Source organism: Streptomyces sp. WI03-4A (genome assembly GCF_033792105.1).
Classification (GTDB): Bacteria; Actinomycetota; Actinomycetes; order Streptomycetales; family Streptomycetaceae; genus Streptomyces; species Streptomyces collinus_A.
Genome location: NZ_JARAUO010000058.1, coordinates 1 through 41,641, shown reverse-complemented (window position 1 = coordinate 41,641; position 41,641 = coordinate 1). Strand labels below are relative to the sequence as shown.

The 41,641-nt window shown below is 71.7% G+C and carries 39 protein-coding genes; 19 read left to right on the top strand and 20 right to left on the bottom strand.

Features of this window, described 5'->3' with window-relative positions; genetic code table 11:
• Positions 1-94 precede the first annotated feature (94 nt).
• Together rapZ and uvrC are read right to left on the bottom strand one after the other, a co-directional pair.
• Positions 95-1,090 carry an RNase adapter RapZ gene (gene rapZ, locus PV343_RS36830; protein ID WP_319151397.1) on the bottom strand — a complete coding sequence of 332 codons (996 nt, stop codon included), beginning with the start codon at positions 1,088-1,090 and terminating at the stop codon, positions 95-97.
• Complete coding sequence (gene uvrC / locus PV343_RS36825) at positions 1,087-3,162, bottom strand: excinuclease ABC subunit UvrC (protein WP_319151396.1); 2,076 nt, start codon at positions 3,160-3,162, stop codon at positions 1,087-1,089. Before uvrC ends, rapZ begins: the two co-directional genes overlap by 4 nt.
• A 422-nt stretch (positions 3,163-3,584) precedes the next feature.
• On the opposite strand from uvrC, the gene PV343_RS36820 reads away from it, so the two are divergent.
• Positions 3,585-4,535 (top strand): hypothetical protein, encoded by a 951-nt coding sequence (locus tag PV343_RS36820; RefSeq protein ID WP_319151395.1) that lies wholly within the window; start codon positions 3,585-3,587, stop codon positions 4,533-4,535.
• 143 nt (positions 4,536-4,678) lie between these two features.
• On the opposite strand, the gene PV343_RS36815 is transcribed toward PV343_RS36820, so the two are convergent.
• A complete protein-coding gene (locus PV343_RS36815) occupies positions 4,679-5,104 on the bottom strand; it encodes a Rieske (2Fe-2S) protein (RefSeq protein WP_319151394.1) in 426 nt (141 codons plus the stop codon).
• 242 nt (positions 5,105-5,346) lie between these two features.
• On the opposite strand from PV343_RS36815, the gene PV343_RS36810 reads away from it, so the two are divergent.
• A complete protein-coding gene (locus PV343_RS36810) occupies positions 5,347-6,498 on the top strand; it encodes a LacI family DNA-binding transcriptional regulator (protein WP_319151393.1) in 1,152 nt (383 codons plus the stop codon).
• Complete coding sequence (locus PV343_RS36805; protein WP_319151392.1) at positions 6,495-7,406, top strand: carbohydrate kinase; 912 nt, start codon at positions 6,495-6,497, stop codon at positions 7,404-7,406. Before PV343_RS36810 ends, PV343_RS36805 begins: the two co-directional genes overlap by 4 nt.
• A gap of 235 nt (positions 7,407-7,641) precedes the next feature.
• Here PV343_RS36805 and uvrA read toward each other — a convergent pair whose 3' ends face one another.
• A complete protein-coding gene (gene uvrA, locus PV343_RS36800) occupies positions 7,642-10,668 on the bottom strand; it encodes an excinuclease ABC subunit UvrA (RefSeq protein WP_319151391.1) in 3,027 nt (1,008 codons plus the stop codon).
• Positions 10,669-10,893: 225 nt separating this feature from the next.
• Between uvrA and PV343_RS36795 the strand changes: the two genes are divergently transcribed.
• The 5 genes from PV343_RS36795 to PV343_RS36775 all read left to right on the top strand — a co-directional run bounded on the left by PV343_RS36795 (position 10,894) and on the right by PV343_RS36775 (position 15,218).
• Positions 10,894-11,580, top strand: coding sequence for a maleylpyruvate isomerase family mycothiol-dependent enzyme (locus PV343_RS36795; RefSeq protein ID WP_319151389.1), 687 nt, complete (start codon positions 10,894-10,896; stop codon positions 11,578-11,580).
• Positions 11,581-11,624: 44 nt separating this feature from the next.
• Positions 11,625-12,281, top strand: coding sequence for an MBL fold metallo-hydrolase (locus PV343_RS36790; RefSeq protein WP_319151387.1), 657 nt, complete (start codon positions 11,625-11,627; stop codon positions 12,279-12,281).
• 350 nt (positions 12,282-12,631) lie between these two features.
• The gene (locus PV343_RS36785) at positions 12,632-13,516 is read left to right on the top strand and encodes an ABC transporter substrate-binding protein (protein ID WP_319151386.1); all 885 of its coding nucleotides are present in this window, start codon (positions 12,632-12,634) and stop codon (positions 13,514-13,516) included.
• Complete coding sequence (locus PV343_RS36780; protein WP_319151385.1) at positions 13,513-14,454, top strand: amino acid ABC transporter permease; 942 nt, start codon at positions 13,513-13,515, stop codon at positions 14,452-14,454. Before PV343_RS36785 ends, PV343_RS36780 begins: the two co-directional genes overlap by 4 nt.
• Positions 14,451-15,218 (top strand): amino acid ABC transporter ATP-binding protein, encoded by a 768-nt coding sequence (locus PV343_RS36775; RefSeq protein ID WP_319151384.1) that lies wholly within the window; start codon positions 14,451-14,453, stop codon positions 15,216-15,218. Before PV343_RS36780 ends, PV343_RS36775 begins: the two co-directional genes overlap by 4 nt.
• An 11-nt stretch (positions 15,219-15,229) precedes the next feature.
• Here the strand turns inward: PV343_RS36775 and aroQ are convergent, their stop codons facing one another.
• A complete protein-coding gene (aroQ, locus tag PV343_RS36770; RefSeq protein ID WP_319151383.1) occupies positions 15,230-15,703 on the bottom strand; it encodes a type II 3-dehydroquinate dehydratase in 474 nt (157 codons plus the stop codon).
• A 207-nt stretch (positions 15,704-15,910) separates the two neighbouring features.
• Between aroQ and PV343_RS36765 the strand changes: the two genes are divergently transcribed.
• Entirely contained in the window at positions 15,911-17,182 is a 1,272-nt protein-coding gene (locus PV343_RS36765; RefSeq protein ID WP_319151382.1) for an MFS transporter, read from the top strand.
• A gap of 15 nt (positions 17,183-17,197) precedes the next feature.
• On the opposite strand, the gene PV343_RS36760 is transcribed toward PV343_RS36765, so the two are convergent.
• The 6 genes from PV343_RS36760 to PV343_RS36735 all read right to left on the bottom strand — a co-directional run bounded on the left by PV343_RS36760 (position 17,198) and on the right by PV343_RS36735 (position 25,439).
• Positions 17,198-18,298 carry a calcium:proton antiporter gene (locus PV343_RS36760; protein ID WP_319151381.1) on the bottom strand — a complete coding sequence of 367 codons (1,101 nt, stop codon included), beginning with the start codon at positions 18,296-18,298 and terminating at the stop codon, positions 17,198-17,200.
• A 161-nt stretch (positions 18,299-18,459) separates the two neighbouring features.
• A complete protein-coding gene (locus PV343_RS36755) occupies positions 18,460-19,494 on the bottom strand; it encodes a TerC family protein (protein WP_319151380.1) in 1,035 nt (344 codons plus the stop codon).
• Positions 19,495-19,717: 223 nt separating this feature from the next.
• A complete protein-coding gene (locus tag PV343_RS36750; protein WP_319151379.1) occupies positions 19,718-21,595 on the bottom strand; it encodes a TerD family protein in 1,878 nt (625 codons plus the stop codon).
• 44 nt (positions 21,596-21,639) lie between these two features.
• Complete coding sequence (locus tag PV343_RS36745; protein ID WP_319151378.1) at positions 21,640-22,218, bottom strand: TerD family protein; 579 nt, start codon at positions 22,216-22,218, stop codon at positions 21,640-21,642.
• Positions 22,219-22,375: 157 nt separating this feature from the next.
• The gene (gene uvrB / locus PV343_RS36740) at positions 22,376-24,520 is read right to left on the bottom strand and encodes an excinuclease ABC subunit UvrB (RefSeq protein ID WP_319151377.1); all 2,145 of its coding nucleotides are present in this window, start codon (positions 24,518-24,520) and stop codon (positions 22,376-22,378) included.
• A gap of 40 nt (positions 24,521-24,560) precedes the next feature.
• Positions 24,561-25,439 (bottom strand): MHYT domain-containing protein, encoded by an 879-nt coding sequence (locus PV343_RS36735; protein ID WP_319151376.1) that lies wholly within the window; start codon positions 25,437-25,439, stop codon positions 24,561-24,563.
• Between the two features lie 278 nt (positions 25,440-25,717).
• Between PV343_RS36735 and PV343_RS36730 the strand changes: the two genes are divergently transcribed.
• Together PV343_RS36730 and PV343_RS36725 are read left to right on the top strand one after the other, a co-directional pair.
• Entirely contained in the window at positions 25,718-26,593 is an 876-nt protein-coding gene (locus PV343_RS36730) for a glycerophosphodiester phosphodiesterase (protein WP_319151375.1), read from the top strand.
• 58 nt (positions 26,594-26,651) lie between these two features.
• Positions 26,652-27,206 carry a methylated-DNA--[protein]-cysteine S-methyltransferase gene (locus PV343_RS36725; RefSeq protein ID WP_319151374.1) on the top strand — a complete coding sequence of 185 codons (555 nt, stop codon included), beginning with the start codon at positions 26,652-26,654 and terminating at the stop codon, positions 27,204-27,206.
• A 15-nt stretch (positions 27,207-27,221) separates the two neighbouring features.
• On the opposite strand, the gene PV343_RS36720 is transcribed toward PV343_RS36725, so the two are convergent.
• On the bottom strand, positions 27,222-27,650 hold the full coding sequence (locus PV343_RS36720; protein WP_319151373.1) for a VOC family protein: 429 nt from the start codon (positions 27,648-27,650) through the stop codon (positions 27,222-27,224).
• 99 nt (positions 27,651-27,749) lie between these two features.
• Between PV343_RS36720 and PV343_RS36715 the strand changes: the two genes are divergently transcribed.
• Positions 27,750-28,658: a pseudouridine-5'-phosphate glycosidase gene (locus PV343_RS36715; protein WP_319151372.1), complete on the top strand. Its 909-nt coding sequence runs from the start codon at positions 27,750-27,752 to the stop codon at positions 28,656-28,658.
• The gene (locus tag PV343_RS36710; RefSeq protein WP_319151371.1) at positions 28,643-29,572 is read left to right on the top strand and encodes a carbohydrate kinase family protein; all 930 of its coding nucleotides are present in this window, start codon (positions 28,643-28,645) and stop codon (positions 29,570-29,572) included. The genes PV343_RS36715 and PV343_RS36710 overlap by 16 nt, the downstream gene beginning before the upstream one ends.
• 109 nt (positions 29,573-29,681) lie before the next feature.
• Here PV343_RS36710 and PV343_RS36705 read toward each other — a convergent pair whose 3' ends face one another.
• Positions 29,682-30,476, bottom strand: coding sequence for a methyltransferase (locus PV343_RS36705; RefSeq protein WP_319151370.1), 795 nt, complete (start codon positions 30,474-30,476; stop codon positions 29,682-29,684).
• 176 nt (positions 30,477-30,652) lie between these two features.
• On the opposite strand from PV343_RS36705, the gene corA reads away from it, so the two are divergent.
• Complete coding sequence (corA, locus tag PV343_RS36700; protein ID WP_319151369.1) at positions 30,653-31,780, top strand: magnesium/cobalt transporter CorA; 1,128 nt, start codon at positions 30,653-30,655, stop codon at positions 31,778-31,780.
• 130 nt (positions 31,781-31,910) lie between these two features.
• On the opposite strand, the gene PV343_RS36695 is transcribed toward corA, so the two are convergent.
• A complete protein-coding gene (locus PV343_RS36695) occupies positions 31,911-32,552 on the bottom strand; it encodes a uridine kinase (RefSeq protein ID WP_319151368.1) in 642 nt (213 codons plus the stop codon).
• A gap of 146 nt (positions 32,553-32,698) precedes the next feature.
• On the opposite strand from PV343_RS36695, the gene PV343_RS36690 reads away from it, so the two are divergent.
• From PV343_RS36690 to PV343_RS36680, 3 genes are all read left to right on the top strand, one after another.
• Positions 32,699-33,391 carry a DUF2293 domain-containing protein gene (locus PV343_RS36690; protein WP_319151367.1) on the top strand — a complete coding sequence of 231 codons (693 nt, stop codon included), beginning with the start codon at positions 32,699-32,701 and terminating at the stop codon, positions 33,389-33,391.
• Positions 33,392-33,747: 356 nt separating this feature from the next.
• A complete protein-coding gene (locus tag PV343_RS36685) occupies positions 33,748-34,227 on the top strand; it encodes a DUF1772 domain-containing protein (protein ID WP_319151398.1) in 480 nt (159 codons plus the stop codon).
• Positions 34,228-34,371: 144 nt separating this feature from the next.
• Complete coding sequence (locus tag PV343_RS36680) at positions 34,372-35,859, top strand: glutamate synthase subunit beta (RefSeq protein WP_319151366.1); 1,488 nt, start codon at positions 34,372-34,374, stop codon at positions 35,857-35,859.
• Positions 35,860-35,998: 139 nt separating this feature from the next.
• Here the strand turns inward: PV343_RS36680 and PV343_RS36675 are convergent, their stop codons facing one another.
• The 3 genes from PV343_RS36675 to PV343_RS36665 all read right to left on the bottom strand — a co-directional run bounded on the left by PV343_RS36675 (position 35,999) and on the right by PV343_RS36665 (position 37,746).
• Positions 35,999-36,475, bottom strand: a complete 477-nt coding sequence (locus PV343_RS36675) for an SAM-dependent methyltransferase (RefSeq protein WP_415923541.1) — start codon at positions 36,473-36,475, stop codon at positions 35,999-36,001.
• Positions 36,476-36,630: 155 nt separating this feature from the next.
• On the bottom strand, positions 36,631-36,885 hold the full coding sequence (locus tag PV343_RS36670) for a DUF397 domain-containing protein (RefSeq protein WP_133922222.1): 255 nt from the start codon (positions 36,883-36,885) through the stop codon (positions 36,631-36,633).
• Positions 36,886-37,746 (bottom strand): helix-turn-helix domain-containing protein, encoded by an 861-nt coding sequence (locus PV343_RS36665; RefSeq protein ID WP_319151365.1) that lies wholly within the window; start codon positions 37,744-37,746, stop codon positions 36,886-36,888.
• Positions 37,747-37,967: 221 nt separating this feature from the next.
• On the opposite strand from PV343_RS36665, the gene PV343_RS36660 reads away from it, so the two are divergent.
• Together PV343_RS36660 and PV343_RS36655 are read left to right on the top strand one after the other, a co-directional pair.
• Entirely contained in the window at positions 37,968-38,609 is a 642-nt protein-coding gene (locus tag PV343_RS36660) for an ATP-binding protein (RefSeq protein ID WP_319151364.1), read from the top strand.
• Complete coding sequence (locus PV343_RS36655) at positions 38,606-39,034, top strand: hypothetical protein (RefSeq protein ID WP_319151363.1); 429 nt, start codon at positions 38,606-38,608, stop codon at positions 39,032-39,034. The genes PV343_RS36660 and PV343_RS36655 overlap by 4 nt, the downstream gene beginning before the upstream one ends.
• Positions 39,035-39,214: 180 nt before the next feature.
• On the opposite strand, the gene PV343_RS36650 is transcribed toward PV343_RS36655, so the two are convergent.
• The 3 genes from PV343_RS36650 to PV343_RS36640 form a co-directional block, all read right to left on the bottom strand.
• A complete protein-coding gene (locus tag PV343_RS36650; RefSeq protein ID WP_319151362.1) occupies positions 39,215-39,391 on the bottom strand; it encodes a hypothetical protein in 177 nt (58 codons plus the stop codon).
• 253 nt (positions 39,392-39,644) lie between these two features.
• Positions 39,645-40,289, bottom strand: coding sequence for a DUF899 domain-containing protein (locus PV343_RS36645; protein ID WP_319151361.1), 645 nt, complete (start codon positions 40,287-40,289; stop codon positions 39,645-39,647).
• 189 nt (positions 40,290-40,478) lie between these two features.
• On the bottom strand, positions 40,479-41,641 hold a 1,163-nt coding region (locus PV343_RS36640; RefSeq protein ID WP_319151360.1), incomplete at its 5' end, for an FUSC family protein.

Below are 41,641 nucleotides of genomic sequence, written 5' to 3'. Positions count from 1 at the left end.
GCCGGGCGTGGCGCCCGGGCCCCGGCCACGGAGCGGCCGGAACGGCCCTCCGGGACCGCCCGGCGCAGCCTGCCCAGCCGCGGTGTACGTTCCGTCATTCCCGTCCCATGTCCCGGTGCACGACCACCGTCTCCACGCCCTCGGCCGCGAGGCGCGCGGCGAGCTTCTCCGACATCGCGACCGAGCGGTGCTTGCCGCCGGTACAGCCGATGGCGATGGTCACGTACCGCTTGCCCTCGCGCCGGTAGCCGGCCGCGATGAGGCGGAGCAACTCGGCGTACCGGTCCAGGAACTCCTTGGCGCCGGGCTGGTTGAAGACGTAGGCGGCGACCTCCTCGTTCAGGCCCGTGTACGGGCGCAGCTCCGGCACCCAGTGCGGGTTGGGCAGGAACCGCATGTCCGCGACCAGGTCGGCGTCGACCGGCAGGCCGTACTTGAACCCGAAGGACATCACGGTGGCCCGGAGCTCGGGCTCCTCCTCGCCGGCGAACTGGGCGTCCATCTTCGCGCGCAGCTCGTGCACGTTGAGGCTGGAGGTGTCGATCACCAGGTCCGCGTCGCCGCGCAGTTCGCGCAGCAGCTCGCGCTCGGCGGCGATGCCGTCCACGATCCGGCCGTCGCCCTGCAGCGGGTGCGGGCGGCGCACCGACTCGAAGCGGCGCACCAGGGCCTCGTCGGAGGACTCCAGGAAGACGATGCGGCGGGTGACGCCCCGGGTGTCGAGGTCGGCGAGGGACTCGCGCAGATTGTCGAAGAAGCGCCGGCCGCGGACGTCCACGACGACCGCGATCCGCGCCACGTTGCCCTGGGAGCGGGCGCCCAGCTCCACCATGGTGGGGATCAGGGCGGGCGGGAGGTTGTCGACCACGAACCAGCCGAGGTCCTCCAGACACTTCGCGGCCGTCGACCGGCCCGCACCGGACATGCCGGAGATGATCACCAGCTCGGGGATGGCCGCCTCGGGGGCCCCGGCCGGTGTGACGTCCGTACTCACCTGTGCTCCGTTTTCCTCAACCGCCTGCTGCGGCTCCCCCTGGGCCTGGGCCGTCTGTTCTCGGTCCGCTGCGGGCTGTGCGTCGTGCTCGGTCATGGCTCCTGCCCCCGTCGTTCGTCCGGGGGGCCCGCGGTCACGGGCTCCCCCGAGGAACCCCCCGTCGTGTCGGGTTCCTCGTCGTCAATGATCTCTCCGGTCGCCGTGTTCACGGCGGGTGCGGCCGGAACCGCCCGGGCGAGGGCCACAGCGATGGTCTCGGCCGTCTTCCGGCCTATGCCGGGCACCTCCCGGATCTGCTCGATTGTGGCGGACCGCAGCTTCTTCACCGAGCCGAAATGCTTGATGAGCGCCTGTTTCCGGGTCTCACCGAGGCCGGGCACGTCGTCTAGGGGGCTGGAACGGAAGCGTTTGGCACGTCTTGTGCGCTGATAGGTGATCGCGAAACGGTGCGCCTCGTCCCGGACCCGCTGGAGCATGTACAGGCCCTCGCTGGTGCGGGGCAGGACGACCGGGTCGTCCTCGCCGGGCACCCACACCTCCTCCAGGCGCTTGGCGAGACCGCACACGGCGATGTCGTCGATGCCCAGCTCGTCCAGCGCCCGCCGGGCGGCCGCGACCTGCGGCTGCCCGCCGTCGACCACGACGAGCTGCGGGGGGTACGCGAACTTCCTGGGCCGGCCGTCGTCGTCCTTGAGGGTGTCGCTGACCGGCTCACCGTCGGCGAGCACATCCTCCGGGACGGCCCCGTCGGTCCACTCCCCCGTCTTCTCCTTCTCGGCCAGGTAGCGCCGGAAGCGCCGGGTGATCACCTCGTGCATGGAGCGGACGTCGTCCTGCCCGGCGAAGCCCCTGATCTGGAAGCGGCGGTACTCCCCCTTGCGCTGCAGACCGTCCTCGAAGACGACCATGGAGGCGACCACGTCGTCGCCCTGGAGGTGGGAGACGTCGTAGCACTCGATGCGCAGCGGAGCGCTGTCCAGGTCGAGGGCCTCGGCGATCTCCTCCAGCGCCCGCGAGCGCGTGGTCAGGTCGGAGGCGCGCTTGGTCTTGTGCAGGGCGAGGGCCTGCAGGGCGTTGCGCTGCACGGTCTCCATGAGCGCCTTCTTGTCGCCGCGCTGCGGGATGCGCAGCGAGACGTTGGACCCGCGGCGGCCGGTCAGCCACTCCTGGACCGGCTCGACGGGTTCGGGCAGCGCCGGGACCAACACCTCCTTGGGCACGGCGTCCCCGCTCTCCTCGCCGTACAGCTGCTGCAGGGCGTGCTCGACGAGGGCACCCGTGGTGACCTCCTCGACCTTGTCGGTCACCCAGCCGCGCTGGCCCCGCACCCGGCCGCCGCGCACGTGGAAGATCTGCACGGCCGCCTCCAGCTCGTCCTCCGCGACGGCGACGAGGTCGGCGTCGGTCGCGTCGGCGAGCACGACCGCGTTCTTCTCCATGGCCTTCTTCAGGGCCTCGATGTCGTCGCGCAGGCGGGCGGCCCGCTCGTACTCCATCTCCTCGGCCGCCTCCGTCATCTGCCTCTCCAGGCGCCGGAGGTAGGTGCCCGTGCGGCCCGCCATGAAGTCCGAGAACTCCTCGGCCAGTTCCCGGTGGTCCTCGGGGGTGATCCGGCCGACGCAGGGCGCGGAGCACTTGCCGATGTAGCCGAGCAGGCAGGGGCGGCCGGTGCGGGCGGCGTTCTTGAAGACACCGGCCGAGCAGGTGCGCACCGGGAAGACCCGCAGCAGCAGGTCGACGGTGTCCCGGATGGCCCAGGCGTGGGCGTACGGCCCGAAGTACCTGACGCCCTTCTTCTTGTGACCGCGCATCACCTGCACGCGCGGGAACTCCTCGTTCATCGTCACCGCAAGGTACGGGTAGCTCTTGTCGTCGCGGTACTTGACGTTGAACCGGGGGTCGAACTCCTTGATCCAGGAGTACTCCAGCTGCAGCGCCTCGACCTCCGTGGACACCACGGTCCACTCCACGGAGGCGGCGGTGGTCACCATCGAGCGGGTGCGCGGGTGCAGGTTCGCCAGGTCCTGGAAGTAGTTCGCCAGGCGCTGGCGCAGGCTCTTCGCCTTTCCGACGTAGATCACCCGGCGGTGCTCGTCACGGAACCTGTACACCCCGGGGGTGTCCGGGATCTCACCCGGCCTGGGGCGGTAGCTGGAGGGGTCGGCCATGTCTCACACCCTACTGGCGAGCGCCGACACCGCGTCGGGCCTGTGGACAACGCCGGCCGGGCGTCTGGCCACGTCGTCCGCCGCCCGGCGCGGCGGCCCCCACCGCGCTCTCCCCCGGGGCGGAGTTCCGGCCATGTCGGCCCCCGCAGGCCCGCCCGGACGGGCACGGACGGTGACCGTACCGTGCCCGGGTGCGTGCGCCGGGGGTCGCCGGTCGGCCAGGACTGACCGGTGTCCCGGCCCGAGGTGTTGTCGGGGTCTGGTCAACACGCTTCAATGCGGGGGAGCTCGGGGCCGAGCGTGCCGGCGTACGGACACGGCGCGCGCAGAAAGGGGCGTTTCCACGCCCACGGGGGTGGCCCCGCACACCCGCACGGACGGTCCGACCAGCCTCCGTGAACCTCACAGAAAGGCCCCTGTGCATGCGGCACGCCACAGCAGAGCACGCGGACGCCCCCGCCGCGCAACTCGACCTGGCCCTGCGGGGCGGCCCCTTCCATGTGGCGCTGCGCGCCGCGATCGCCGCCCGGGGACTGCCGCTCCAGCGCGTGCAGCACCATCTGTCGCGCCACGGGGTGAAGGTGGGGGTCACCAGCCTGAGTTACTGGCAGCAGGGCGCCCGCCGCCCGCAGCGCCCGGAGTCGCTGCGCGCCGTCCGGGCCCTGGAGGAGATACTCCGGCTTCCGGACGAGTCGCTGATCCGGCTGCTCGCCGAGGCCGACGAGGCCGCCTCGGCCCGTCGCCCCTCGGCCCGCTCCTACCGCTCCCTCGTCGAAGCCTCCGACGCCTTGACCCGGCTCCAGGCCGACCTGGGCTGGTCCCTCGACGGCGGGCTGCACACCCTCGGCCATCACGAACGCGTGCGGATCGGCGTCCGCCGCGAACTGGCGGGCCGCGAGTCGCACCACATCGTGCGCGCCCACCGCGACGGCGTCGACCGCTTCGTCGCCGTGCACCACGGCGACCCGGGTTGCGACCCGCGCGCCATGACGGTGCACGCCCTGGACAACTGCCGCACCGGACGAGTGCGCCGGGACCAGGACACCGGTGTGCTGGTGGTCGAGCTGCTCTTCGGCACCCGGCTGCGCGCGGGCGACACCTTCCTCTTCCGGTACGGAGTCGAGGACGGCACGGCGGGTGCCTGCCGGGAGTACGCCCACCGCTTCGGCTTCCCGGGCGGCCAGTACGCGCTCCAGGTGCGCTTCGACGGGGCCGCGGTGCCGGCCCGCTGCCACCGCTTCACGCAGCACTCGCCCGCGGCCCCGCGCAGCGGCCGGCACGAGCTCCCGGTCACCGGGCCGCACCACAGCGTCCATGTGGTCGAGCCCCGGATCCGGCCCGGGCTGGTGGGCATCACCTGGGACTGGGAGTGAGCGCCTGCCCCGGACGGGGCCGGTGCGCCGGTCTGTTCCGGGGCGCCGGCAGGTCTTGGGGCGCAGGCCGATCCCGGATCTGAGGCCGGTCTCGTTGTACAGGCCGGTCCCGGGGCAGGCCGGCAAGTCGCGTGCCGGGCTGGTCAGGCGCCGGGGCCGGCGATGATCCTGCCGTCGGTGATCCTGACCGGGAGTTCGTTCAGCGGCTCGGTGGCCGGCGACTGGACGACCTTTCCGGTCACCGCGTCGAACTGGCTGCCGTGGCAGGGGCAGACCAGCGTGGTCCCCTGCAGCTTGTTGATGGGGCACCCCGCGTGCGTGCAGATGGTGCTGTACGCCTTGAGCCCACCGCTCGCGTCGCGGCTGACCACCACATTCCGGTCGCGATAGAGCTTGGCTCCGCCCTTGGGAACCTCGTTCTCGGCGCCGAGGTCGACCGGCGCGGTCGGGGTGGCATCGGCCGTGGCGCCGCCCGGAGCGGAGCAGGCGGCCAGTCCGAGCCCGGCGACCGGAGCCGCTGCGGCCCCTCGGAGGACGGTACGACGGCTCGCGGACGAACGGGCAGGCATCTGAACTCCACGGATCGGGGGCGTGCGGGCCGCACGATACCGGGGCAAGTCGGCCGGGCTTCCGGCGGGAGGGGTGGATCCGGGCGGATCCGGACGGGGCGGCTTGCCGATCCGGAGGGGCGGCCCGCCGGTACGGAGGGGACCGGACCGCGTAAACGTTTGCGTAAGCGTTTACGCGAGGCGCCAGCGTGAGGTAGCTTTCCGGGCCGACGGCTCCGTCACGAGGCTAAGGAGAAGCGCCGATGCCGACCATGGCCGACGTCGCCCGGAGCGCCGGTGTCTCCGTCGCGACCGTCTCCCACGTGCTCAACGGCACGCGCCCGGTGCTGCCCCACACACGTCAGGCGGTGCTGGACGCCGTCGACGCCCTTGGCTACACACCCAACACCCTCGCCCGCTCGCTGGTGACCTCGCGGACCCGCTCCATCGGCCTGGCGGTGTCCGCGATCAGCAACCCGTACTTCACGGAGATCCTCCAGGGTGTGGAGGCCGCGGCCCTCGATGCCGGCTACAGCCTGCTCATCGCCGACCCGCACGACGACCCCGTGCACGAGCGCAAGGTCGTGCAGCTGCTCCACGAGCGCCGGGTGGACGGCATGATCGTCGCTCCCTCCGCCGCCCCGCACGCCCTCGTGGACTACCTCGCCCGCCACGCCGTGCCCACGGTGTTCCTGGACCGGGTGCTCACGGGTGACGAGGGGGCGGCCGGTGGTCCCGATGGCCCCGATCAGGTCTGCGCCGAGAACGTCGAGCCGATGGCCCGGCTCGTCGGCCATCTCACGGCACTCGGTCATCGACGGATCGGCCTGGTCGCGGGCCTGCCCGGACTCAGCACCACGACCGAGCGGATCGCCGGCTACCGGCAGGCCCTCACCTCGGCGGGCCTCCCCCACGACGAGGACCTGGTCGTGTCCGGCAACTCGGAGTCGTCCGGCGCCGAGCGGGCCACGGCCACCCTGCTGGCCCGTCCCGAGCCGCCCACGGCACTCGTCACCGCCAACAACGCCATGACCATCGGCGCCCTGCGCGCCCTGCGCCGGCAAGGCCTGGCCGTGCCGGACGACATCGCCCTGTGCTGCTTCGACGACTTCGCCTGGGCCGACCTGTTCTCACCCCGGCTCACCGCCGTCGCCCAGCCCAGCAGGGAGATCGGCGCCCGGGCCGTCCAAGTGCTGCTGGACCGGCTCGCCACGCCCGGCCAGCCCGCCCGGACCGTACGGCTGCCCTGCGCCTTCGTCCACCGCACCTCCTGCGGCTGCCCGGAGGAACCGGTCCGGGACCTGGGCTGGGAGTCAGGCCGAGACAAAGGGGCCGGCCCGGTGCCGGACGGCCCGGGCGGCAGGGCCGCAGCATCCGCACGCTCCACGCTGTCCGAGAAGGGAACCATCTCGTGATCGTCGTCGCCGGTGAGGCACTGATCGACCTGGTACCGCACGGGCCCGGCGCCCTCGCGGACCTGAAGCCGGCGCTCGGCGGCGGCCCGTACAACACGGCCGTCGCCCTCGGCCGCCTCGGCTCCCCGACCGCCTTCTGCTCCCGGACGTCGTACGACGCCTTCGGCGAGGCCCTGCTCGACGGGCTGCGGCGGGCCGGGGTGGAGGTGTCGGGTGTACAGCGCGGCCCCGAGCCGACCACCCTGGCGGTCGCCACCGTCGGCAGCGGTGGCTCGGCCTCCTACTCCTTCTACGTCGACGGCACCGCCGACCGTCTCTTCACCACTCCCGCCGCGCTTCCCGCCGGCACGCGCGCGGTGTCCTTCGGTACCTGCTCGCTCGTCCTGGAGCCGGGGGCGAGCGCCTATGAGGAGCTGATGCGGGCCGCCGCCGCACAGGGTTTGTTCACCGCGCTCGACCCCAACATCCGGGCGGGGCTGATCCCGGACGCGGACGCCTACCGGGCGCGTTTCAGAGGCTGGCTGCCCTCGGTGACACTGCTGAAGCTGTCAGAGGAGGACGCCGAGTGGCTGGGCGGCACCCCGCGCGAGTGGCTGGACGCGGGACCGTCGGCCGTCGTGCTCACCCGGGGCGGGAACGGCCTCACCGTCCTCACCCGGGACGGCGCGGAGTACTCCGTACCGGGTGAGAAGGTCGAGGTCGTGGACACCATCGGTGCCGGTGACACCGTGAACGCGGCCCTGCTGCACGGCCTCGCCGCTCAGGACGCGCTGTCCGCGCGAGGACTGGCCGCCCTGGGACCGGACGGCTGGCAGCGGCTGCTGCGGTTCGCGGCACGCGCGGCGGCGATCACCTGCTCCCGGGCCGGGGCGGAGCCGCCGTTCGTGGACGACCTGGGCGAACTCTGAGCGGACGTCGGACAAGGCCCGGGCCGGGTGGGGCAGGGGCCAGGCATACGGAATCTTCGCGGAATTCCTCGATGCTCTTGTCAAGGTGCTGCCGGCTCCGCGGTTCGTAGCCCGGGGGAGGCTGCCGCTGGGTGGGGCCGGGGTGGCTGTAGTTGGAACGAGCGGCGCCCCGCGGGGAGTTCCCACGGGGCGCCGCTTTTTTGATGGCGTGTCAGGGCATGTCGCCCGTTCCGGTTCAGGCCTTGCGGGCCCGGGTCGTCTTCTTCGCCGGTGCCGCCTTCTTCGTGACGCCGGCGGTCTTGCCGGTCGCCTTGCTGTCGGCCTTGGCCGTCACCGTCTTCTTCGTCGTAGACCGCGCCGCGGCGGTCTTCCGGGCCGTCGTGCCGCGTGACGCCTTGACCGGCTGCGCGTCGCTGATGCGGTCGGCGCCGAGGATGTCGCGCAAGAACTTGCCGGTGTGGCTGGCCGGAACGCCGGCGACCTCCTCGGGCGTGCCCTCGGCGATCACGAGGCCACCGCCGGCGCCGCCCTCCGGACCCATGTCGACGAGCCAGTCGGCGGTCTTGATCACGTCGAGGTTGTGCTCGATGACGATGACCGTGTTGCCCTTGTCGACCAGGCCGGAGAGGACCGTCAGCAGCTTGCTGATGTCCTCGAAGTGCAGGCCGGTGGTCGGCTCGTCCAGGACGTAGACCGTGCGGCCGGTGGAGCGCTTCTGCAGTTCGCTGGCGAGCTTCACGCGCTGCGCCTCGCCGCCGGACAGGGTGGTCGCGGACTGACCGAGCCGCACGTACCCGAGGCCGACGTCCTTGAGCGTCCGCAGGTGCCGGGAGATGGCCGGGACGGCCTCGAAGAAGTCGGTGGCCTCCTCGATCGGCATGTTCAGCACGTCGGCGATGGACTTGCCCTTGTAGTGGACGTCCAGGGTCTCCCGGTTGTACCGGGCGCCGTGGCACACCTCGCACGGGACGTAGACGTCCGGGAGGAAGTTCATCTCGATCTTGATCGTGCCGTCGCCCGCGCAGTTCTCGCAGCGGCCGCCCTTGACGTTGAAGGAGAAGCGTCCGGGCAGGTAGCCGCGGACCTTCGCCTCGGTGGTCTCGGCGAACAGCTTGCGGATGTGGTCGAAGACGCCGGTGTAGGTCGCCGGGTTGGACCGCGGGGTGCGGCCGATCGGCGACTGGTCGACGTGCACGACCTTGTCCACGAGGTCGTCGCCGTCCACGCGCGTGTGCCGTCCGGGGACGTTGCGCGCGCCGTTCAGCTCACGGGCCAGGTGCGTGTAGAGGATGTCGTTGACCAGCGTCGACTTGCCGGATCCGGACACGCCCGTGACCGCCGTGAACACGCCCAGCGGGAAGGACACGTCGATGTCCTGGAGGTTGTTCTCCCGGGCGCCGTGCACGGTGAGCTGCCGGGACAGGTCGCGGGGGCGGCGCACGTCCGGGAGCGGGATGGCCTTGCGGCCCGAGAGGTACTGGCCGGTCTGCGACTCGGTGTTCGCCAGCAGTTCCTTCAGGGAGCCGCTGTGCACGACCTTGCCGCCGTGCTCACCCGCACCGGGGCCGATGTCGACGATCCAGTCGGCGACCTTGATCGTGTCCTCGTCGTGCTCCACGACGATGAGCGTGTTGCCCATGTCGCGCAGCCGGACGAGGGTCTCGATCAGCCGGTGGTTGTCGCGCTGGTGCAGGCCGATGGACGGCTCGTCCAGGACGTACAGCACGCCGACGAGACCGGAGCCGATCTGGGTGGCAAGCCGGATGCGCTGGGCCTCGCCGCCCGAGAGGGTGCCGGCCGCGCGGTTGAGGGAGAGGTAGTCGAGGCCGACGTCGACGAGGAACCGGAGCCGCTCGTTGACCTCCTTCAGGACGCGCTCGGCGATCTTCTTGTCGCGGGCGTTGAGCTTCAGCTCGCCCAGGAAGTCGGCACAGTCGCTGATCGACATCGCGGCGACCTCGGCGATCGACTTCTCCATGATCGTGACGGCGAGGACGATCGGCTTCAGACGCGTGCCCTCGCAGGAGGGGCAGGGCACCTCGCGCATGTAGCCCTCGAAGCGCTCACGGCTGGCGTCGCTCTCGGCCTCGCTGTGACGGCGCTTGACGAAGGGCACCGCGCCCTCGAACGGCGTGGTGTACACGCGCTCGCGGCCGTACCGGTTGCGGTAGCGGACCTCGATCTGCGTCTTGTGTCCCTGGAGCAGGGCCTTCTTCGCGCGCTGCGGCAGCCCGGCGAAGGGGATGTCGGTGCGGAAGCCGAGGGCGTCCGCGAGGGCGCCGATGAGACGGCCGAAGTAGTCCTTGGTGTGTCCGTGGGACCAGGGGTGGATGGCCCCCTCGTCCAGGGACTTGTCCTCGTCCGGGACGATCAGCTCCGGGTCGACCTCCATGCGCGTGCCGATGCCGGTGCACTCGGGGCAGGCGCCGAAGGGCGAGTTGAAGGAGAAGGAGCGGGGCTCCAGCTCCTCGAAGGACAGGTCGTCGTACGGGCAGTACAGGTGCTCCGAGTACATGCGCTCGCGCTCGGGGTCGTCCTCGGGCAGGTCGACGAAGTCGAGCACGACCATGCCGCCGGACAGGCCGAGGGCGGTCTCCACGGAGTCGGTGAGGCGGCGCTTGGCGGTCTCCTTCACCGTGAGGCGGTCGATGACCACCTCGATGGTGTGCTTCTCCTGCTTCTTCAGGGTCGGCGGGTCGGACAGCTGGATGGTCCGGCCGTCGACACGCGCGCGGGAGTAGCCCTTCGTCTGCAGGTCGGCGAAGAGGTCGACGAACTCGCCCTTGCGCTCGCGCACCAGCGGCGACAGGACCTGGAAACGGCTGCCCTCGGGCAGCTCCAGCACCCTGTCGACGATGGCCTGCGGCGACTGGCGCGAGATGGGGCGCCCGCACTCGGGGCAGTGCGGCTTGCCGATGCGCGCGAAGAGCAGGCGCAGGTAGTCGTAGACCTCGGTGATGGTGCCGACCGTCGACCGCGGGTTGCGCGAGGTCGACTTCTGGTCGATCGAGACCGCCGGGGAGAGGCCCTCGATGAAGTCGACGTCCGGCTTGTCCATCTGGCCGAGGAACTGCCTGGCGTAGGAGGAGAGCGACTCGACGTACCGCCGCTGCCCCTCGGCGAAGATCGTGTCGAAGGCCAGGGAGGACTTGCCCGACCCGGAGAGGCCCGTGAAGACGATGAGCGAGTCACGAGGCAGGTCGAGCGAGACATTCTTCAGATTGTGCTCACGCGCGCCACGGACGATGAGACGGTCGGCCACGCCGGTCCGCACCTTTCTTGAGAGAAGTGACAGGGGCCGGGGCCCCCGTGCTTCTTCGAGACTAGGGGGAGCCACTGACAACGCCGGTCGGATTCCGGGATGCATAACAATCCCCGGCTCTCCTTCATGCCCGGCGCCACTCCCGACGATATAGCACGGGCATTCGATTTACGGGCGAGCTTCACCACCTTCACCCGAAGGTGTGGTGAGGCTAATGTCAGGCCCATGATTGATCACGCTCATGACCTGGCATGTGTACATGACGCGACCGAGCGGCTCCTCAGCGCTGTCGTCGAACTGGACAACGCCTCGCTCGCCGAGCCGTCACGCCTGCCCGGCTGGACCCGCGGGCACGTCCTCGCCCACCTCGCCCGCAACGCGGACGCCCTTGTGAACGTCCTCGGGGGCCGTCCCATGTACCCGAGCGCCGAGGCCCGGGACGCCGACATCGACCGGGACGCCCCCCGCCCGCTGGACGTCCAGCTCACCGACGTGCGCGAGAGCGCGGCCCGCTTCGAGGCCACCGGGGCCGCGCCGGCCGACTGGGGGCGCACGGTGGAACTGCGCAACGGGGTCACCGACGCCGCGGCCCGGGTGCCGTTCCGGCGGTGGATCGAGGTCGAGCTGCATCACGTCGATCTGGGGATCGGTTACGAGCTGGAGGATCTTCCGGCCGAGTTCACCGAGCGCGAGATCGACTTCCTCACGCAGCGGTTCTCCGGGCACCCCGACGTCCCGGCGACCCGGGTCACGGCGGGCACGCGCGCGTGGAGCACGGGCCGCGCGGCGGCCGAGCCCGCGGTCACGGTCGACGGCACCCCCGCGGACCTGCTCGGCTGGCTCGCCGGGCGCCGCGAGGGCGAGGCGCTGAAGACCACGGGCGGTGCGCTGCCGAAGCTGCCGCCGCTGTAGCGCGACGCCGGTCCGCCGGCCCTTCCCCGCTATAGGCTGCCGCCATGACGTACAGCGGAGAGGTCAAGGTCGGCGGACCGGCGGACGTGCACGAGCTGAAAGACCTGATGATCACCAAGATCGCGGTCGGCCCGATGGACAACAACGCCTATCTGCTGCGCTGCCGGGCCACCGACGAGCAACTCCTCATCGACGCCGCCAACGAGGCGCGGACCCTGCTCGGCATGATCGGTGACGACGGCATCGCGTCCGTCGTCACCACGCACCAGCACGGCGACCACTGGCAGGCGCTCGCCGAGGTCGTCTCCGCCACGGGCGCCCGCACCTACGCGGGCCGCGAGGACGCGCCCGGCATCCCGGTACCCACCGACGTCCTGGTCGACGACGGCGACGTCATCAGGGTGGGGCGGGTGGAGCTCACCGCGCGCCATCTCGTCGGGCACACCCCGGGCTCCATCGCCCTGGTCTACGACGACCCGCACGGCCACCCGCACGTGTTCACCGGCGACTGCCTCTTCCCGGGCGGCGTCGGCAACACCCACAAGAACCCCAAGGCGTTCGCCAGCCTGATCCACGACGTCGAGACGCGGATCTTCGACGTGCTGCCGGACGAGACGTGGGTGTACCCGGGACACGGGAACGACACCACACTGGGCGCGGAACGGCCCCATCTCCCCGAGTGGCACGCGCGCGGCTGGTGACAAACCCGCCCGGCGCGCACGGGGTCACCGCGCGCACCGGGCGCACACCCACGACCAGCCTCGGCGCATACCTCGCCGAACGCGCCCCGTGTGAACGGTTCGCACGCGCCGGACACGCGTGCGCGCTCCCGGCGCGTGCTGCCACGCAGTCAACTGGTGGTGGCCCCGCACAGGATGACGGCTCCTGAGCGGCAGGGCCGCCGGTCTCCAACCCCGCCCTCGACCGGCGGCCCAGGCCGGGGCGGCCCCGCGGCAGGGCGGCGTTCACACGGCCGCAACACCGTTCCCACCATGCGGACAGTTACCCCCGTGACCTGGACAAACAGGGGGTTCGCTGCCAATCTCCCGCCATGCACCCTGCCCCTCGCGCCCTGCGCCGCGCGGTATCCGCCGCGACCATAGCCCTGCTCGCCACCGCCGTCGGCTGTGCTCCGCAGCCCGAGGACAAGTCAGCGGCCCCCGCGTCGGGGTCCGCCGCGAAGAGCTGCGCCCAGGGCAGGTTGGCCACCAAGACCTCCGGGAAGCTGACCATCGCGACCGACGAACCGGCCTACGAGCCCTGGTTCAAGGACGACAAGCCCGCGAACGGCAAGGGCTTCGAGTCCGCCGTCGCCTACGCGGTCGCCGAGCGGCTGGGCTACGGCCGCGGCGCGGTGGTCTGGCAGAGCGTCCCCTTCAACAAGGCGTTCGCGCCCGGTGCGAAGACCTTCGACTTCGACATCAACCAGGTGTCGATCAGCGCCGAGCGCAAGAAGGCCGTGGACTTCTCCTCCGGCTACTACGACGTCCGCCAGGCCGTCATCGCGCTCAAGGACGGCAAGGCCGCCAAGGCGACCGGCATCGCGGACCTGAGGAACCTCAAGCTGGGCGCCCAGGTGGGCACCACCAGCCTCGACTACATCACCGACGTCGTGAAGCCGAAGCAGCAGGCCGCGGTGTACGCCAAGAACGACCAGGCCAAGTCCGCCCTGAAGAACGGTCAGGTCGACGCCGTCGTCACCGACCTGCCGACCGCGTTCTACATCACCTCCGCCGAGGTGACCGACGCCCGGATCGTCGGCCAGTTCGAGAACCAGGGCGCCGCGCCCGAGCAGTTCGGGCTCGTGCTCGACAAGGGCAGCGCGCTGACCTCGTGCGTGAGCGGCGCCGTCGACGCCCTGCGCAAGGACGGCACCCTGGCGAGGATCGAGAAGCAGTGGCTCTCCGACGCCGTCGACGCGCCGGTGCTCAAGTGACGCTCACCAAGGGCGAGTCCGCGCGGGAGGGGGCGGACGGCGAGGGCGACGTGACCGGGGGCGCCGGGGACGCGGTCCCGGGCGCCGCGGACGGCTACACACCGTCCGCACGGCGACTGGAGCGCGAGCGCCACAAGAGGGCGCGCGCCCGCCGCGCCACGGCCGTCGCCGCGCTCTCCACCCTGGTCACCGCCGTCGTCCTCTACCTGGTCGTCGTCAACGCGCCGGGCTGGCCGCGCACCAAGGAGACGTTCTTCAGCGCCCAGTACGCGCGCGAGGCGCTGCCGAAGGTCCTCGACGGGCTGTGGCTGAACGTCCGCCTCCTGTTCGTCTGCGGCGCCGCCGTGCTGGTCCTCGGCATGCTCATCGCGATCGCCCGGACCCTGCGCGGCCCGGTGTTCTTCCCGCTGCGCGCGCTGGCGGCGGCCTACACCGACTTCTTCCGGGGACTGCCCCTGATCATCAACCTGATGATCGTGGTCCTCGGCGTGCCCGCGCTGCGGCTGCAGGGCGTGACGGTCGACCCGGTGCTGCTGGGCGGTACGGCGCTGACCCTGACGTACTCGGCGTACGTGGCCGAGGTGTTCCGCGCCGGCATCGAGTCCGTCCACCCCTCGCAGCGTGCCGCGGCCCGCTCGCTGGGCCTGACCAACCGGCAGGCCCTGCGGTACGTGGTGCTCCCCCAGGCGGTGCGCCGTCAGGTGCCGCCCCTGCTCAACGACCTGGTGTCGCTGCAGAAGGACACGGGCCTGGTCTCGATCGGCGGCGCGATCGACGCCGTACGCGCGGCCGACATCGTCGTGGGCCGCAGTCTCAACTACACGCCGTACATCGTCGCGGGCCTGGTGTTCGTGGCGCTGACCATCCCCATGACCCGCTTCACGGACTGGGTGACGGCCAGGACGGACCGGCAGCGGGCCCAGGGAGGAGCGCTATGACTACCGCACCCGGCGGCGACACGCCTGTGCTGCGGATGGAGTCCGTCCGCAAGACCTTCGGGGACTCGGTGGTGCTGCGGGACGTCGGCCTGGAGGTCGCCCCGCACACGGTAACCGCGCTGATCGGAGCCTCGGGCTCCGGCAAGTCCACGCTGCTGCGCTGCGCCAACCTCCTGGAGGAGATCGACGACGGCGCTATCTGGCTGGACGGCGAGGAGATCACCGACCCGCGCGCCGACCAGGACGCGGTGCGGCGCCGGATCGGCGTGGTCTTCCAGGCGTACAACCTCTTCCCGCACATGACCGTGCTGGACAACATCACCCTCGCCCCGCGCCGGGTGCACGGGGTCTCCCGCGCGGAGGCCGAGGAGCGGGCCAGAGGGCTGCTGGAGCGCCTCGGCCTGGCGGAGAAGGCGGACGCCTACCCGGACCGGCTCAGCGGCGGCCAGCAGCAGCGCGCGGCCATCGTGCGGGCGCTCGCGGTGCGGCCCCGGCTGCTGCTGCTCGACGAGATCACGGCGGCGCTCGACCCCGAACTCGTGGGCGAGGTGCTGAACGTCGTCCGCGACCTCAAGGACGAGGGCATGACCATGGTGCTGGCGACGCACGAGATGGGTTTCGCCCGGGACGTCGCCGACCAGGTCTGCTTCCTCGACGGAGGCGTGGTGCTGGAACGGGGCAGCGCCGACCAGGTCTTCGGCGACCCGCTACAGGAGCGCACCCGGCGGTTCCTGCGGCGGATCGTGGAGGCCGGCCGCCTGTAGCGGCGCCGGGGCTACGTGTCGGCCCGCGCCGCCCCCAGCAGGGCGGCGACCCGCTCCACGCCGAACACGTAGCCCTGCACCCCGCAGCCCGCGATCACACCGTCGGCGCGCAGCGAGACGTAGCTGTGGTGCCGGAACGACTCCCGCTGGTGGACGTTGGAGATGTGCACCTCCAGCACGGGCATCCCGTCGCAGGTGTTGAGCGCGTCCAGGATCGCGACCGAGGTGTGGGAGTAGGCGCCGGGGTTGATGACGATCCCGCAGTGGCCGAGACGGGCCTCGTGGATCCAGTCGACCAGCTCGCCCTCGTGGTTGGACTGCCGGAAGTCCACCGTGCCGCCGTGCGCGGCCGCCGCCCGGGCGCACATCGCCTCGACGTCGGCGAGTGTGTCCTTGCCGTAGATCTCGGGCTGGCGCTGGCCGAGGAGGTTCAGGTTGGGCCCGTTGAGAATCATGATCGGGGCGTTGGCCAGGGTGCGGGGCACGGTTCCTCCGGTCCGGTCGGGGCGGCTGCGGCCGCCTTCTGCGACCCGGTCTATCACGGTCCGCGCCCCCGGCCGGGGCCGGTGTCCGTGGGCCGCCCAGGCGTGCGCCGGGACCCATTCGATCACCTCCGCACGCCCCCGTAACCCTTGATCACTTCGGGTGGTTGAGGCGGCATGCACGCTGTACGGGCCGCAAGGAGCCCTTCCATGCCGCGGCTCGCGGCCGCCTCGCTCGCCGGCACCGCGATCGAGTTCTACGACTTCTTCGTCTACGGGACCGCGGCGGCGCTGGTCCTCGGGCCGCTGTTCTTCCCGGGCTTCTCGCCGGTGGCGGGGACGCTGGCGGCGTTCGCGACGTTCGGGGTGGGGTTCGTCGCCCGGCCGCTGGGCTCGGTCCTGTTCGGGCACCTCGGGGACCGGCGCGGGCGGCGGCCGGTGCTCGTGGTCTCGCTGCTGCTGACCGGCGCCTCGACGGTCGCGGTCGGCTGCGTCCCGGCCTACGGGTCCATCGGTGTGGCCGCGCCCGTGCTGCTGCTCGTCCTGCGGTTCCTGCAGGGGCTGGGGCTCGGCGGGGAGTGGGGCGGGGCGGTGCTGCTGACCGCCGAGCACGCGCCCGCCGGACGGCGCGCCCTGTGGTCGAGCTTCCCCCAGGTGGGGCCCGCGCTGGGCTTCGTACTCGCCAACGGGGTGATGCTCGCCCTGTCGGCGGGACTGTCCGAGGCGCAGTTCGCGCAGTGGGGCTGGCGGGTGCCGTTCTGGGCTGCGGCCGTACCGGCTCTGGCCGGGCTGTGGCTGCGTTCGTCGCTCCCGGAGAGTCCGCGGTTCCTGGAGATCGACGACCACGCGCGCGTGCCGCTCGTCGAGGTGGTACGGCACCACGGGCGGCTGGTGCTGCTGACGGCCGGGGCGCTGGCCGCCGGGTACGCGGTCTTCTACGCGGTGACGACCTGGTCGCTGGCGTACGCGACGGAGCGGCTGGGGGTGAGCCGGACCGTCATGCTGACCTGCGTCATGGGCGCGGTGGTGGTGAAGGGCGCGCTCACGCCTCTCATGGCGCTGCTCGGGGACCGGTTCGGGCGCCGGCCCCTGTGCCTGACGGGATGCGCGGCCTGCGCGGTGTGGATGCTGCCGATGGTCTCCCTGCTGGCGACCGGTGAGCCGCTGCTGATGTTCCTGGGCATCCTGGGCGCGCTGATCGGTTTCATCACCATGTTCGCGGTGATCGCCGCCTATCTGCCGGAGCTGTTCGAGGCGCGGGTGCGCTGCACGGGTGCCGCGGTCGGCTACAACCTCGGCGGTGTCGTCGGCGGCGCTCTCACCCCGATCGTGGCGACGGCGCTGGCCGCGCACGGCGGGCGCGTCCCGTGGGGTGTGGGGGTCTATCTGACGGGGGTCTGCCTGCTCAGCCTCGGCTGCTTCGCGCTCCTGCCGGAGACCCGGCCGGTGCCGGCACCGGCGGTGGAGCCGGCGACCGGCTGACCTCGCGGGGCGGCGCTACGGGTTGATCGCCAGCTCCAGGTAGGCCGCGAACAGCACCAGGTGGACGCCGCCCTGCAGGGGGGTGGCCCGGCCGGGCACCACGGTCAGCGAGCTGACCACCACGGTGAGCGCGAGCAGCAGCATGTCGGTGGAACCGAGGCCGAGCACGAGCGGTCCGGGCAGCCAGACGGAGGCGAGTGCGACGGCGGGGATGGTCAGCCCGATGCTGGCCATCGCGGAGCCGAGGGCGAGGTTGAGGCTTGTCTGCACGCGGTCGCGGCGTGCGGAGCGCAGTGCGGCGATCGTCTCGGGGAGCAGCACGAGCAGCGCGATGATCACACCGACGACCGCCTGGTTCAGGCCGGCCGCCTTCACCCCGGACTCGATGGTGGGTGACACGCCTTTCGCCAGGCCGACCACGCCGACGAGGGCGAGCCCGAGCAGGCCGAGACTGGTCCAGGCGGTGCGCGCGGACGGTGCCGCGGCGTGGTGGTCGGCGGTGATGACGTCGCCCTGCCGGGTGATCGGCAGGAAGTAGTCGCGGTGCCGCACGGTCTGGGTGGTGACGAACAGACCGTAGAGGATCAGTGAGGACAGCGCGGCGAACATCAACTGCACGCTGGAGAACTCGGGGCCCGGCTTGCTGGTGGTGAAGGTCGGCAGCACCAGGCTGAGCGTGGCCAGCGTCGCCACCGTGGCCAGGGCGGCGCCGGTGCCCTCGGGGTTGAAGACCGCCGTGCCGTGCCGCAGGGAGGCGACCAGGAGGCAGAGTCCGACGATGCCGTTGCAGGTGATCATCACGGCGGCGAACACGGTGTCCCGGGCCAGCGTGGCACTCTTGTCGCCGCCGTCGACCATGAGGGTGACGATCAGCGCCACCTCGATGATCGTGACGGCGACGGCGAGGACCAGGGAGCCGAAGGGTTCGCCGACCCGGTGGGCGATCACCTCGGCGTGGTGCACCGCCGCGAGGACGGATCCCGCCAGGACCAGGGTGACCAGGCCGACGACCGCTCCGGGCAGGCCGCGTCCCCAGGTGAAGATCAGCAGGATCACCGCGAGCACCGGCACGAGGAGCGTCCACCGCCCGGCGAGCGACGTGAGCCGATTGATCATGCCGCGATCGTTGCAGACAGTCACATGATCCGCATTCCGTTCTTTCCGGATGCCTGGTCGTCCTTTCCTGTGCGGGTCCCCTGCTCCTGGACGGGGCACCGGGCGCCTGCAACGGCCGGTGCCCCCAGGGATCGGGTGACGGTTCACGCCTCCGCGCCCGGTCAGGCGTCGACGCTGTTCCTGCTGTCCCTGCTCTCGCCGCCGGCCTTGCCGTCCGCCGGGCCCTCGCCGGCGCGGGACGCCGCTTCGGGGGCCGCCTGCTTCCTGGTGGCCAGCAGACTGGTGACCGTCGTGACCACGAGGACCGCACAGATCACACCCAGGGAGACCGGGGTGCTGATCTCGGGGACGTGGACGCCGGTCTCGTGCAGCGCGTGCAGGACCAGCTTGACGCCGATGAAGCCGAGGATGACCGACAGGCCGTACGACAGGTGGACCAGCTTCTTCAGCAGGCCGCCGATGAGGAAGTACAGCTGGCGCAGGCCCATCAGGGCGAAGGCGTTGGCGGTGAAGACGATGTACGGGTCCTGGGTCAGACCGAAGATCGCGGGGATCGAGTCGAGCGCGAACAGCACGTCCGTGGTGCCTATGGCGAGCATCACGACCAGCATCGGGGTCATGACCCGCTTGCCGTTCTGCTCGATCCACAGCTTGGTGCCGTGGTAGCGGTCGGCCACGCCGAACCTGCGCTCGGCGGCCTTCAGCAGTTTGTTCTCCTCGAACTCCTCGTCCTCGTCGTCGCCGCGGGCCTCCTGGACGAGCTTCCAGGCGGTCCAGATCAGGAAGGCGCCGAAGAGGAAGAACACCCAGGAGAAGCTGGCGATGATCGCCGCTCCGGCCGCGATGAACACGGCCCGCAGGACCAGGGCTATGAGGACGCCCATGAGCAGCACCCGCTGCTGGTACTGCGAGGGCACCGCGAACTTCGCCATGATCAGGACGAAGACGAAGAGGTTGTCGACGCTGAGCGACTTCTCGGTGATGAAGCCGGCGAAGAACTCGCCGGCCGGCTGACCGCCGCCGAAGAGGAACAGACCGAGTCCGAAGAGTCCGGCCAGGGCGATCCAGACGACGGTCCAGATGCCCGCTTCCTTGATCGACACGTCATGGGGCTTGCGCCCGATGAAGAAGTCGACCGCGATCAGGGCGGCGAGACCCACGATGGTCAGGACCCACAGGGTCATGGAGACTTCCATTGCACCTCCGGCAATACGTCATGGCGAACACATTCGCGGTGTCACTGCCGGAGGTCTCTTCCACCCGGTGCGGGCCGACGCCCCGGGATCCACATCGGTCCGTACTGACGGGTGCGTCGCAGTCAGGGAGTACTCCCCTCCGTACGGAAAACAGTACCCCAATCACCAAGGGAAGGTAAAGGGTTTGGTAAAGCCACTGCCAAATCGGCAGTTCAGCAGCACTTTACTTACGCTTGGTGCGGGCTTCTGTCAGCTCGGTGAGCACCTGCTCCAGAACCCCGCTGCCGGGCGGCACGAGACAGGGTTCGTACGTCCAGGCGTGGCCGACCCACGGGTCGGCGAGGTGATCGTCGGGCACGGGGGTGAGTCGCATGAGCGAACGCCACAGCGGGTCGAGCAACGGGCCGTAGGCCTCGGCGTCCTCGCGGTCCGCGACCATCAGCAGGTGCACGCCGACGGCCGGTCCCTCGTCGGCGAGATAGCGCAACCGGGTCACGGCCCGCTCGTCGAAACCGTGCGGGAAGTCGTTGACGATCAGCAGTTGCTGGGCGGCGTCGACGTCCGGCGGCAGCGCTTCGGCCGCGCCGCCCCGCATTGCCATCTGCGTGAGGTCGACCCGCCGGGTGAGCCGCTCCAGCACCTCCGCCACGCCCGCGGCGCCACTCGCGGGCGCCGCCGCCACAGCGCCCGTCCGGCTGAGCGGCAGCAGTGCCTCGGCGCCGGCTCCGGCCGGGTCGACGACCTGGACCGCGAACTCCCCCGCCGGGTGGACGGCGAGCAGCCGGGCCGCGAGCGCCACCGCGCTCTCCATGGCGAGCCGGCGTGCGGAGGCGGAGTCGTGGAAGGTGCCGTCGGGTCCCTCCAGGGGCCCGCTGTCGATCCACAGTCCCCGCTCCAGCGGCAGCCTGGCCAGCAGCGGAATGCGCAGCGACGCGCTCTCGGGGAGGCAGAGATCGCCGAGCCGCAGGGCCATCGGCGGCTCGGCCGGTACCCGGTAGCCGTGCCAGACGGGGTTGTCCCAGCGGGCGAAGGCCGGCGGGAGCGCCGGCTCGACGACCTCGGACTCGGCGGTGAGCTGGGCGAGGTCGCGGTCGAAGGCGGCCCGTGCCTGGTCGGCCAGCTGGGTGTGCCGGGCCTGAGCCGCCTCGCGCGCGGCCTCTCCCGTGCCGCCGAGCCGGTTGCGCGGATCGGCCAGGGCCTGGTCGAGTTCCTTCTCCAGCCGGGAGTCGGCGAAGTCGACGGCGCTGCGGTACGCGGCCGTGGTGCGGGCCAGGTCCTCGAACATGCCCCAGACCTGGTTGTACAGCCGTTCCTCCATCGACCAGCCGGTGGCGTCGCCCGCCACCGGCGGCGCGGGCTGCCCGTCCGTGACCGGTGTCTCCGAGGACGCGGACGGTGCGGTGGCGGCCCGGCGGCGGGGGTGGCTGTAGTCGATCGGGCCGCCCGCTGTCCGCGCGTCCTCCGGCCGCTGAGCATCGGACGAAGCGGCCTGCTGCCGCGCGGTGTCGCCGGGGGCGTCCTGGGACCGCGGCGCCGGTACCGCGCGGGCGAGGCTGGCGGCCACCGCCTCCTGGATGGCGGCGGCGAGTTTTTCGGCCCCGGACAGGCCCTGGTCGGCCAAGAGCGCCGGGAGGCCCCGGGCGTAGCCCTGGCCCACCGCGCGGACCTTCCAGGCGTCGTTCCTGCGGTACAGCTCCAGCGCGACGACGGCCGACTCGGCGTCCAGGCCGGTGAGGATGAACCGGGCGATCTCGGTGCCGTCCGGGGCGGTGACCGCCGTCCGCGGGGCGGCGACCGCACCGAACCGGAGGGCGCCCCCGGGCTGCGTGGGCAGCGCGAGGAGGACCGAGACGCGGTGGACCGCCTCCGGGAGGGCGGCCAGGTCGACGGCGAGCCGGTGGTCGGCGGCGGCCTGCCCGGGCACCTCGATCCCGGGCAGCGTGGGGGCGCCGGGGTGGGCCACCCACTGGGCGCCGCGCACGGTGCCCTGCTCGTCGCAGAGCGCGGCACCCGCGAGGACCGGAACGCCGGCAGAGACCCGGATCTCCACCCGGGCCTGGGACAGCGGGTGGTTCTGCCCCCGCACCAGCTCGGCCGTCATCGCCGTCGCCCCCCTGTGTCGTGTTGTCGTGCGGCGCGGTCGCCCTACAGGTGCGGCAGGATCGTCGGCATCAGGTCCTGGAAGGTGCGGCCCTTGGCGGGCTCGCCGAGCGCGGTCATCGTCCAGCCCGCGCCCACGCGGTGCACCTTGGCCATGATCTGGGCGGTGTACGCGCCGCCGCCCGCCAGCGTGTAGCGGGCGAGTTCCTGGCCGTTGGTCTCGTCCACCAGGCGGCAGAACGCGTTCTGCACCTCCTGGAACGTCTGACCGGTGAAGGAGTTCACGGTGAAGACGATCTGGTCGATGTGGACCGGGACCCGCTGCAGGTCGACCAGGATGGCCTCGTCGTCGCCGCCCTGGCCGGACCCGCCGACGAGGTTGTCGCCGGTGTGGCGCACGGAGCCGTCGTCGCTGACCAGGTGGCGGAAGAAGACGACGTCGACCGGCTGCTTCTCGGCGAAGAGGACGGCCGAGGCGTCGAGGTCGATCTCCTGCGTGCGCGAGCCGAACAGGCCCCGGCGCTTCGCCGCCTGCCAGCCGAGACCCATGCGGACCGCGGTCAGGGTGGCGCCGTCCTTCTTCTCCAGGCTGATGGCCTGACCCTTGGACAGATTGACGGTCACGGCTGTCTTCCCCTCTCGTTTTCCCCTGTTGCCGCGCAGCGCGCGGTTGCCCAGAACCCTACGCAGGAGCACTGACAGTGCCGAACCCCGGTCCGCGGTTTGTGTCGGTGTTGCAACACAGCGCGCGGGTACCGGGGTTCGGCGGGGCCTTCGGGGTTCAGGCGATGCCCGCCTCCCGCATCTGGCGCAGTTCCTTCTTCATCTCGGAGACCTCGTCGCGCAGCCGCGCGGCGATCTCGAACTTCAGCTCGGCGGCGGCGGCCCGCATCCGGTCCGTCATCTCCTCGATCTGCTCGGCGAGCTCGGCCGCGGGACGGTCCGTCGGCACCGTGGCCGTCTTGCCCTTGGCGGCCTTGCCCGTCTTCGCGCCCTTGAGCGACTTGTCGCCCAGCGACGGCACGGGTGCCTTGGCGCCCTTGCCGTCCTTGAGGTTGCGGTAGCCGGTGCCGAGGAGCTGTTCGGTGTCGACCTCCTCGCGGGCGATCTGCGCGACGATGTCGTTGATCTTCTTGCGCAGCGGCTGCGGGTCGATGCCGTTGGCCTTGTTGTAGGCGACCTGCTTCTCCCGGCGCCGGTTGGTCTCGTCGATGGCCTTCTCCATCGCCGGGGTGATCTTGTCGGCGTACATGTGGACCTGGCCGGAGACGTTGCGCGCGGCACGGCCGATGGTCTGGATGAGGGACGTCCCGGAGCGCAGGAAGCCCTCCTTGTCGGCGTCGAGGATGGCCACCAGGGACACCTCGGGCAGGTCGAGCCCCTCGCGCAGGAGGTTGATGCCGACGAGGACGTCGAACTCGCCGGCGCGCAGCTCACGCAGCAGCTCGACCCGGCGCAGGGTGTCGACGTCGCTGTGCAGATAGCGCACCTGGATGCCCATTTCCAGGAAGTAGTCGGTGAGGTCCTCGGCCATCTTCTTGGTCAGCGTGGTGACCAGGACGCGCTCGTCCTTCTCGGTGCGGGTGCGGATCTCGTGCACCAGGTCGTCGATCTGGCCCTCGGTGGGCTTGACCACGACCTCCGGGTCGACCAGGCCCGTCGGCCGGATGATCTGCTCGACGACGCCGTCGCCACGGGACAGCTCGTAGGCGCCCGGGGTCGCCGACAGGTAGACCGTCTGCCCGATCCGCTCCTGGAACTCCTCCCACTTCAAGGGGCGGTTGTCCAGCGCGGAGGGCAGCCGGAAGCCGTGGTCGACGAGCGTGCGCTTGCGGGAGGCATCGCCCTCGTACATGGCGCCGATCTGCGGGACGGTGACGTGCGACTCGTCGATGACGAGCAGGAAGTCGTCCGGGAAGTAGTCGAGCAGGGTGTTGGGCGGGGAGCCCGGCAGGCGGCCGTCGAAGTGCATCGAGTAGTTCTCCACGCCGGAGCAGGTGCCGATCTGGCGGAGCATCTCGAGGTCGTAGGTGGTGCGCATCCGCAGGCGCTGGGCCTCCAGCAGCTTGCCCTGCTTCTCCAGCTCGGCCAGCCGCTCCCCCAGCTCCTTCTCGATGTCGTTGACGGCCCGCTCCATGCGCTCGGGCCCTGCGACGTAGTGGGAGGCGGGGAAGACGTACAGCTGCTGGTCGTCGCTGATGATCTCGCCGGTGATCGGGTGGAGCGTGGACAGCGCCTCGATCTCGTCGCCGAACATCTCGATGCGGACGGCCAGCTCCTCGTAGACCGGGAAGATCTCGATGGTGTCGCCGCGCACCCGGAAGGTGCCGCGGCTGAAGGCCACGTCGTTGCGCGTGTACTGGATGTCGACGAAGCGGCGCAGCAGCTGGTCGCGGTCGATCTCGTCGCCGACCCGGAGGGGGACCATGCGGTCCACGTACTCCTGCGGCGTGCCCAGGCCGTAGATGCAGGACACCGAGGCGACCACGATGACGTCGCGGCGGGTGAGCAGCGAGTTCGTCGCCGAGTGGCGCAGCCGTTCGACCTCCTCGTTGATCGAGGAGTCCTTCTCGATGTAGGTGTCCGACTGCGGGACGTAGGCCTCGGGCTGGTAGTAGTCGTAGTACGAGACGAAGTACTCGACCGCGTTGTTCGGGAGGAGCTCGCGGAACTCGTTGGCCAGCTGGGCGGCCAGCGTCTTGTTCGGCGCCATCACGAGGGTGGGGCGCTGGAGCTTCTCGATCATCCACGCGGTGGTGGCGGACTTTCCGGTGCCGGTCGCGCCCAGCAGGACGACGTCCTTCTCGCCGGCCTCGATGCGCTTGGCCAGGTCGGCGATGGCCGTCGGCTGGTCGCCGCTGGGCTGGTAGGGACTGACGACCTCGAAAGGCGCCACCGTGCGTTCGATGTGAGAGACGGGCCGCATGCCTTCAACCGTACGACCCCCCACTGACAACCGGTTCCGGTCAGCGGCTCTGGGGGGTGCGGGAGGCGTGGTGGCGCTCGTACCGGACCGGCCGGCGTGCGGTGTGAGGCTGCGGCCGGCGGTCCTGGTGGGAGGGCACCGCGGCGGCCGGGACGCCCGGCTTCTCCTCGACGGGGGTACGGGCCGGCTTCCCCATGATCATCTGAGGGTCGCGCATCACGACGACGCCCGCGATGAGCAGGAAGACAAGCGGGCCGATGAGCATCGGCGCCAGCACATCGGCCCCGGAGCCGGTCGTGGCGGCGTCGGGCGGTGTGTGGAGGTGGACGTCCAGGGCGGCCATGCCCATGTAGTGCATGCCGCTGACGGCGAGGCCCATCACGAGGCTGGCGCCCACGCTCCACAGGAAGCCGCGCACACGGCCCGCCGCCCACAGGGCGGCCGTGGCCGCCACGACCGCTATGACGACGGAGGCGGCGACGGTGAGCGTGTTGTACGTGAACCGGCCGTCGAAGTGCATGCCGGCCATGCCCAGGTAGTGCATCGAGGCGACGCCCAGACCGGTGATCGTGCCGCCGGTGAACAGGGCGGTGCCGGTGGCGCCCCGGTAGCCGACGATGAAGATCCCGACGCCCACCATGACGATGGCGAGGGCGAGGCTCGCGTAGGTGATCGGCTGGTCGTAGTGGATCGGCGTCTCCTTGATGCTGAAGCCGATCATGGCGACGAAGTGCATGGTCCAGATGCCCGAGCCGATCGCGGCCGAGCCGAGGGCCAGCCATGCGGGCCGCCTGGAGTGCGTGACCAGCAAGGATCTCGTGGTGCAGCGCAGGCCGAGGGCGCCACCGAGGCAGGCCATCAGATAGGCCACCAACGGGGTGACGGCCCCGTAACTGAATCCGTCGACCGTGCCCTGCATGCGAGGCTGCCCTTCCGCCCTGTTGCGTCCCGGAATATCTGACATGTGCCCCCGCCCCCGGACCGCGGGGGCCACCAGGGTTGACGCTGAGAGTATGACCCCCACCGGAATGGTCGAACGATTTTCCGGCAAAGAAACACGGCCTTGCCCCACTTGTGCGGCACTCGTGAGCGGACTTGCACACGGCCGTTCATCGTGTGGCCGCCCCGCACACGCGGACACTGACTCTCTGCTGTCAAGCTGGTGCTGTCGGTAATCGATCGACGCGAGGAGTCCGCATGTACGCGCGCGCAGTCGCCGCCACGACCACCGCGATCCTGGGTACGGCAGCCCTGCTGACCCCCCTCTCAGCGGCCGAGGCCCGGGCGGGCGAGGTCGACCGTCCCACGGTGGTCGCACACCGCGGTGCCTCGGCCTACGCCCCCGAAAATACGCTCGCTTCCATCGACGAGGCCGCGAAGCTGGGCTTCACGTGGGTGGAGAACGACGTGCAGCGCACCAAGGACGGTGAGCTGGTCGTCATCCACGACGACAGTCTGCGGCGCACGACGGACGTCGAGAAGGTCTTCCCCGACCGGGCGCCCTGGAAGGTGAAGGACTTCACCGCCGCCGAGATCGCCCGGCTGGACGCCGGCGGCTGGTTCTCCCCCGCGTACGCGGGCACGCGCGTGCCGACGCTCGAGCAGTACATGCGCCGGGTCGAGCGCAACCACGAGAAGCTGCTGCTGGAGATCAAGAACCCGGAGCTCTACCCGGGCATCGAGCAGCAGACGCTGAAGCTGCTGGGCAATGAGGGCTGGCTGGGCCCCCGGCACCGCGACCGGCTGATCGTCCAGAGCTTCAGCGCCGACTCCGTGCGGACCGTGCACGAGCTGAGGCCGGCCGTCACCACCGCCTACCTCGGCAGGCCGCCCGTCGGGGAGCTGCCCGCGTACGCGCACTTCGCCGATCTGATCAATCCCTCGTACGGGTCGATCTCCGCCGCCTACGTCTCCGCGGTGCACACCTTCAGCGGGCCGCACGGCAGGACGCTCGGCGTGTTCGCCTGGACGGTGGACGACCCGGCCACCGCCTGGCAGGTCGCCGGCTACGGCGTCGACGGGGTCATCACCAACCGGCCCGACGTGGTCAGGGCCGCCCTGGGGGCGGACTGAGCCCCGGGCCGGCGGCCGTGCGGCGGGCGTTGTCGGTGGCGGGTCGTACGGTGGGCGCATGGACAGCCATGGGCAGGACGAGCAGCGGGTCGTGTGGGCCGTCGTGGACACCGGCATCGGCCCGCTGATGCTGGCGGCGACCCGCGAGGGACTGGTCAACGTGGTCTTCCACGCCTCGGGTCCGGTGCGTGAGCGGGCCCTGGAGCGGCTGGCGGACCGGCTAGGCACGGAGCCCGCCGAGGACCCGGACGCCCCGGTGCTGGCGGAGGCGATACGGCAGGTCAAGGCCTACTTCGCCGGCGATCGCCACGACTTCGACCTGCCCCTGGACTGGTCCCTGATCTCGGGTTTCAACCGGCAGGTGCTGCGCGAGCTGGCCTCCGGCGTCCCGTACGGCACGGTGGTGGGGTACGGCGATCTGGCCGGCCGGGTCGGACAGCCGGGCGGCGCGCAGGCAGTGGGCGCCGCGATGGGGGCCAACCCGCTGCCGGTCGTCGTACCGTGCCACCGCGTGGTGGAGAGCGACGGCGGCATAGGCGGCTTCGGCGGCGGACTGGAGGCCAAGCGGAAACTGCTCGCCCTGGAGGGCGTGCTGCCCGAGCCGCTGTTCTGACCGCCCGGGGAGCGGCTACGTGTAGTGCCGTGCTTCGATCACGTTGCCGTCGGGGTCCCGGAAGTAGAAGGTGCGGGTGGCCGAACCGCGGGCGCCGAAGGAGTCGTGTCCGACGTCGGTCATGGGGACGTCGTGGGCGGCCAGGCGGGCGCGCAGGGCGTCGAAGCCGGCCGGCGACAGCGACAGACAGACATGGTTCACGGGGTGGCCCGCGCTGTCGGCGGAACCGGGGAGCATGTCCATGCGCGGCGCCAGGCCGTACGGCGCGAGGTCCAGAATGGTCTCCTCGTTGACGCGCACCGAGGGGAACGACACCTTCCCCGCGGCGAACTCCTCGACCCTCACGGGTTCGAGGCCCACGGACTCCCGGTAGAAGCGGGCCGCCGCGACCGGGTCGGTCACCCACAGCACGACGTGGTCGAGACGGACGGTGTGGTCGGTCATGCCGTCCAGGCTGGTGGCATCCCCCACAGACGGCAAGCGTTTAGCCGGACGTGCCGCCCGCCAGAGATGAGGAAGGACCGACGGACAGGAGGCGGGCGCGTGGTGCTGGTGGTGTCGCAGGAAGTCCGGGAGGCGATCGACGCGCGGCGGCCGGTGGTGGCACTGGAGTCGACCATCATCGCGCACGGGCTGCCCCGCCCGCGCAACCTCCAGGTGGCGCTGGAGCTGGAGGACGTGGTGCGGCGGGAGGGCGCCGTCCCGGCCACCATCGCCGTCCTGGACGGGCACCCGCACATCGGCCTCGACAAGGAACAGCTGGAACGGGTCGCCAACGAGGACGGCATCCGCAAGCTGGGCCACCGCGACCTGCCGCCCGCCGTGGCGGCCGGAGCGAGCGGGGCGACCACGGTGTCGGCGACGGCACAGCTCGCGGCGCTCGCTGGCGTCCGGGTGTTCGCCACGGGCGGGCTGGGCGGCGTGCACCGGCAGTGGACGGTCACCCAGGACGAGTCCGCCGACCTCGGCCTGCTGGCCCGGACCCGGATCACGGTGGTGTGCGCGGGCGTGAAGTCGATCCTGGACGTGCCCGCCACCCTGCAGCGTCTGGAGACGCTGGGCGTGACCGTCGCCGGGTACGGCACCGACCGGTTCCCCGGCTTCTACCTGTCCGACTCGGGACATCCGGTCGACTGGACGCTGGACAGCCCGGAACAGGTGGCCGAGGTGATGCGGGCGCAGGACGCGCTGGACGCCCCGGACGCGGCACTGATCGTGGCCAATCCCGTACCGGAGGAGCAGCAGCTCGATCCCGGACTGCACGCGCGCGTGCTCGCCGACGCCCTGCGTGCCTGCGACGAGAAGGGCATCACGGGCCAGGCGGTCACGCCGTTCCTCCTCGATCACCTGGTCCGGCACACGGACGGGGCCTCGCTGGAGGCCAACCTGGCCGCGGTGCGCGGCAACGTGCGGCTGGCGGCCCGGATCGCCACCGCGTGGACGAGGGGGTGACCGGGGGCCGGGACGGCGCGCTGCTGGTCGTCGGGGACGTCGTCACCGATGTCGTCGCCCGGCACCGGGGGCCGCTGGCCACGGGCACGGACACGGCGGCCGCGATCCGCACCCTGCCGGGCGGCGCGGGCGCCAACGTGGCCTGCTGGGCCGCTCACACCGGCTGTCCGGACGTGCGGCTGCTGGGGCGGGTGGGCGCGGACGCGGCGCAGTGGCACGAGCGGGAGCTTCTGGCGGCCGGGGTGCGGCCTCACCTGGTGGTCGATCCGGAGGCGACCACCGGGACGGTGATCTGCCTCGTCGATACGGGCGCGGCGGCCGAGCGTACCTTCCTGACCGACAGCGGAGCCTCCTTGCGGCTCGAACCCGCCGACTGGTCCGACGCGTTGCTCGACGGCGTCACCCGGCTGCACCTGTCGGGCTATCTGCTGTTCTCGGAGTCGAGCCGACAGCTGGCCGCGGTCGCTCTCACCGCGGCATGCGCGCGTGGCGTACGGGTCAGCCTGGACCCGGCGTCCGCAGGCTTCCTCAGGTCGTTCGGCGTGGATCGCTTCCTCGCCTTCGCGGAGGGACTGGACGTGCTGCTGCCCAGCCGGGACGAGGCGTGCCTGCTCACCGGGCTGACCGAACCGGACGACGCCGCCGCCAAGTTGAGCCGGCTGGTCCCGCTGGTGGTGGCCAAGTCGGGTGCGGCCGGAGCGCTGGTGGCCCGCGCCGGGACGGTGCTCGCCCGGGTTCCCGCCGTACCGGCGGCCCCGACGGACACCACGGGCGCGGGCGACGCCTTCACCGGCGCGTTCCTCGCCGCCCTGCTCGCGGGCGCCGATCCGCGGAAGGCGGCGGTCCAGGGGTGTGAGGCGGGGGCGCGGGCGGTGGAACGGGTGGGCGGCAGGCCACCGCACCGGAAGACCTGAGCCCCGTCGCACGGGCGGCGATGCGGGGCGGCCGCGCGGCAGCCCCGCGGGCGACCGCGCCCCTCGCGGACGACGGCACCGGGGCGCGACACCGCTCGGGCACCTGTCCTCAGCGCTTGCGCCCCCACGCCGAGATCATCGGTGCGGTGGCCAGATCCATGCCGCCGGCCGCCACATGGGCCAGGTGCCGGTCGATGTCCTCGTCGGTGGCCAGGCCCGCGGCCACCAGACGACCTCGGATCTGACGGACCGTGGCGGACTCCAGGGCCGTACAAGCGGGAGAGGTCATGGGGAAGTAGGCGTCGGCGCGGACGTCGTCGAGTCCGGCCTCCCGGAGCAGGCGCGGCAGCCTGCGCCCGTACGACAGGTCCGCGCCGCGATCGGCGAGCAGTTCACGGAAGCCCCGCCGCAGCCGGTTGGCCAGCCGCTGTTCCGGGCCGTGCTCGTCGGGGCAGGTCAGAGGCTGGAGTGCCGGGTCCGCGTCCTCGACCAGCAGCATTCCGCCGGGCCGCAGTGCGCTGATCATGGAGCGCAACGCCTGGTCGCGATCCGGGACATGGACCAGAACCAGCCGGGCGTGCACCACGTCGAAGCCGCCGCCCGGCGGTTCCTGCGCGCCCACGTCGTGCACGAGCACCTCGACGGGCGGACGGGTCACAGAGGCGAGCCGCGAGGTGTCGATGTCGGTCGCCACGACGTGGCCGGTGGGCCCGACCCGGTCGGCGAGCCAGGACACCACCGACGTGCCACCCGCCCCGACCTCCCAGCACCGCATGCCCGAGGCCAGCCCGAGTCCCTCCAGATGCCGGAACGTCGTGGGGTCGAAGAGGGAGGCGAAGGCGTCGAAGCGCTCCTGCGCCTCGCTCTGCCGGTTACGCAGGAGATACCCGTCGGATGGTTCCATGTCCCGATCATCGCAGTCACCCCCGGTCGGCAGGCGTCTCCGACGCCTCGTCCACAGGCGGGAACCAAGCGGAATGAACTGTTCCCACAGGCTCGCTCGCGCCGTTCGCCGGACTGGCACACTTGCCGGACAAGCGCGAAGGCGATGCGCGAGGAGAGCCACGCGAGGAGATCCGGATGTCCATGGCAGGGAACCTGCGCAAGGTCACAGGGCTGGGCAAGGTCGGCGGTCTGCGCAAGGTGGCGCGGCTGGCCCGGCGGCACCCGCGCGTCGACCTGAGCCATCCCGCCCGGTCACCGCTGGGCTCCTCGGTCGTCAACTGCGTGACCTATCAGGACGGTGCCCGGGTACCGGGCTGCACCGACCTGGTGGACGCCGTGGAGATGGTACGCAAGAGCGGTGAGGGTTTCGTGTGGCTGGGACTGCACGAACCGACGGACAGCGAGTTCACCGGCATCGCCGAGCTGTTCGACCTCCACCCACTGGCGGTGGAGGACGCGATCGAAGCCCACCAGCGCCCGAAGCTGGAGCGGTACGGGGAGACGCTCTTCGCGGTGTTCAAGACCGTCTGCTACGTCGAGCACGAGCAGCTGACCGCGACGAGCGAGGTGGTCGACACCGGCGAGATCATGGTCTTCGTCGGCGAGGACTTCGTCATCACCGTACGGCACGGACGGCACGGCTCACTCGGCCCGCTGCGCGAGGAACTGGAAGCCGATCCGCAGCAACTCGCCAAGGGGCCGGCCGCGGTCCTGCACGCGCTCGCCGACCACGTGGTGGACGACTACCTGACCGTCACGGACGCGGTGCAGGCCGACATCGACCAGGTCGAGACGGACGTGTTCTCGGAGAACGGTGCACGGGCCGATCCGGGGCGCATCTACCAGCTCAAGCGTGAACTCCTGGAGCTGAAACGGGCGGTGATGCCGCTCGCGCGCCCGGTGGAGGATCTGGCGACCCGGCCGATCCGGGTGATCGACCCGGAGATACAGGCGTACTTCAGGGACGTGCTGGACCACCTGATGCGGGCCAAGGAGCAGATAGCCGCGTTCGACGAACTGCTCAACTCCATTCTGCAGGCGCACCTCGCCCAGGTGACGGTCGCGCAGAACGAGGACATGCGGAAGATCACGGCCTGGGCGGCGGTGATCGCCGTCCCGACGATGGTGTGCGGCGTCTACGGCATGAACTTCGAGTTCATGCCGGAGTTGCACTGGCGGTTGGGCTACCCGCTGGTCATGGGAGTGATGGCGGCGGCCTGCTTCGCGCTGTACCGCGGCTTCCGGCGCAACGGCTGGCTCTGAAGACACCATTGGCTTCGGTGACGCTGACAGTTCTGCTGCGACGCTGAGAGCTCCGCTGCCGCGGGGGCGTCTGCGTGGCCAACGAAGGTGACTGTGTCGGGTGCTCCGTCGGGTCGCCGGGCCGGTCGGGTCAGCCGTTCCAGGCGGGGTGCCGTGGATCGTCGGCCCGGACGAGGACGTCCGCCGTCCCGGCCGGGTCGATCTCGGCCTCGTAGCGCTCGAAGGCGGGAAGCGTCCAGTGGTCGGCCTCAGGGGTACGGCGGCGCAGGGCGCCCGGGGAAAGGAGGACGTGCACGGTCAGGTCGAAGGGGAACCAGTGCCGCAGCAGGAGGGGGCCATGGAGCAGCAGACAGCCGCCGGCCGGTAGGGAGACGTAGGGGCTGCGGGTGGCTCGGTCGGTGACGGGGTCCCAGAGGTCGGGCAGGACGCGGCCGCTGCCGCCGGCATCGAGGGGTGTGAAGACCTCGCGCCACAGGGCGCTCGTGTCGAACCAGCCGCTGTAGTAGGACTCGATGTCCCGACGCCCGTACTCCAGCCGGACGGAGGCGGGGCGCAGGAAGCCTTCCGCGCCGACGACCAGGGAAGGCCGCCCGCGCAGCCGCAGGGCTTCGGCCACGCGCTCGGCGAGGTCTCCGGGCCGGGCGGCTGGTGCGCCGTCGAAGCCGACGCGCGGCCAGACACCCCCGTCGGCCGGCTCCAGGTCCAGCAGCCGGTCGGCGAGCAGCTCGGCGAGCCGGTCCCAGGTGATCGCTTCGAGTCGCACAAGCCCCATGATGCCGGGTGGGCTGGGGGGACGGCGGAGGGAGGGTGGGGAGGAGGGGTGGGAGGGGAGGGGGGAGGGGCCCCCTCCCCCGGTCGATCGGTGTCGATCGACAGCCGGCGTGGGAGGAGCGCCCCCGGACGGGGAAAGTACCGCGTATGGCGCGTACCGCAACTGCCCTGCTTCCCGATGGACTTGTCGCTGTTCAGCCCCTGCGGCAGAAGCGCTGTGCCCGGTGCCGCCGTGGGCCACTGTCGCTGGTCGTGCTGGAGGACGGGGCGCCGCACTGCCTGCACTGTGTGGATCTCGGGCATCTGGTGTTCCTGCCGCGCGGTGACACCGCGCTCACCCGCAGGGCACGGGAGGAGAGCGCCCTGTGGGCGGTGGTGGTGCGGTTCAACCGGCGCAGGAGCCGGTACGAGCGGCAGGGGCTGCTCGTGGAGGAGGCGGCGCTGGTCCGGGCCGAGGCGCGGTGTCTGGCGGACGCGGAGGCGCGGCGCCGGCGGCGGGCGCGGGACGCGCGGCGCCGGGTGGTGGAGGACGAACGGTTCGCGGCGGCGTTCGCGGCGGAGATCCTGCGGATGTTTCCCGGGTGCCCGCAGGAGCGGGCCCGGGCGATCGCGGCGCACGCGTCCGCGCGGGGCAGCGGGCGGGTGGGACGCAGCCCGGCCGGGCGGGCGTTGTCGGAGGGGGCGGTGATCTCAGCGGTCGTGGCGGCGGTGCGGCACGTGGACACGCCGTACGACGAGCTGCTCATGCGGGGTGTGCCGAGGTTCGAGGCGCGGCGGCGGATCGCCGCGACGGTGGAGAGCGTGCTGCGGGGATGGGGAGAGGCGGCTGAGGCGGGCTGAGGTCGGGGGGCCGAAGCGCTTGGGGCAGGTCGGGTCCGCCGGATCCGCCGGGGCCGGGTCCGACGTGTCGTGCGGCCCCGGCGCCGCCCTTCCGCCGGCCGTCCCCCTCCCCTGTCCCCTGCCCCTTGTCCCCTGCCCCCTCCCTCCGTCCCCCATCCCCGTCCCCTGCTTCTCCGGTCTCGGTTCTCCGGTCCCCGTTCCGGCTGGCGTGGACGATGGCGTATGTGTCCGCGGCGCTCGGCCATGGCCGGGGGCGGTCGTGGGGCATTCACTGGAGGTGGGGCCGAGGCCGAGGGCCGGGGTGGGCGCAGGCCCGGGGCGGCTGGTGGCGGGTGAGTGGTGAGTGGGGTGTCATGGTGATCGACGGACCGTTCTTCGTGCTGGTGGTGCTGGGTGCGCTGGGAGCCGGGCTGGTGGCCGGGGTGTTCTGTGGTTTCTCGACCTTTGGGATGCGGGGGTTGGCCGCTCTGCCGCCCGCGCAGGGGGTCGCCGCGATGAACGCGATCAACAGGGCGGCTCTGCGGCCGGCCTTCATGCTGCTGTTCATCGGCTCGGCGGTGCTGTGCGTGATCGTCACGGTGGTGACGTTCGTGGTGTGGCCGGTGGCGGGGAAGGTGGAGCTGCTGCTGGGCAGTGCCCTGTTCCTGTCGGGGTCCTTCGGGCCGACCGCGGTGGCGAACGTGCCTCGTAACGAGAGGCTGGCCGGGTTGGTGCCGGGCGGTTCGGAGGCGGCCGTGTACTGGCCGGTGTACGTGCGGGAGTGGACGTTCTGGAACCACGTCCGGACGGTGGCCTCCGCCGGGTCGGCGCTGCTGTACGTGCTGGCGCTGGCCTGAGTCCGGGCCGGGGAGGCAAGCGCTGTCGGCCACTCTGCGCGGGTCACGGCTGGGACGTATCGTGGCCGGAAGGGTGCCGCCCGATGACGCACGGCCCGTCGTACACCGAGTGCCTCCCGGTACGCGTACGCGAGGAAGACGACCATGGCCGATCCCAAGGGGTTCATGCACACGCCGCGCCAGGAGTGGCCGCGGCGGCCCGTCGAGGAGCGGGTCCGGGACTGGGACGAGGTCTATGTTCCCGGGGCGCTGCTGCCGATCATCAGCAAGCAGGCGGATCGCTGCATGGACTGCGGTATCCCGTTCTGCCACCAGGCCTGTCCGCTGGGCAATCTGATCCCGGAGTGGAACGACCTGGTCTCCCGGGAGGACTGGCGGGCGGCGAGCGACCGGTTGCACGCGACGAACAACTTTCCGGAGTTCACCGGGCGGCTGTGTCCGGCGCCGTGTGAGGCGGGGTGTGTGCTGGCGATCAACCAGCCGGCCGTGACCATCAAGAACGTGGAGTGTGCGATCGCCGACCGGGCGTGGGAGGAGGGTCTGACGCCGCCGCGGCCTCCGGACCGGTTGTCGGGGAAGACCGTGGCGGTGATCGGGTCGGGGCCGACGGGGCTGGCGGCGGCGCAGCAGCTGACGCGGGCGGGGCACACCGTCGCCGTGTACGAGCGGGACGACCGGATCGGGGGGCTGATGCGGTACGGCATTCCGGGTTTCAAGATGGAGAAGCACCATCTGGAGCGGCGGATCGAGCAGATGCGGGCGGAGGGCACGAGGTTCCGTACGTCGACGGCGGTGGGTCGGGAGGTGCCGGCGGACGAGTTGCGGGCGCGGTACGACGCGGTGGTGCTGGCTACGGGGGCTACGGCGTGGCGGGAGCTGGCGGTGCCGGGGCGGGAGCTGGCCGGGATTCATCAGGCGATGGAGTACCTGCCGCTGTCGAATCGGGTGTGTGAGGGGGATCTGGAGGTGTCGCCGCTGTCGGCGGCAGGTAAGCACGTGGTGATCGTGGGTGGTGGGGACACGGGGGCGGACTGTCTGGGGACGGCGGTGCGTGAGGGGGCCGCGTCGGTGACGCAGCTGGACATCTACGCGCAGCCGGGTGGTGAGCGTGACGAGGACAGCGAGCCGTGGCCGACGTACCCGAAGATCTACCGGTTGTCCGCCGCGCACGAGGAGGCGCGGGATCTGCGGACGGCTCCGGCGGCGGACGCGGACGCGCGGTTGTTCGCGGCGTCCACGCTGCGTTTCGTCGGTGACGAGGGCGGGCGTGTGCGGTCGCTGCATCTGGTGGAGGTGGACGAGTCGCGGCAGCCGGTGGCGGGGACCGACCGTACGCTGCCCGCCGATCTGGTGCTGCTCGCGCTCGGTTTCTCGGGGCCGGACCGGGAGGACGGGCTGGTCGACCAGTTGGGGCTGGAGATGCTGCCGCGCGGCACGATCGCCCGGGACGGCGGGTTCGCGACGAATGTGCGGGGTGTGTTCGCGGCGGGGGACGCGGCGCGTGGGCAGTCGCTGATCGTGTGGGCGATCGCAGAGGGGCGGGCGGTGGCGGCGGCCGTGGACCGCTTTCTGACGGGTGGTTCGCAGCTGCCGTCGCCGATCTCGCCGCACGACCGTCCGATGGTCGTGTGACGACGGGACGGCGCGGGAGGCGCTGTGCGCGGTGCTGCCGCCGAGGTGAGGGGTCGGCTTGGGGGTCCGGGGTGAGCGTCCGGGGCGGGGCCGGGGATCGTTCCGGGGGCCCGGAGCGGCTTGGGCCCCGCCGGTGGCGCTACGGCTTGCGGGCCACCGCCGCGTAGCCGGGGATCACTCCGTCGTCCTGTCCTGGTACGGGTTCGCCGAGTTCGGGGTGCCACTGGTGGACGATCTGGACGCCGGGGTCGACCAGTTCCAGTCCGTCGAAGAAGCGGCTGAACTGCTCGCGGGAGCGCAGGGCGAGGGTGACGCCGGCCGTTTTGAGTTGGGCGGTGGCGGCTGCCGAGTCCTCGGGGGTGAAGTCGGCGGTGGCGTGGGTCATCGTGAGGTAGCTGCCGGGGGGCAGTTCGGCGAGCAGGCGGCCGACGGGGTCGTGGGCGTCGTCGGTGTCGGGGATGAAGTGCAGCAGGGCGACGAGGGAGAGTGCGACCGGGCGGTCGAGGTCGAGGATCTTCCGGGCGCCGGTGATGATGGCGGCGGGGTCGCGGACGTCGGCCTGCAGGTATGCGGTGGCGCCTTGGGGTGTGCTGCGCGCTTGCCGCCGAGTTACCAGTCGTACATGCGGGCGGGGTGCGGTCTGCTGGTGTCGATCCCGATGGTCGTCGGGTCCTGCCCTGTCATGTGGCGCTCCCGGGGCGTCAGACGCGTCCAATGGTCAAGTGTGTAGCAAGATAAGGAAGTCGAGCGCGTAGCAATCATCATCGTGGTTCAGGAGAGGAGGAAGTCGGCCACCCCCGCTTTGGCGCCCTCGATGAAGGCGGTCATCTCGTCGGTGGTGTAGATCAGCGCCGGTCCGTCCGGGTCGGTCGACTGGCGTACGGCGATGCGGCCGTCGGCGAGTTTCATCGCCTCCAAGCAGTTTCCGCCGTTGCCGCCGCTCCAGGGCTTGTGCCAGCCCTCGCTGCCCAACTCCCGCGCGGGCATGCCGTTGTAGACGTGACTGCGCGGCTTGATGCGGTCCATTCACAGCTCCTTGCGGAGATCCCGGAGGATCTCCTTCGTGCGTTGCGCCGTGGCGGCCTGCGCCGCCATGCGGTCCATGACCTCCAGGTGGGTCGCCACCTCGGAGCGCGCGTCGAGGTAGACGGCGCCGGTGAGGTACTCGCTGTAGACCATGTCCGGGAGTTCCGACATGGCGAATCGGAACAGGACGAAGGGCCCGTAGGTGCCGGGGTGCGGTCCGTTGGCGAACGGGGCGACCTGGAGTGTCACGTTGGGCAGGGTCGTGGCCTCGAGCAACTTGTCGATCTGCGCGCGCATCACCTCCGGTCCGCCGACCTGGCGGCGCAGGGCGGTCTCGTCCATGACGGCCCAGAAGCGGGGGGCGTCCGGACGGGTGAGCAGGGCCTGCCGCTGCATGCGCAGGGCGACGTGGCGTTCGATCTCGTCGGGGCTGGTCTGGCCGATGGCGCCGGACTTGAGTACGCCGCGGGCGTAGTCCTCGGTCTGGAGCAGGCCGGGGGCGAAGTGCGGTTCGTAGGAGCGGATGAGGGCGGCCGCGCCCTCCAGGCTGACGTACATGGAGAACCAGCCCGGCAGGATGTCGTGGAACCGCTGCCACCAGCCGGGCCGGTTGGCCTCCTCGGCCAGTTGGACGAAGACCTCGGCCTCGCCGTCGGTCACCCCGTAGGCCTTGAGCAGGAGTTGGAGGTACGGGATCTTGAGGGCGACCTCGGCCGTCTCCATGCGGCGGATGGTGGCGGGGGCGACGCGGAGGACCTGGGCGGCCTCCTCGCGTTTGAGCCCGGCGCGTTCCCGCAGGTCCAGCAGGCGCCGGCCGAGGACGACCTGGCCCACGGTCGGCGCGGACCGCGGTTCGCTCACGTTCTCACCTCCGACCCAGCAGTCCGCTCCGTAAAAAGAATCCGCACAGCCCTGCGGCGCCGTTCGAAGACTCTTTCGACTGTCCGGTGGGATCGTCGGGGGTCTCAATTGGCGCCGCGCGAGGTGCTGTTGCGAGCAGTGTGCCACGGTCCCTGACCGAGTCACACCGCACTCTGCATTTTTCAGAGTGACACTTGCCAAGTGTTCACGCCGGGGAGATAGTGGCAAGCGTGATTCCGTCCGCGCCCTTAGGAACAGACGCTGCCGCAGGCCGTCCCGGTCTCGGTACCGCAACGGGAGCAGCCCCAGGTGGGGGCGCTGCCGAGCGCCGGTTCCGCTTCGAGCTGGCCGCACATCCGGGTTCCCCCGCGCAGGCGAGACGCCTGACGCGTGCCCGGTTGACCGGCTGGTCGGTATGCGCGGACACCTGTGACACCGCGGCGCTGGTCATATCCGAACTGGTCACCAACGCGATCGTGCACACCGCTAGCAGTCGGGTGGTGTGCGAGCTGCACGACCACGACGACACGGTGCGCATAGCCGTTCGTGACGAGGGCTGTGCGCCCGGTGAGCCCCACCCGTCCCCGCAGCGGCCCGACGAGGAGCACGGGAGGGGGTTGCTTCTCGTCGACGCGCTGTGCCGGTCCTGGGGGGCCCAGGAACACGGGCCGGGGCTGCTGGTCTGGGCCGAGCTGGCCCGCCGGAACGACGCGACCCGTGACGCGGCAGAGCCACGCAACGACCTGGGCTGGGGCGCCCGCCCCAAGCCGGACGGCCCGCCGCCCGGCCCGGGCGAGGAGGAGCCGGCCGAGGCCCGGCACGTGGCACCGCAGCGGCGGCACCCCGCCTGGGGGCAGCCGTGAACGGCGTCGCCGATTCCGGCCGGCCGCTCGGCCTGGACACCTTGGTGCGTCTGGGCCGTCGGCAGCACGCGCCGGCTCCGGCGCGCCGGCTGCAGGTGCCCGAGGGCATGACGTCGCCGCTCGGCTGCGACGCCGTGGCGGTACCCGACCGCCTGGGGCCCCTGGTCGTGCCCCGGCTGCCACGGGTGGGCTGTGTGTACACGGACGGCGCGCACTGGTGGTGGATCGTTCCGTCGGACTCCGACTACGCCCTGCCCTGGCCCGCACCCGCCCAGTACGCCCCGGGGGCTACGCTGCCCGCCGCGGCCCGTCTGATCCACCGCCCCGAGGGCACCGTCCCCTACACGCCGCCGATCCCGCTGTACCTGGCTCTGTGCCGGGTGACGGGGACGACCCCGGACTGGTCCCGGGGCATCTCGGCCTGACGCCGGCGCTCGGCTGACACGGAGCCGGCGACCTCGGCGTCGGCGTCCGTCGCCGCTCGGACCGCATACGTCGCCGCTCGGGCCGTCCTGCGCTGCCCGGGCCGTTCCGTCGCCGTTCGGGCCGCCGCGGCGTCGCCGCCGACCGGTGGCCCTGTCGCTCCGGCCCTGCCGGGCGGAGTCTCACTCGATGCCGGCGCCGCCGCGCACGATGACGAGGAACGTGTCCGTCGCGAGGTCCATGACGACCTCGGCCGGCAGGCCTTCGAGACGTCGCGCGTGCGCGAACTCCTCCGCGGGCCACGAGCCGCGCGGGCCTCCTGCGGGAAAGCACTCGAGCACCGTTCGCCCGTTCACCATCTCGCACCTCCAGAAGCGTTGTACTTGAAGGAGTTAACGCTCTGGAGAGGGGAAACGCCTCGCTCAGTGACCCTACTGAGACATTGTTGACACCCTTTCAGCGCGGACGGTGAGAATCCGTTCACCTTGGGACACGAACAATACGTTCGGCGACTGTTTCGCGACCGTACGTCCCAGGCGCCACACGCGTTTCAGGTCCGCGCCGCAGGACGCTCCACAGGACGCTCCGCAGGACGCGCCGCAGGACGGCGGCTCAGTCGTCGTACTCGTCGTGGTACCGGACGGGCTCGCCGCCGCGCGACTCGCGGCCGAGTGCGGTGAGGTCGAGCAGTCCGGCGGTCGCGCCGAGCCCGTCCAGGCCGTCGTCGTACACCGAGTAGGTGTGGAAGACCTGCTCGCGGTCGCGCAGGAAGCAGCTCAGACCCGGCCGCTCGACCAGCTTCCCTGCGCGCTCCACCGTGGCCTCGAAGTCGCGGTTGAAGTCGCTGTGGCAGGAGGAGTACCAGGGCACCGCCCAGCCCATCCGCGCCTTGAACGGCAGGATCCGGGTGAACGGGGCGACGGAGACGGCCGCGAACGACGTGTCGCGGGCGCGCAGGTGGGCCAGGTGGCCGACCTGGTCGAGGAAGGCCGCGCAGCACGGGCAGCCCGTCTCCCACTCGGGGGCGAACATGAAATGGTGGACGACGAGTTGGGTGCGGCCCTCGAAGAGGTCGAGGAGGGTGGCCTTGCCGTCGCCGCCCTCGAAGACGTACTCCGGGTCCACCTCGACCACGGGCAGCCGCCGCCGCTCCGCGCTCAGCAGCTCCCGCGCCCGCCTGACCGCCTCCTCATTGCGCAGCAACTCCTCGCGCGCCACGCGCCACTGCTCACGCGTGACGATCTCCGGAAGTGACATGGGTCCTCCTGTCCGACGGCCGGTGCGCAGTGGTGACCGGCGGCGCGGACGGAACTCATCGGAGTACGGGGCCTCTTCCGGAAATTTCTCCTCCGCCGAGGCCGGGACGGCACCCACGCCACTCCCCCAGGTCTCCCCCAGGTCCCGTCCGGCCCCGCCGCCGAGCCGTGGCCGCCGCCGACAGGGGGCCTAAGCGGCAGTCGTGCGCCGGTTCTTGGGCGACCGGGCGGCGGCGGGCAGGCCGACCCCCTCGCCGCGCCGCTCCCACTCGTCCAGCAGTTGTTCCAGTCGCCGGGTGTGCTGCGGGGTGAGGCGGCCGGTGTCGTCGAGGTGCACGGCGCAGGCGGTGGTGGTGTCGACGAGGCGTTCGAGGACGGCGGCGACGCCGTCCGTGCCCTCGGTGTGCCGGGCGAGGGCGGGCAGTTCCGCGGCGGCGAGCGCGATCGCGGTGCGGGCCTCGGAGAGGGTGCGGTAGGCCTCGCGGCGCAGCACCCAGCGTTCCGCGCGGTCGCCGGACCCGCCCAGGACGTGCACCAGATAGGCGTGCGCGGCGTCCCCGGCCGCGCCCAGCCTGGCCCGTACCCCGCCGCCCCGCCTGCCCGGCATCGGCAGGTGTCCCACGATCAGGGCGATCGCGCAGGCCAGCAGCGTCTCCCCGATCCGGCTGACGGATGCCTGCGGCTCGCCGCCGACCATGACCAGGGCGAGCACCAGGACCGTGCAGACGGTGGTGAGGGCGGCGAAGTTGCGGGTGGAGACCGGGACGAGGGCCCCGCACACCGCCACCAGCGCGATCAGCCCCTCCGGCCGGGGCAGCAGCGCGGCGAAGGCCGCGAACACGAGGGCGCCGAGGACGGTTCCGGCCGCTCGGGCCAGCACGCGGGAGGCGAGCGGCCCGAGGTCGGGCTTGACGAGGAAGACGGCGGTGGCGGGCAGCCAGTACCAGTGCTGGTGCGGGCCGTACCAGCGAGTGTGGTGCAGGGCCTGGGCGACGGCGGCGCCCGCCCCGAAGCACAGGGCGACGCGCAGCCCGTACTCCCGTCCGCCGGTGCCGAACGCGGCCCGGACGGCTGCCCTTGCGTCGCGCGGCCGGGCGAACGGCCGGTGCCCGTCGTCTTCGGCGTGCCGCGCGCCGCGTACGCCCTGGGCTCGGTCGAAGGCGTCCGCGGCCCGCAGCAGCGCGTCGTCGAGGGCGCGCAGGGCGGGCGCGACGGGGGTCCCCCCGCGCGAGCGATGCCGAGCGTGGGGGAGGCTGGGGGCGGGCAGCGGGCCCGTGCCCGTGTTGCCGCGGACGGCGGCCGCCAGCCGCCGGGGGCCCTCCGCGGCGCGCGCGGAGACGGGCTCGCCCGCCC

Coding starts and splice junctions, on each gene's coding strand:
- PV343_RS36720 (WP_319151373.1), bottom strand. CDS start 27,650: ATGACCGACCACACCGTCCGTCTCGACCACGTCGTGCTGTGGGTGACC.
- PV343_RS36755 (WP_319151380.1), bottom strand. CDS start 19,494: ATGGAAGTCTCCATGACCCTGTGGGTCCTGACCATCGTGGGTCTCGCC.
- PV343_RS36815 (WP_319151394.1), bottom strand. CDS start 5,104: ATGCCTGCCCGTTCGTCCGCGAGCCGTCGTACCGTCCTCCGAGGGGCC.
- PV343_RS36810 (WP_319151393.1), top strand. CDS start 5,347: ATGCCGACCATGGCCGACGTCGCCCGGAGCGCCGGTGTCTCCGTCGCG.
- PV343_RS36765 (WP_319151382.1), top strand. CDS start 15,911: ATGCCGCGGCTCGCGGCCGCCTCGCTCGCCGGCACCGCGATCGAGTTC.
- uvrB (WP_319151377.1), bottom strand. CDS start 24,520: ATGCGGCCCGTCTCTCACATCGAACGCACGGTGGCGCCTTTCGAGGTC.
- PV343_RS36775 (WP_319151384.1), top strand. CDS start 14,451: ATGACTACCGCACCCGGCGGCGACACGCCTGTGCTGCGGATGGAGTCC.
- corA (WP_319151369.1), top strand. CDS start 30,653: ATGTCCATGGCAGGGAACCTGCGCAAGGTCACAGGGCTGGGCAAGGTC.
- PV343_RS36760 (WP_319151381.1), bottom strand. CDS start 18,298: ATGATCAATCGGCTCACGTCGCTCGCCGGGCGGTGGACGCTCCTCGTG.
- PV343_RS36795 (WP_319151389.1), top strand. CDS start 10,894: ATGATTGATCACGCTCATGACCTGGCATGTGTACATGACGCGACCGAG.
- PV343_RS36650 (WP_319151362.1), bottom strand. CDS start 39,391: ATGGTGAACGGGCGAACGGTGCTCGAGTGCTTTCCCGCAGGAGGCCCG.
- PV343_RS36735 (WP_319151376.1), bottom strand. CDS start 25,439: ATGCAGGGCACGGTCGACGGATTCAGTTACGGGGCCGTCACCCCGTTG.
- PV343_RS36680 (WP_319151366.1), top strand. CDS start 34,372: ATGGCCGATCCCAAGGGGTTCATGCACACGCCGCGCCAGGAGTGGCCG.
- PV343_RS36670 (WP_133922222.1), bottom strand. CDS start 36,885: ATGGACCGCATCAAGCCGCGCAGTCACGTCTACAACGGCATGCCCGCG.
- uvrC (WP_319151396.1), bottom strand. CDS start 3,162: ATGGCCGACCCCTCCAGCTACCGCCCCAGGCCGGGTGAGATCCCGGAC.
- PV343_RS36695 (WP_319151368.1), bottom strand. CDS start 32,552: ATGGGGCTTGTGCGACTCGAAGCGATCACCTGGGACCGGCTCGCCGAG.
- PV343_RS36790 (WP_319151387.1), top strand. CDS start 11,625: ATGACGTACAGCGGAGAGGTCAAGGTCGGCGGACCGGCGGACGTGCAC.
- PV343_RS36690 (WP_319151367.1), top strand. CDS start 32,699: ATGGCGCGTACCGCAACTGCCCTGCTTCCCGATGGACTTGTCGCTGTT.
- PV343_RS36820 (WP_319151395.1), top strand. CDS start 3,585: ATGCGGCACGCCACAGCAGAGCACGCGGACGCCCCCGCCGCGCAACTC.
- PV343_RS36705 (WP_319151370.1), bottom strand. CDS start 30,476: ATGGAACCATCCGACGGGTATCTCCTGCGTAACCGGCAGAGCGAGGCG.
- PV343_RS36785 (WP_319151386.1), top strand. CDS start 12,632: ATGCACCCTGCCCCTCGCGCCCTGCGCCGCGCGGTATCCGCCGCGACC.
- PV343_RS36730 (WP_319151375.1), top strand. CDS start 25,718: ATGTACGCGCGCGCAGTCGCCGCCACGACCACCGCGATCCTGGGTACG.
- PV343_RS36725 (WP_319151374.1), top strand. CDS start 26,652: ATGGACAGCCATGGGCAGGACGAGCAGCGGGTCGTGTGGGCCGTCGTG.
- rapZ (WP_319151397.1), bottom strand. CDS start 1,090: ATGACCGAGCACGACGCACAGCCCGCAGCGGACCGAGAACAGACGGCC.
- PV343_RS36750 (WP_319151379.1), bottom strand. CDS start 21,595: ATGACGGCCGAGCTGGTGCGGGGGCAGAACCACCCGCTGTCCCAGGCC.
- PV343_RS36645 (WP_319151361.1), bottom strand. CDS start 40,289: ATGTCACTTCCGGAGATCGTCACGCGTGAGCAGTGGCGCGTGGCGCGC.